We start from the raw sequence: 56,994 nt of genomic DNA, 5'->3' as shown, positions 1-56,994 counted from the left end.
TTAAAAGGCAAAACGGATTGTTAAATATGCGCATGCGTGCAAAAAGGATAAAAGGTTGTTTATCTATTGATTCAAATGCTAATGGCACATCGGTTAACTTTGAAGCGATCCTACCCAAATAAGGTGGTACTATCCATTAATTATTCTTCTATTTTTGAAAATGATGGCCAAGATAAATCGAGTGGTAATAATTGAAGACAATGAACCTCTTAATGATATTTTTAGAGAGGTGGTTAATGGTTCTGATGATTTTAAGGTTACCGGATCGTATTTAAATGTTGAAGATGCACTTACTTTTCTTAAAAGTGATTTGCCGGATATTGTTTTAATGGATATTGAACTACCAGGAATAAATGGAATTCAGGGGACAAAAGAAATTAAGAAAGTATTGCCAAACGCCCTCGTAATAATCGTAACAGTATATGAAAACTCAAAAACAGTTTTTGAGGCGTTATGTGCTGGGGCTACTGGATACCTTACAAAAAACGCAACATCAGAAAAGTTACTTAAAGCGTTAAAAGAATCGGTTTCAGGTGGAGCGCCTATGAGCATTAATATTGCCAAAATGGTCGTGCAGTCATTCCAGAAAGCACCAGATACCATTTTAACAGAAAGAGAAACGCAGGTGTTAACTATGTTATCAAAGGGCAGTAGTTATAAATCTATAGCTATGGATCTTGATATTAGTCCAAATACTATAAAATATCATATCAAGAATATTTATGATAAGCTCCAGGTACATACAAAAGAAGATGCGATCAAAGCAGCTTCGAAAAGAAAACTCATCTAATGTGAAACGGTATTTGGTGTTATTACTGATTGCAATCACTTTTAGCTGTTCATCTCAAAAAGTTGCCAATTATTCTTTCTTCAAACTACTCGTAACCAATCATGAAAATGAAATTATGTTGGTGGAGTGGGATGGTGCTTGGGAAATACCTGGAAAAAAATATAGTGGAGAACGCACAGTTAAAGAGTTTGTTAGTGCCATGGCACTAAAACACGGGATAAGAGTTGATAATATCAAGCTCAATGCATTAATAACTTTTCATTACGATAACAGACCAAACCCAACCTTAATGCAATATTACACCGCTACACTTACTGATGGCAACCTTAAAGTGCCGGCAAGTTGCAGTGATATCCGATGGATTGGAAGTAATGAAAGTTTTAAGTTAATTCCATATCCCGAAATGGTTCAGATCATGAAAAAAGTGATTTCGAAACCAAATGTATTGTGGGGCGGAGCATTCGACATCACTCGAAAAACAACCAATTCTCCAAGAAACTCTAAGGTTAAAGAAGCGCTTCATATCTTAAATTAAAACCCAGTTGCCACTACCCGTTTCAGGTAGTACTGCCACCTTTGGAGCAAGCTATATTTGATCCTATAAAATTAAAACCAATTATAATGGAAACTTTTTTAGTACTACTCTATGCATTTTTATCAGTAAATACAGCTGCTCCTGCTGAAGTAGGGGAAGGCATGGAAGAAGGTGAGTTTGCAAAACAATCTCAAGTGGACACAGGAAACGACATCCGTCGGGAAATTCAAGAGGCCGTTTGAATCATTAAGTAGGAAAGCTCAAGGTCGTTTACATGGGTTTGTAAACGACCCGCTATCTGGTACTATTATGAAAAAAGAAATGATATTTTTTCAGAATGAGGGCTTCGAAATTACCGTTGTAAACGATCGCTTTTTCTGGACCAAACGAAAAGGTAGAAACGCACTCTTACTAAAATTTGTTGATTTCTACTTTTTAAAAGAAGTAGACTTCATCGATGTTCAAGCAATACATTCCTTTCATGAACGATCCATTAAAACGGCAAATCAAGACTTTAAACTACCCAGGTCTTTACGATTAACTATACCGAATGTTAATAGTGTGTTGATCACATCTAATGAGCCGTCAAAAGGGGTAATAGAATATGTTCAAAAAAGGAATAAATCCATTTTAGGTGGACAACAGGATACCGTATTTCTAATAGATAAGGAAGTGGCTAGATTGTACTCACCAGGCTTAGATATTACAACGATTCATGGTGAGGCTAAAGTACTTTGGGGAGATCAAAAGGAGTTTAAAAAACTTAATGGTCATAATAGGGCCTATTATTTTATAAATGCAATGATTCACAACTTATATGTATCCTAATAAACAATAGCCTATCCCAAAAAAACTACTATGAAACAAACTCTCATTTTTCTGTGTCTTTTAACAGGCCTGGGACTACAAACGCAACTGAAATCTCAAACAAGCGATATCATGAAAGCAAAAATTCAGCGGGATTACGAACGAGTATTAAAAACCTTAACGGTTGCCGAAAAAATTAAAAATAATGGCGGTACTACCGATATCGTTATGGCAAAGAAAAAGCTAGATAAAATTAAAAAGCTGGATCCTAGTTTCGATACAAGTACTGCCGATAAAATTGTTACCGCTTTCGAAGCCAATACCTTTGATTACGAATCTTGGCGACTTATGAGAAAACGTATTTTGCGGTATTACGATGAAAGTCATGTCGTCAATATTGATGCGATGTTTTTTAATTCAAAACTTCTGAAAGATGCTCAAGATTTTGATTTGGAATATGTAAAAGAAATACTGGCAGAACGCAAGGCAAAAAATACCTTGGATAGTACCGATAAAGAAACTGAAAAGGCTATCAATGACTATGTGAATTTTATAAGGGCTATAGATTTGCCTAACGCCTTTTTGAAACGTTTGGACCGTGCTACCGGCCGTGGGGATGTTAGAAATCCCGTAGTTACTTTGCAAAAAGCAAGAGTTGTAAAAGCGGAAGCAGAAGCTATTTTTAGGTTTACAGGACCTGACAATCCCAATATGCGAGATGTAGTAGCCACCGCTGATAGATCTATTCAGAATGCCGAAAGCACCTTGGAAAGTGTGTACACCAGTGAATTTCATAAAAAACATTTAGGAGAAATCGTATTTTCTAAAAAACCATTGAAAATCGGTTCCGAAAAGGAGTCAGACATTACCACAAAGTTTAAGACTGGTGATGCTATTTATGGCACCGTATACTTGGGTAGGACCATAGGCACCATGATCGGAGATGATGCATTCAATAAGATTGGTGCAACAGGTTTTAGTATGAATTTCAGTGACAATGCACGACCCGCACACAATGAAAAGTGGGAAACCTCTTTTGCTTTTTTAAGATCAATATCGGTAAGCGTTAATCATTTAAAGGATACATACATTCAATTTATACTTATTCCGGAAAGCCCTTCAATACTTAAAGACCCTCGATACGAATATATCAAGCGGAAGAACTATAGTCCGGTGATCTTTGTAAGGGGGTTACAAGCGAAATCTAAACGCAACCTTCCTATTAGCCTTCATTTTAATACAGGTGACAGAAGTGGATTCATTCAAAAATTTGAGGGAAAATTTGAGATAGATTTGAGTTATGGGGAAGGCCCGGACTATTATAGGGAAATCGAGAACCGTTTGATCGATAAATACATTGAGGACAACGAGATACCACAACCCATTCGAAGAGACCCAGCTTTAGAAGCACAACTCTTATCTCATATGAACGATAAAGGATGGCGGGAAACCTTTGTAAAGGCTGTCATAAGCACTGAGTGGATGGAGGAAATCCTTCCAGGAGGTAAAAAACAGCGAATCATAGGGGCGTTTATGGTGGCCAAGCATCCGGATGGTTATTGCTTCTACCATCAGTATGACTTTGTAGCATTTCCGTCAGGAGACGGATGGACGAAACCCCAATATCATGCTAGCGGTGAGCGTACCAGAGTTTTATGTAGTAAAATAAGATAACTAATAAAATGTTGTGTAATAGTATTTGGTAATTAGTCAGAAAGGAGGTGGGGTCTTACTCGCTTCCTTTTTTAATGTCCAAAGACTGTTAAGACTAGCTTACGTCTTCCTCCCCGATCCCGATGTTCACACAAATAAATGCCCTGCCACGTACCTAAGTTGAGACGACCATTCGTGATGGGTATTTGAACACTACTACCCATTAATGAAGCCTTAATGTGAGCTGGCATATCGTCCGGTCCTTCATAGGTGTGAATATAATAAGGGGCATTTTCCGGAACCATTTGATTCATATGACTCTCAAAATCTTGTCTTACGGTAGGATCTGCATTTTCATTAATGGTTAAACTGGCGGAGGTGTGTTTAATAAAAACTTGAAGCACTCCAATCTTAATATTTCTTAATTCGGGAATCGCATCTAAAACGAAATCAGTAATTAAATGAAAGCCCCTGGGAAAAGCAGCTAAGGTAATTTCTTTCTGAAAAGATTGCATGGAAAACAATTTGATAGTCCAAAAATAAATCTTTCTTCCATGCCCTATTAGCGGAACGATTTAAATTCTGAGATTCAGAACTTACATTTTTAAATAAAATTCCTTGGTTAAGTTGATATAATCATCCGTATAATCGTGTCTACCTTTTTCAATGATCAACTCATTTTTTTGAGTAGAAGACATCGTTTTTGAAAACTGCAATAAGCTTCTTTTAATAGGCGATTCTTTTGTGCCCTTAATTTTAGTGATCCATTCCGGAAATAGGCCATAGCTTGTAGACATTTTGATGAAGCCTGCTTCCTCCTCAAACGGAATAATGACAGCAAATTTTCCTGTTTTAGATAATAACTTTGCGGTACATGCAATAAGATGTTCAAAGGGCATGGCATCCTGAAAACGTGCAATCGCTCGTGCTTTTTCTGTAGTGCTTTCTGTTGGTTTGTAGAAGGGGGGGTTACTAATAATCAAGTCGTATTCATCATCTACTTCTTGTGCAAATTCTAATAATCCGGCGTGGTAACAGAATAGACGATCATTCCATGGTGAAGCTTCAAAATTTTCTGTGCATTGCTCATAGGCATCTGCATCAATTTCTATGGCTTCAATTACTTCGGCATTGCATCGTTGTGCTAACATCAAACTTAAGAGCCCGGTTCCTGCACCAATATCCAAAACTGAAAAAGGATTATGTTCAATTCCAACCCAAGCACCTAATAAAACCCCATCAGTGCCGATTTTCATCGCACAGCGATCTTGGTTGATGGTAAATTGTTTAAACTGAAATGGCTTCATAATACTGTCATTCCTGCGTATGCAGGAATCTTTTTCAATGTAGTTGCAAATTAGTCAAAGCTTCCCATTTTCATGGGAATGACGATTACAGGTAAAGCTCGATCAATCCCTCAGGAACGTCAACCTTTATAATCTTGGTTTCTCGATTTACTTCGATAATAAAATCGTCGTTTATTGGGATAAGAATTTCGGTCCCCTGTCGATCAATTTCAAACAAGGCTTGAGATGAAGCATCGTTAACACCTGAGATGATTCCGACCTTGCCGAATTGTTTGTCTTCAATTGCAAATCCAATAATCTCGTGAAAGTAAAACTGATTTCCTTCTAATTTCGGTAGGAACTCAAGTGGTAGATACAGATCAGATTTTAATAGCGACTCGGCGTCTGCCTCATCATTAACATCCTCAAATTTTACTCGGAGTAAACTGCTTTTTTGCAGTGAAGATCGTTCAATAAAAAAAGGAACCAGATTATTGCCAAGGGCAATAAAAACTGATTCCAATTTTTCGTAAGCTTCAGGCTCGTCTGTATCAAGTTTGATCAGCAGTTCGCCTTTAAAACTGAATTTTGAAACGATGGTACCGAGGTAGAAGCAATCTTCTTTTCTCATTTCATCGTTATATAATTACTCAGCCGCTTCTTCTTTTGTTTCTTCTGCGCTTGCTTCCGCTTCTGGAGCAGCTTCCTCAACCGGAGCTTCCTCTGCAGGAGCCTCTTCAGTTACAGGTGCTTCTTCAACAGCTGCAGTTTCCTCTGCTACCGCTTCTGTCGTCTCTTCTGCAACTTCTTCAGCAGCTTCTTCTACTGCAACCGCATTGCGCTTTTCATTAACTTCTTTTTCCGCAGCTAGTGCAGCAGCTTTCGCCTCCTCTTTTGCTTTGGTCAATCCGTCTTTTTTGGCGTTGATTTTTGCTTCTTTTTCTGCCAACCATGCGTTGAATTTCTCCTCGGCTTGCTCTTCAGTTAAAGCGCCCTTTTTAACACCACCGGCTAAATGTTTTTTAAGCATTACCCCTTTGTATGACAAGATTGCTCTTGCAGTATCAGTAGGTTGCGCACCATTTTCTAGCCATTTTACTGAATTATCGACGTTAATGTCAATGGTTGCAGGATTAGTATTAGGATTATAGATTCCTAATTTTTCTAAAAAGCGACCATCTCTTTTAGCACGTGCATCAGCAGCTACGATCCAGTAAAAAGGTTTTCCCTTTTTACCGTGTCTTTGTAATCTAATTTTAACAGGCATATTGCTATTAATTTGTGGGGTACTCGACCCCTGTTATTAATTAAGGGCGCAAAGATACCTAAATTTATTAGTATTGAGCCAAATAAAACCTGCTTTTTTACGTTATATTTGGTGTTTAGAATCCAAATCTAAGTTAACCAAATGAAAAAAGTATTATTCTTATTCGTACTTCTTTGCGCTATGGTAAGCTGCGAAGATGATATTGACGACAACACACCTGCGTTTCAGGGTACTATTGATGGGGAGTTTTTTAGAGCGACAGAATTAAGCGTACAACCTGGAGAAGATGATGTATGGATATTGGAAGGCTCCATGACCGTTGAGAAAATAACGCTTCAAATAGTTGATTTAAATACCGGTATCTACGATCTGGGACAAAATCTGAGAAACACTGGAACATATTCAATTGAGGGGGAAGTTAGTTTCTTTACTGGAGAAACTGGGAATACTGGGAATGTGACGATTTCCGAATATAACACCGAAGAGGGCTTTATTTCAGGCGTTTTTAAGTTTACTGCAAACAATGAAGATGGATCAGTAAATGTGCAAGATGGTATTTTTTACCGTGTACCTATTATGGGTACGCCACCGGCACCAGATCCAATGCCTTAAAAATATAATGCTAATTTAAAGCCTCCAACAGTGGAGGTTTTTTTAGTTAAACGAATCATGAAAACCTACGTCGCATTATTAAGAGGAATTAATGTTAGCGGTCAAAAGAAAATCTTAATGGCCGATTTACGATCTATTCTAGAAGAAAATGGATTAAATAATGTAAAAACCTATATCCAAAGCGGAAATATAGTGTTCAATACTAGAGATATTAAACCCGATGAATTGGCATGGAAAATTAAACAGTGTATTCTATCTCGTTATGGTTTTGAAGTTCCTGTGCTGGTAAGAACAAAACAACAATTAGAAACAATTTTAAGGAAAAGCCCATTTAAGGGTGAAAAACTGACAAAAAGCTACTTTACTATTTTACATTCTAGACCAAAACCTGAGTTAATTCAAGAAGTATCCAACTTACATTATGAAAAAGAAGAAATTTTCGTTACGCCGGAATGTGTTTATGGTTTTTGTGAAATAGGTTATGGTAAGGCAAAATTTAGCAATAACCTTTTTGAAAGAAAACTAAAAGTGGCTGCAACCACACGAAATTATAGAACAATGGTAAAGCTCATTGAGCTTTCAGCTTAATACATGGTATTTGGGTTAGCTGACTTTTCTGGAATTTGTTGAATGGCATCCCAATGTTCACATATTTTCCCATGATCATCAAATCGGAAAAAGTCCATGGTCACGTATTGATCATTTCCCGGCCAGGTTTGATGCGTATGTAGTGCAACCAAATTCCCTTCAGCAATACAGCGAACAAATTCAATCGATTTATCAGGATACTCTTGTTGCATACGTTCAAAATATTCAATAAAACCTTGGGTACTATCTGCAACATCAGGATTATGTTGGATATATTCCTGCCCTATATATAGCTCAATTGCTTTTTTCGGATTGCCTTCATAAGCCATTTTATAAAAATCTATGGCGTTTTTTTTGTTTTGCTCGAGATTCATATGATATTTTTTAAACAAGTACTACCCTTATTGTGTAGGGCAATACAAATGTTTTGTGGCTAAATTAGTATAAAATCCAGTGGAGGAATTAATTATGCAACATCTGTAATTCTATTTCGTCTTTATAGCATCAATCAATCAAGAAATGAAAAAAATACTATTAATCCCACTATTGAGCGCTATTGTATTTGCATGTGCTACCAAAACTTCACATCCTACAGTTGAGATCACGGTACGCCCAAATGCTAAAAAGCTATCTGCATTGGTTATCAAGATGCAGTTTAAAACGGATCCTTCGGGGAAAACAAACTTATTTTTTAATAATGAAGCTTGGGGAGAGCAAAACCTTTTTAACTGCATTGATGATTTTAAACTTGTCGATACCAAAGGAGAGGTTGTTCAAAATAGCGATAGTAATCGTATTGAGATCACCCATTCAAAAGACCTAGATATTCTAAAAATTACCTACCAATTAAAACAGGACTCAGAGCTACCCTTAACTTCTAAGAAAACGTATAGGCCGATTGTTCAACCAACTTATTTTCAAACATTTGCACATTCTTTATTTATTTTACCAGAATATTTAGGAGATCAGCCCAAAGAAACATTCATACTAAATATCAGTTGGGACTTTCCTGAGGGTTTTATGGTTCATAACAGCTTTGGAAGCAACGAAAAAGAGCAACAAATCTTGACCAATTTTGATGAAATGGGACAGGCTTTTTTTGCTGGAGGCGATTTTAGGGTACATGATTTTAGTGTTAAAGAAAATGACATTTATTTTTCTACTAGGGGCGATTGGAAAAAGATCACTGATGAAGAAGTATTGAATGTACTGAAGAAGACGATTCGCTCTCAACGCGAATTTTGGAACGATCACAGTCAATCATATTTTACTGTTAATTTAATTCCAACTGAACGAGAAAATGGATCGTCTTTACAAGGGACAGGTCTTGTAAATTCTTTTGCAGCCTCAGCTTCCAATAATGAGTTTTTAGATATAAAAAGACTGGCATGGTTATTCAACCACGAACTAATGCATAATTGGATAGGGCATACAATTCGGAACGAAAATGAAGAACAGCAATATTGGTTTAGCGAAGGCTTTACCGAATATTACACCTATAAAAACAGTTGTTATAATGAAATAGGCGGACATGAAAAGTCAGATTTTTTTGGTGAATTAAATCAAACTTTTAAACGACTTATGACTTCTCCAGTGGTTAGCGAACCTAATAGTGCTATTACCTATAAGAATTTTTGGGCAAGCAGGGATTTTGAAAAATTACCATATCATCGAGGCGCCATTTTTGCCTTCTATCTCGACTTCTTAATTCAGAAGGATTCAGATGGTAAGCATAGCTTAGATGATTTAATGCTCGATTTTTTGAAAGACGCAAAAAAGGCAGATCAGTTAATGAATGCTGAATACTTTACTTCAAAAGCTAATAACTATTTGAAAGCAGATATTACTTCTTTTTTTAACCGTCATATTATAGACGGAGTGCCATACAATCTTCCTGCTATGATGAACCACTTAGGATTTCAGTATGATTCCAATGCGCAAGTCTTTACACGTGGTTATACAGCAAATCAGGATACTAGAATCGTAGAAACAGTAGATGACCAGGCTAATGCCTACAAAGCTGGTTTGAGGGTAGGGGACAAAATTATAGGCATCGATATGTATAGTGATCCTAATATAGAGGCAAATCTAACAGTTAGAAGAGAAGGAAAAGAGTTGGAATTCTCTTTTTATCCTTCAAAAAAAATGAATCTACCTCAAATAACGATTTCTAATGATAACCTTAAAAGGCTTAAAGTCTAACTAGCTAGTAAAAAAAGAGAAGTACATTTCGACATATTATCCAAAAGAATTTAATGGGATAAAAAATGTTAATTCAATCTCCAGATGCTGAAGTTTAGTATAGTGGCAAAAAGCACCCAGAGAAGATATGGGTACATTAGATAAGAAGCTCGCTTGTCCACTACTTTAAACCAACGAATGGTAAGAATAATCATTAGGTTTAGCACAATGATGACTAATAACCCCCAAGAAATTTTACGAAGTCCGAAAAAAGTAATGCTCCACATCCCATTCAATAATAATTGAAATCCGAAATGATACAAAGCAGTTTTCACCCATTTATGATAAAATCCACGGTGCCATACTAAACCGGCGGCAATACCCATTAATACATAAAGAATTGCCCATACCGGGGCAAAAACCTCATTTGGCGGATTAAAACTCGGTTTATTCAAACCTACATACCAGTCTGAGATTGAAGATTGTGTTGCGAAGCCCGACATGAAACCAATGAGTAGGCAAACCGATACTGCAATGCAAATTTTGACAACTTGGTCTTTCATGTGGCTGGTAGTTACTCGTTAATCGAGATTTACATATTTCTAGGCTAGCCATAAAAACAAAAATTAAACTCAAATCAGTGTTTTATGAATTTGCCATGAAGTAGTTTGCTACTAAAATAAAAATTAATTTGAATTTGCGATAATATGGTATGCAGCTAAAAGTTTTACCTTTGTACAAATACCTTTTTTTTGAAAGAATTTATTCCTTCCGCCTACAGTAAGCAAGTAGAAAGTGGAGCCGTTGGTTGGCAATCGCCTAGTAACATAGCACTGGTAAAATACTGGGGTAAGCGTGATCCGCAACTTCCCGAGAATCCGTCGATAAGTTTTACGTTAGATGCATGTCGTACCAAGACGATAATGCATTATTCACCAAAAATATATCCGGGCAACTCACTATCATTTGATGTGTATTTCGAAGGTGAAAAAAATGAAGCCTTTAAGCCTAAAATTGCTAAGTTTTTTGAACGAATTGAGCAGTATTGTCCTTTTGTGCGCGACTTTCATTTTAAAATAGAAACAGAAAATACTTTTCCTCATAGTAGCGGTATCGCTTCATCAGCGAGTGGCATGAGTGCACTTGCGCTTTGTTTGATGAGCATTGAGAGTGAATTGGTTGATTCTATGCAGGATGATTTTTTTAAGAAAAAAGCATCTTTTTTGGCGCGATTGGGCTCGGGTAGTGCTTGCAGAAGTATTGAAGGCGACCTTATTGTTTGGGGAGAACATGATAACATTAAAGGGAGCAATGACTTTTATGGGATTCAGTATCCTGATGAGGTTCATCCAAATTTTAAAAACTACCACGACACCATTCTGTTAATTGATAAAGGTGAAAAGCAAGTAAGTAGTACAGTGGGGCATAATTTAATGCATGGACATCCGTTTGCCAAAAACCGATTTTTACAAGCGCATGAAAATTTAAGTAAACTGCAAGCCGTTTTAAAAGAAGGCGATATTGAAGGTTTTATAAAGATAATGGAAAGCGAGGCCTTGACTCTACATGGAATGATGATGACATCTAGTCCTTATTTCATACTCATGAAACCGAATACCCTAAAGGTTATAAATAAAATTTGGAATTTTAGAAACGAAACGGGATTGCCAGTTGGTTTTACCCTAGATGCTGGAGCAAATGTACATATTTTATATCCCGAAAACGATTCCGTGAGAATTTTTCAGTTTATTAAGGATCAATTGGTTGAATACTGCCAAAATGGGCACTATATTTGCGACCGTATAGGTAAAGGTGCAAGTCAATTAAAAGTTAAAAGCTAATTACTTTTAACATTTTTGTTTACTTTTAAACAATCATGGTTAAACAAAAATTATTTTATACCTTTAAGTCAACAACAAACTAAGTTTCGAAAGTCAAAAAGTAATATGAAAGGACCCCTATTTTACTCAAAAATTCTTCTTTTCGGAGAGTATGGAATTATCAAAGATTCTAAAGGCCTTTCAATACCTTATAATTTTTTTAAAGGTGCTTTGAAATGGGATGAAGAACTGACTGATGAAGCGGCCAAATCCAATCAAAGCCTTATTTCCTTTGCTGAATATTTAGAGCAATTAGAATCGGATAACCCTACAATGGTTTCTTTTGATATTGACCGTTTAAAGAAAGATGTCGGTTCAGGAATGTACTTTGATAGTAGTATACCCCAAGGATACGGAGTAGGTAGTAGTGGTGCATTAGTGGCGGCTATTTATGATAAATATGCGAATGATAAAATTACCGTTTTAGAAAATCTAACACGTGAAAAGCTTCTTAAATTAAAAGGAATTTTTGCTGGTATGGAATCGTTCTTTCATGGTAAGTCATCTGGTTTAGATCCTTTAAACAGTTATTTAAGTCTTCCTATATTAATTAATTCTAAGGATAATATTGAACCTACAGGAATTCCATCACAAAATACTGAAGGAAAAGGGGCAGTGTTTTTATTAGATAGTGGTATTGTGGGTGAAACAGCACCCATGGTCAACTTGTTTATGGAGCGCATGAAACAGGAAGGTTTCAGGAATATGCTAAGAGACAAGTTTGTAAAATATACCGATTCTTGTGTTGAAGATTTTCTTGCTGGTGACTTCAAGTCACTTTTTGGAAACATAAAACATCTTTCAAATATTGTATTTGATAATTTCAAGCCAATGATTCCTAAGCAATTTCATGCTTTATGGAAAAAAGGAATTGAAACCAACGACTACTACTTAAAATTATGTGGTTCGGGTGGCGGGGGCTATATTCTTGGTTTTACTGAAGATATTGAAAAAGCAAAAACTGCACTTAAAGACCATAAATTAGAAGTAGTTTACAACTTCTAGTTAATCTACTAACATGTTTTCTCGCAGGAATAAGCTAATAATTTTAAAGTTTGTTAGTTTGTTTTCTGTTGTACGCGGTTATAATATTCTTATTATTACCCTTGCTCAATACCTTACATCAATTTATATTCTTGCTCCTGACAAGCCCTTGGGGCAAGTAGTATTCGATATTAATCTTTTTATGCTGGTCACTGCTACCGCATTGGCAATTGCAGGAGGGTACATTATCAATAATTTTTACGATGCCGAAAAAGACTTAATCAATCGACCTAAAAAGTCAATGCTAGACAGATTAGTAAGTCAGCGAACAAAGTTAACCACCTATTTTGTGCTCAATTTTGGTTCTATTTTTTTTGCTAGTTACGTGTCGTTTAGGGCAGTAGTGTTTTTTGCGCTCTATATTTTTGGCATTTGGTGGTATTCACATCGCCTTAAAAAAATCCCGTTTTTGGGGAATTTGACATCTGCGCTACTAGCCATTACTCCATTCTTTGCTGTATTTATCTATTACAGGAATTTCGAAACGGTGATCTTCGTGCATGCTTCCTTCCTATTTTTGGTTATTGCGATGCGTGAATTGGTCAAAGACTTAGAAAATTTGAAAGGAGATTTAGCCCAGAATTACAGGACCATACCAGTAATTTTTGGAGAAGGTATGTCTAAGGGATTGATCACTTTTTTAGTGGTTTTAACCCTTATTCCTATTTTTTTGCTAGCTAAATACTTTGATGTTGGCTTAATGCATTATTATTTTTATGCTAGTGTAATTTTACTACTCATTTTTCTACTATTACTTTTTAAGTCTAAAACAAGGGGCCATTATTTAATCCTACATAATATTTTAAAGTTCGTGATCGTATCGGGTGTGTTTAGTATTTTGCTTTTAGATATTGATCTTGTTCTAAGCAGAATATTATAATTCGAAATACGTAAACCCAAGATGAGTAAACCAAACCATTTAAAAGTAGCATTAGCACAAATAAGCCCTGTTTGGCTTAATAAAGAAGCAAGCCTTCAAAAAGTGAAAGATCATATAGTGGAAGCTTCGAATAATCAAGCGGAGTTAGTGATTTTTGGTGAGGCACACCTGCCGGGATATCCATATTGGTTAGCATTAACAGGCGGTGCCGAATGGGATAAAAAAGTCAATAAAGAGATTCATGGGCATTATGTTCGTAATTCCATCCAAATAGAAGCAGGCGAATTGGATAGTGTTTGTGAGCTCGCGAAACAATATTCAATTGCCATTTATCTGGGGATGATGGAGCGTGCTGCTGACCGAGGTGGTCATAGTATTTATTGTTCTTTGGTATATATCGATCAAAATGGGTTAATTCAGTCGGTTCACAGAAAATTACAGCCCACCTATGATGAACGCTTAACTTGGGCCCCTGGAGATGGTAATGGATTAAAAGTGCATCCTTTAAAACAGTTTACAGTTGGAGGGCTAAACTGCTGGGAGAATTGGATGCCACTACCAAGAGCTGCTATGTACGCACAAGGCGAAAATTTACACGTAGCAGTATGGCCCGGAAGTGATCATAACACAAAAGATATTACTCGTTTTATAGCAAGAGAATCTAGAAGTTATGTGCTATCTGTATCTAGTTTAATGCGCAGGGAAGATTTTCCTGAAGATACACCCCATCTAGACCAAATATTAAAAAATTCACCTCAGGTATTATCTAACGGAGGATCCTGTATTGCAGGTCCTGACGGCGAGTTTATTGTTGAGCCCGATATGAAAACGGAAGGGCTTATTTATGAAACTTTAGATTTTAACCGAGTGTATCAGGAACGCCAAAATTTCGATCCCGTTGGGCATTATTCACGTCCTGATGTTACACAATTACAGATAAATACTGAGCGACAGTCTACTGTAAAGTTTAAATAATTTTTTAAGGTGTTGGAATTTGGTTATTTAAGTATTGGATATTGATTTAATGGCATTACTTTTGCAAAAAATTTCAGGATGAGTAATCAAAGACGAAACCGACCTAATAGAAAAGGAAATTCAGGGAAACCAGCTGGTCAGAAAAAGACGGTTTCAAATCCTAACGAAATGCGATTAAACAAATACATTGCAAACTCGGGTATTTGTTCAAGACGTGATGCAGATATGCATATTCAAATAGGGAGTGTAACAGTAAACGGTCAGGTTATTACCGAAATGGGTTACAAAGTAAAGATGACGGATGAGGTTCGTTTTGACGGAGCTCGTATTAGTCCTGAAAAACCTCATTACATTTTGCTAAATAAGCCTAAGGGGTTTTTAGTAACTACAAAACAGGATGAATCAAAATCGGTGTTTGATTTGGTGAAAAATGCAGTAGGTGATAAAACCATTCCGGTCGGTAAGTTAGAAAAGCAGGGTATGGGATTATTGCTTCTTACAAATGATGGTGATCTTTCAAAAAAATTGAATAGCAATAATCATAAAATCAGGGTAATTTATCAGGTAAGTCTTGATAAACCTCTGAAAGGGGAGCATCTTGATAGTATTAAAGAAGGAATTAATATAAAGGGAAAAAAAGTATCGGTTATTGATATTTCTTATATCGATGATAAGCCACAAACCGAAATTGGTATTCATGTATACACAGCAAAAGGCGAGCTAGTACATCAAATATTTGATCATTTTGATTACAAGATTCAATTACTTGACCGTGTTTCTTACGGTGGACTCACCAAAAAAGACCTGCCACGAGGAAAATATCGTGCTTTGACCGATCAGGAGGTGAATAATTTGAGGATGCTTTAACCTAGAAAGATGTAGACTCTCCTCCTTGAAAAAGGGGGAGATGAGTGTGTTCAATTGACTAAAACAACACCCTTGTAGTTTTAGATTCTGTTCTTTATCTTTTACAGATGAAAAGCCTCATTCTAATTTTCCTCTTTGTTTTTTCGTATTCAGTGATTGGCCAAATCAAATGGCAACAACTGGACGAAGGTTTGCACTATGCTGAGATTGATGCCACTATTAAGTCCGATATTGGTAATAACAACATATCGATTTTAAAAATCGATCCCCAGTATTATCAATTTAATTTATTAACGGCCAAACAAAAGAAAATTAAACCCTTGACGGCTAAAAAGTGGGCTTCAACTTATAATCAAATTGCAGTAATAAATGCAGGCATGTATCAGCAAGATCATAGAACCAACGTAGGTTACATGCGTAATTTTGATAATATCAATAATAGTAGGCTTAATAAAAACAACACTATTGTCGCCTTTAACAGAAAAGATGATAGTGTATCTGAGTTTCAAATTATCGATATGACTTGTCAAAATTGGGAGGAGTTGAAAGATAAATACCACTCCTTTTCTCAATCGATACGGATGGTTGACTGTAATCAGAAAAACCGTTGGGGTAAGCAAGCAAAAAAATGGAGCATGGCTGCTATTGGTAAGGATACAAATGGTAATGCCTTATTTGTATTTAGCAGAAGCCCTTATACGGTATATGATTTTATCAAAATGCTGTTAGATGCACCTATTGACTTGTATAATTTGATGTATTTGGAAGGCGGTCCTGAGGCATCATTTTATGTAGATCATAATAATATTCAAATAGCGAATATGGGAAGTTATGAAACCGGATTTAACGAAAATGACGATAATAATTTCTTTTGGAGAATTCCTAATGTCATTGGTATTAGTAAAAAGAACTAGCCTTCGCTTATTTCTAGTCCATCAGTTTTTTTAAAAAACACTTCATAGAAAAAGAAGCCAAACACTAAAAGGTACTCCACCGAAATAAACCACAAGTTTTCCTTAAAGCTGTCGTTTGCATATGCCGTATAGCTTAATACAACGACAAAACTCCAAACCAAAGGAAATCGATATTTTGTAAACACACTTAACAATAAGGGTGTGGCAATATACCAAGGGTGAACGGTAGTAGAAATGAAGAAATAACAACTGAGCGCAAGTAACATTCCCGTAATCAGATTTCTCAAACTAGTATTATTCCTAAAAAAAGTGATTGATAAAACGATGGCAATGGCAATGGGCGGAATATATTTACCAATGATTTTTATCTCGTTATACCCTCTAAAAGTGTATCCTATTTCTCGAGCAATATAATATAGGCTGGCGTTGAATTCGAAATTACTAAACCACAGTCCGATGGTTTGCTGGTAATTATCAAGGAATTCTGATGATAAAAATGGAATGAATAGAACAAGAATGCTTAGTAGTATGATAAAATAAAAGGCAACAAGTTTTAGGATTTTTGAAAAAAAGCTCCCTTCTTCTCGAGGAGAGTCCCGATAACTATCGGGAGGGATGAGGTGTTTCTCATTCCCAATATTGATAGCACCTTTTATTGTATCGACAACTTTATGTTTTGTGAAAAATTGAAAGAATATAGGTAGCAGTAAAAGGGGAATCAATTTGACGGATATAGAAGCCGCTATGACAATTGCTGACCAACCCCATTTACCTTGATACAAAAGATACAATCCTAGCAGAAGGAAAAAAATCATCACTCCCTCAAAATGTAAGTTTCCTGTAAGTTCGATAATGATAAATGGGTTTAATCCAAACCAAAAAATATGATCAGTGGAAAGATTAAGTTTTTCAAGCAATCTTTTTCCGATAATGATCGTACCAACATCAGCAAGAATGATTAACAGTCGCAAAACAATGGTAGCGCCTACAATACTTTTGCTTGCAAATAAGCCGGCAATAGTAAAACAAAACTGATTAATGGGAGGGTAGTTGGTATAATTGCGAGCGCTTAAGCTTCCCATGCCATTAAATAATTCCTGTGCTTGTGCAATAGGTGCAGATCCTGTAGCGATCAGATCTTTTGGCAGGTATAAATAGGGATTGTAACCGGCGACAATCATCCTACCATCCCATATGAAACGATAAAAATCTTGTGACAAATTAGGAGTCGCTATCAGAAAAACTAAACGTAGTAAAATTGCGAATCCTAAAAGGAGTTTAAAATCTGCTTTGGAAGTTTGAATAATCTTGTAAAAGAAAAGAAACAAGCCCGCGTATAAACCGCATAGTTTTACTAACTCGTGACGTTCAAGATCATAGGCGAAAACAACATAAAACAGCACAGAAAGCAGTGCGTATAAAATGGGAAGTTTATGCAACCTCCACAAATTCATTATGCTTTTGAAGTAATAGACTTAAGAAAAACGTAACCGAAACCAATAAACAGCATTAGGTGGAATGGAAAAAGTCCGAAGTCGTAATGAAGACTAGGGTCTACTTTTCCTTCACCAACATAAGCCACTAAATATGAGCTGACCATACCGAATGCAAAATATAATGCAAGTGCACCTTCTACAATAACATTGGCAGATGGTCGCTTTCTTAGGTATTTATTTCCTTTCCAAGAATCGGTTAAACTCTTGATATTGAATTTTGGTGTACGAACAAACTCGCTTCGCTTGCGAATGTGTCCCTCAATTACGGCGATTGAGTTGTGTAGTGAAAAACCCATTGCTACAGAGAAAAAGGTGAAGAACATTTGTACATATTCAATAAAGCGGCTAAAGCCTCCTTCTCCTTTAATATTTTTATACATTACCCAGTAGCAAATGAAAAAGATAATCGTACTGATAATGAAGAAACTCATAGCAATAAAATAACCCTGTAAATCTGCAAAGTAATTTTTTACATATAACATAGGTATACTTAATACTGCTACAATAAATACATTTAAGAACATGGTACTATTTAATAGGTGTAAAATACCATGTACCTTTGTTTTAAATGAGATATTTTTTGAATGAATAACCTCACGAAGCATTTTCTGAAAGTTCTCGGCGCCGCCTTTGTTCCAGCGAAATTGCTGTGTGCGTGCTGCACTAATAACTACTGGTAGCTCAGCTGGAGTTTCAACATCTTCCAGATACTTAAACTTCCAGTTATTTAGTTGAGCACGGTAACTTAAATCAAGATCTTCGGTTAAGGTATCTCCCTGCCAATTACCCGCATCGATAATACATTCTTTCCGCCAAATACCCGCTGTACCATTAAAGTTAATAAAGTGGCCCTGGCTATTTCTTCCTACTTGTTCTAACGTAAAATGCGCGTCTAACGCGAATGCTTGTACTTTAGTAAGTAACGAATACTCTCTGTTAATATGAGACCAGCGTGTTTGTACCACCCCAATTTCTGGATCTTTAAAATGGGGAACCGTTCGCTTTAACCAATCTTCTTCAGGGAGAAAATCAGCATCAAAAATGGCAACATACTCACCTTTAGCTGTTATTAATCCTTCTTTTAAAGCTCCTGCTTTAAAACCTTCACGATTAGTACGTTGAATATGCTGTATGTCGATTCCTTGTTTTTGAATTTCGGCTACTTGTGTAGCTGCAATTTTTACTGCTTCTTCGTCGGTGCTATCGTCTAATACCTGAATCTCAAGCTTATTTTTCGGATAATCGATTTTGGCAATGTTCTGTAACAATCGTTCCGTTACATATAGCTCGTTAAACAGCGGTAATTGTATAGTTACATGCGGTACCTCTTCCGGTTTAGAAAGGTCAAATTTTGCTCCTTGATCTTCTTTCTTTTTTGAACGCAAATAATTGAACAACAGATTAAGTTGTGCCAATGCATAACAAAAGATTAGTATTAGCGAAATTAAATAAATCACCAATAGGAGGAAACTAATCGAATATATGGTGTCGTCTGACATTATTTAAAACTGTATTTAAAAATCCAACCCAGAATTTTTATGCCTGCAAATATAGCACCTTTTATGGTTCCTGAAACTTTTGAGACTCCTATTCGTCTTTTATAACGCACAGGCACTTCAACATAGCTTAATTTTTGCTTTATAGCTTTTAGTTGCATCTCAACGGTCCATCCATATGTTTTGTCTTCCATTTGCAGTGCTAAAAGCTTGTTATACTTAATCCCCCTAAAGGGACCAAGATCGCTAAATTTTGCCCCAAACAGTATTTTCATTAAAAAGGTTGCCAGCCAATTACCAAAATGCTGTTGCGGCGTCATTGATCCTTTTTCTCGTAATTGCTTTTTTCTGGCTCCTATTACAAAATCGACGTCATCATTAATTATAGGAGCTATAATTTTATCGAGTTCTTTCGGATAATCAGAATAGTCTCCATCAATAAATACGATGATATCCGGTTTTATAGATTGTTCTGCGATGTATTGCATACCTTTTAAGCAAGCGTAGCCATAGCCCTTATTAAGTTCTGTTAAAACTGTTGCTCCCGCTTTTTCGGCATTTTCGGCCGTATCATCGGTTGATGCATTGTTAATGACAATGATCTCATTTACATGGTCGGGAATTTCATTGATAACTTTCGCAATAGAGTCCGCTTCATTAAATGCGGGAATAATGACTTTAATATGTGTCATTTAAGATCAGATAAGTTGTTGTCTCGTTTAAAGCTTTTAAAATCAAACCATTCATTTATTTTCTTACCATTTTGATATTTCTCCGCTGAGACGATCTTCTTTTTTTTATACATTAAACAGTACCCGTTTTTTATGCCATTTTGTAATTGACATTTATGAATGAGTGTACCCGTTTTGTCATAAAAAGACCACCATTTGCTAGGCCTGTCATTAATGAAATGACCTTCTTTTTGCTTAAAACCTTCTTGGTGGTAAAAGTACCAATAGTTTTGTTTTTTATTGGCCTTATAATGACCTTCACTTGCTATTTGTCCATTTGGGTGGTAGTATTTCCAATAGCGAACCTTGTTATTTCCCATTTTCCAACCTTCAGAAGCTACATTACCATTGTCATGATATGTTTTTTCGTAATTGCTATTTGGGCCGAGGTTTAGGCAGAAAAGTAATAGGAAGGTAACTTTTTGAAACATGGTTGTTAATTATACTGACAATGGTTTAGACGAAACAACCAATATCAACCTAACAACAACTGCAAAGTTTATTATTTTTAGGTATGAGTGAATTTAAGTTACAGCTGTTTCATTATTTCTTCCTAGTATTTCATACCATACTGATTCTGTTTAATGTATTCGGGTGGATTTGGAAAAAAACAAGAAAACTGAATTTCATTACCTTAATATTTACCTTGTTTTCATGGATAGTTTTAGGAATCTGGAAAGGTTTCGGGTACTGTCCGATAACCGATTGGCACTATGATATACTTTATAAAATGGGAGAAACAAATCTTCCTAAAAGTTATATTGCTTATTTAGTTTACAGAATTTCGGGTTGGTTGCCTGATGGTAATTTGGTTGATATTTGTACTATTGCTGGTATCTCATTTGCTGTCATAGCATCTGTTTATGCTAACTTTTTAAAAAAAATGGGTAAGCAGGTAGGGTAAATTAATTTTCAGTTGTTTTATATATATACGACCCCAAATCGTAAATTACTTTGAATTAGCCTACAACGTATTGTTATGGATACGACACAAAAAAGCTCATGATTTTTAAATCATGAGCTTTTTTACTTTTTATAATGGTTCCGTGTATTATTCATTAGCTTTTGTAAATGAAAGAGCCATGATATTAAAGTCGGAGTTATTTTCTTTATTACCACTTTCATTATCATAACTGTTTACATTTTTAGGGTCGCCTTCACCATAACCAAATCCGGTTGCTTCAATTATAATTTTAAACAGCGGTTGATCGGCATTTAGATCAAAAGGATATTGACCATAACCACCAATTTTGACTTCAGGGCCTAAATTGCTTTCATCGGGTCCAAGTACACCTTCTGCTATTTTTACTCCATTTGCATCGAATCCTGACCATTTTCCTGTTTCGTCATCGTCGCCAATACCTTCATTAAGTCCCATCATACCAACTGTGATCACAACATTATTTACGCCAGACACGAAGGTGATTTCCAATACTTCACTTGCATTTACTTCTTCACCTTGGTACATTTTATAAAAATCTATTTGATCCCAGCGAGCACCCTTAATCCCGAATCCTTTGTCTTGAAATTGGGTGTCATATACTATTTGCGCAGGGCTACCGTCAATTTTAAAGGCATTTAAAGTCACAAAATCACCCCATTGTTGTGCTCCGCTTTGGTCAACGAGATATTCTGGTTTTGCCTCTAAATTAATTGCTGTTTGATTTTCGTCATTTCCGGCATTATTACTATTGCCATCGTTGTTGTCCCCGTTGTCGTTTCCCCCATCATTTGGGTCATTGTTGTCAACAGCCTCCTCTTGCGAATCTTCTGTTGGACCAGTATCTTCTTCTGAACAGCTTATCGAAAAGTGGAGTAGTAGCACAAATAGGCTAATAATGTAGGTGTTGGTTTTCGTCATAACAAAATTGGGTTTTATAATGATACAACGGAACCGTCCTGTTTTATAGTATATTACGTTAGCTTATACTATCAACAAATGCTAAAGCTTCTTCCCAAGTATTTGCCCTTGGAAAACCATTTTCATTTATGTTATGGGGTGATGTAAAAAGTAGTGAATGGCCTTTGAAAGCTTTAAGGTTATATGCTCTGTCGTCTATAAGTAAATCGCCGTCCAGTATGAACTTATTTCCACATAAAATGCGATTTTTCCAATGAATAAATGGAAAATATTCATCTAACCAGTCCGACTTTTCTCTTAACGAATTGGGAAATTCCATTGCCGCTGAAGCAATATAAACCTCATGGTTTTGGCAAAGTTGTTCAAGAGCCTTTTGGCTACCTTCAATAGGTTTAAAGCTTCTGAAAAAGCCATCGGTATACAGGTATTTTCGCATTTGTTTTTTACGCTCTTGCGGAATAATCTCCCAAGCTTCAGCACCTTTAAAATCTTCGATGGTAAGCTGTTCATTAAAATCTGCATTGTAATTAGTGATAAATGCTTCATAAGCATCTGCAATCACTTCATCCATATCAATAAAAATGATCATAAAATTGGTTTTTACCAGATGAAGATACCTAATGATGACATTAAAATTTAAGTATAAGAATGAAATTTGTATCAAATTTCACCTGTTTATAGACTGGTTTTGAGCATTTAATGCATGTTTCCAAATAATTAAATAACAGATTTATAGTAATTTATTGGATATTTAGATGCATCTTTGTAACATAATTAATTTAATATTTTACCATGAGTAAAGGAACAGTAAAATTCTTTAATGATACCAAAGGTTTTGGTTTTATCGTTGAAGAAGGATCTGGAAAAGAGCATTTCGTTCACATTTCTGGATTAATCGACGAGATTCGCGAAGGCGATGAAGTTGAATTCGATTTAAAAGAAGGCAAAAAAGGATTAAACGCAGTAAACGTAAAAGTACTATAATATATACTTTCAGTCTTTAAGAAACAAAGCCCTAACGATACCGTCAGGGCTTTTTTATTGTTAAGATCCCTATAACAGAATAGAGAGGTTGATATTTTCTGAAATACGTTAGTCTTATTTATTATTCACCAACTCCATTAGGTCAACATCATTACCCAATAAAATCTCGTTTGGGTTAATTCGATTTTCTTCTTTTCCATTTTCCAGTTTCAGTACACCACGTGGACATACGGCAGAACAAATACCGCAGCCTACACAGCTAGAACGTACTATGTTTTCTCCTTTTTGTGCATATGAGCGAACATCGATTCCCATTTCACAATAGGTACTACAATTACCACATGAAATGCATTGACCACCGTTGGTGGAAATTCTAAACCTGGAGAACAGGCGTTGTTGCATTCCTAACATTGCCGCCATTGGACAACCAAAACGACACCATGAACGGTTTCCTAAAATAGGATAGAAACCAGTACCAATAACTCCTGAAAATACAGAACCGATTAAAAAACCATATGTTTTTTGTAGTTTGTAATGTGGGATATTAAACAAGTGCTTAGCATCCATAAAATGGTTCATCAATAACATGCCGCCAATAATGACAATTATAGATATAGCGGTGTACTTAGCATCTTTATCAAATGCCTTTCTTTTAAAATAAAATAATACCGCCAGGGTTAAAGCGAATATGGTAACTACAAAGTAGGTGAAAAAAGACTGTGAAGGTACCCCGTAAGAAACCTCATTCGCGCTAGTTAAAAATCCCCATCTAAGATTACTCAATGCTAAAAGTCCAATAAGACCAGCAATGATCTTTGTGCTTTTTTTGGCAGCTAAAATGACAACACCAGCCATGATTGCGACCACAACAATTGATAACGCTAGTATTAATTGATTTTTTTCAATCATGATAGCACTGTTTTTTCCTAAAAAGCTGTAAACCGTAGCAACTGTCATTAAAATCGCAAACACCAAAACAACGTGAATAGACCAACGCTCGAATTTCCAAGCACTCATTTTTTTACTTGATAGCTGACGGAAAGAATCTCCGGCAGTTTCTGCGAGACCTCCACAACCGCAAACCCAGCTACAATACCAGCGTTTTCCGTAAAAGTAGGTTAATATTGGACTAATGATGAATATGGTGACAACACCAAATATTAACATGGCTAGACCTATAGTTCCAGCATTTAAAAGCCCTTTTATATTCCAATCATAAAAAAGGTAATAATTAAGTGGCCACATGTTTTTAAGATCATAAAACGGAATAGCACCGTTGCCCCCATTATTTAATCCACTCATTATTTCCGGAATTAGAAATGCAAAACCTAACTGGAAAAACATTACAGAGATAGTTCGTACTATTTGGTATCGATTATGACGGTATTTTAAAATAAATTTATAACCAAAGGCCAAAATTGCTACGGTGTATAATGTTCCATATACAAACCATTGACTAGCAGCTTGCCCTTTTAAAACCATACTCAAGGGATCGAATAAGGCCACGACCCCCGAGTTAGCTTTGCCATCACTACCCAAACCTAGATACGAAGGATAGAAATAAAGAATAATATAAAAAGTGGTCAAAATTACACCCGTAGCCCAGCCCCAGAAACCGCGACTAGAAATGCTTTTTTGCCATACTTGATTGTTTTTTATGCCTTCAGGGTGGCCTCTGTAAAGATCATACGCGTAGCCTACAATGCCGCCTGACAATAATAGAATACCAATGGTCAAAAAGGTTCCACTATTTGGAAGGGTATAATTAAAAACACCCAGCATTAGAATAAGTAATCCTGTAAGTCCTAGTGCTAGTGCTATTTTTTGAACAGTACTTGTAGCTAACGGATTTGGTGTTGCCAATGACATACTGTAATCTATCTTATTACTCATGATTTTTTTATTGAACGTTCTGTTTGAAACAGCGATTATTTGTAATTAGTTTATTGGATTTATGCGATTTGCAAACTTTGATTAGTAAATGCTTGTAGAATTTCTTTTTCGTGTTTTTTGAAAAATTCTGGATCGAAATTGGCTTCTTTTAGGTTTTCTAAAACGTAGTCAACACTTCGTTCTTCCGTAAGCCATTTGTCAAAAACCTCATGACGCATTCTAATTCCGAAATTGTTGATTCCAATAAATTTTCTAGAATTGATATCGTAGTTTATGGTTATGCATTTTTTTTCGTCTTTATGCATCCAATGAAAGTGTTGCTCACCTTCACGGGGTTTAGAAAATACCCAGCCATAGGTCTGGTACTCTATATCTAAAAATTTAGCGCTGTTAAACCAGTGCCCAGGTTTATATTCCAAGGGGTTACCGCATATGGTTTGCGCTACTGTTTCACCCATCATACGGCCCGTATACCATACTGCTTCAATAGGTCGCCTGTTACCAATTGGCTCATGTTGCTCTGCGCAATCACCAATAGCGTATACATCGGGTGCGCTAGTTTCAAGTAGTCTGTTGACTTTAACACCCCGCCCTAATTCAATACCAGAATCCTTAAGAAAACTAATATTTGGAGATACCCCTGCGGTCAGGCCGACCAGCTGGCAATCAATAATTTCTCCTGTTTCTTGTATTTCTATTGCTTTTACTCGACCATTATCGTCAGGGATAATTTGTTTTAAGTTAGAAGCTAAACGAAGATCAATATGATGTTCAAGGATATGCTTGTTAATCATTTCTGATTCCCCATCCGGAAGTACACCGTTCCAAAAACTTTTTTCTCTAACCAAAAAGGTAACCGGAATGTTTCGACTTCGCAACATCTCCGCTAGCTCGATTCCAATTAATCCTCCTCCAACAATGACCGCTCTATTGATTGCTTTGGTATTTTGCTCTAGTAAATCAAGATCTTGTTTTGAATACAATCCTTGTACACCTTGCAGATCTTGACCGGGCCAACCAAATTTATTGGGTTTAGATCCGGTAGCGATAATCAACTTATCATATTGGATAGTAGTATAATTATCAAGTAGAAGTTCCTTTTTGTCTGTATCAACTTTGTTCACATAACCACGTCTAAGATTGATTTGGTTTTTCTCCCAGAAGTAATCTTCATACGGCTTAATATGATCAAATTGCATATGACCCATGTATACATACATTAGGGCGGTACGTGAAAAGAAATGGTCTGTTTCTGCTGAAATGACAGTGATGGTTTTATCGGATAATTTTCTGATATGTCTTGCGGCAGAGATACCTGATATACCATTACCGATAATGACAATATGTTCCATATTAGTTGGTTTGTGTTTGATTAGTAAAGAGGCTAACCATAGTTTGATGCACCTTGTGTCGAAACTAAAGATAAGAACTTTACGTTTGACCTAACTATTTAGAAGAATTTTAAATAAAGCCCGTAAGTGTAAGGAAATCAACTTGATTACGAGCAGGTTCGTAATTACTGTGGAAAAGCGTTTTTTCTAAAAATAGTTAATTTTTTTTGTAAGTCGATTGGGGTAAGCTTCGACATAGCTGTTGTTGAAAAAATGAAAAGCAATCAAAATGAAATCATATAAACTTTTAATAATAGCAATGCTGGTAAGCACCTTTGGCATCGCTCAAAATATAGATACGTTTTTTACTAAGGCAGATACCTTCTTTGGTAAACATGTAACAAATGGCAAAGTAAATTATAAGGCAATCAAAGCGAACCCTGAAGGATTGAATGAGCTTGTCGAGCTTGCAAAAGAGATCACAGTAAGTAAAAGTGATGCAAAAACGTACCAGGCTTTTTGGATTAACGGTTATAACCTATCCGTTATCAACGGCATCGTAAAAAAGTATCCAACAAAATCACCATTAAATATTAAGGGCTTTTTCGATAAGACTAAACACGATATAGGAGGTAAACAGATTACTTTAAATGATATTGAAAATAAATTACTACGGGCTAATTTTAAGTCGGAAGCACGTTTTCATTTTGTATTGGTATGCGCCGGTTTAGGCTGCCCTCCAATAATTAACGAAGCGTATACTCCTTCGAATTTGGAAGCGCAACTACAACGCCAAACAGAGATCGCTTTAAATAACCCTGCATTTATAAAAGTTAAAGGAAAGAAGGTGCAGTTATCACAAATATTTGAGTGGTATAAAGGCGACTTTACTCAAAACGGATCAGAGGTAGATTACATTAACAAGTTTAGAAAAGTACCAATAGATGCAAAGGCTAAGGTTTCATACTATCCTTATGATTGGAAACTGAACGATATTAAATAAAAATCAATTAAAATACTATATAAACAACCACTGCCCCAGTTGAAAATTAGACTAGGGAAAGGTAAATACAATTAAAAATGAAACGATTACATAAAATACTAGCACTAGGTTTACTATTAGCAACCTCATTTGCCTTTGGACAGGATGATGACGATAATCAAGGTTCTGTTATTCAAACACTTACACCTTCAAAGCTTATTGCAAAAGGACAATACGATATCAAATGGTTTAATAACCTATATACCGAAACTAAAGATCTTTTCGGTCCAAACGGATCAGAAAGAGATATTGCAAGAAATACATTTTTCACTTCTACGGTAGAAGCCTATACAGGAGTTTCGGAAAACAAAAGAGTGAATTTAGGGTTGATCCTAGAGTTCCGATCTAACGTAATTGGCGGTCGAGACGCATTGGATGTATTTAAATTTGATGGTGAGTCTGGAAGTGCTCGTAGTGGGTTTACTTCAATCGCGCCCTCAATAAAGTTTGTGCCCTTCAAAAATGTGGGTAATTTCTCAATTCAGTCTTCACTGTTCATTCCTTTAGTTGATCAAGAAACAGAAGATGGGTTGGTTGATTTAAATACAGGTGTGACTCAAAGAAATGCTGTTTTTCTAGATCAGAATGGTTGGATTTGGCAAAATCGTTTTTTCTATGATTATACTTTTCCAGGGAACAAGTGGCAGATTTTTTCTGAGATTAACTCAGAATTCAATTTTGGTAATGAGGCTGAAGGTGATGCAAATGGAAATACCATTGAAGGAAGTTTTGCAAATAATAGTTTGCGTTTAACTCCGGGGGTGTTTTTAAGCTACTTTCCAAGTTCAAAGTTTACCGTATTAGGTCTGGTGCAGCATTCACAACTTATTGACTTAGGTAATGACTTTTCACAAGACTTTACAGCCGTTGGTGGCGGTGCTAAATACCAGCTTACCAACGAGCTAAATGTTGAAGCCTTATACACAAATTTTGTGAGAGGTAATGATACAGGATTGGGTCAAACCTTCAACTTAGGACTAAGAGCCGTTTTCTAGAGAAAAGTATGAATTAGCTGGCGGGATAGTATATGAAATAACATAGGCTGTCCTGCTTTTTTTTGGATTATTATGAAGAGATTAGTTTTTATAATGATGCTGTTTTGTGTAGCAATTACTGAGGCTCAGGAGTCAAGCATCACTACAATAAATATTGAAGGATTAAAACGAACCGATGAAGGTTTTCTTAGGCGATTAATAAAGGTGAAGCCTAAATCTGTCTATGATTCAGTAAAGATTGCAACTGATGTTGAGAAGCTGAATCGACTTCCAGGTATAGCAAAAGCTACTTCTAAGCTTGAAAAAGATGCAAGTGGGAATTACGAGCTTACCTACAACATTGTCGAGGCTTTTACAATTATTCCTGGGGTGCGAATTGCAACAGATAACAATGATGAATTCTCATATCGATTATCGGCATTCGAATTTAATTTGTTCGGAAAAAATCAATTGATTGGCGGGTTTTATCAAAACGACGAGTTCGATTCATACGGTTTCTTTTGGGAGGCACCATACCTTTTTACAAACAAGTTTGGTTTTGGCATTAACTATCAAAATAATGTCAATCAAGAACCGGTATTTTTTCCTGAACAGGAGTTAAATTATCGATTTGATAGCAAAGCTTTTGAAGCGTTGTTTACCTACGAATTCAATTTTTATCACAATGCACAGATAGGAGCAATTATTTCAAAAGAAGAGTACTCCTTTTTGCCCGAACAAAGTGAAGGTGATCTTCCTGCTGATAAACCTGCTAATCTAAGTGCTGATAGAATTACATTTCGTGGCGAATATGAATATAACGACATCGACATCGATTATCAGTATGTTTCCGGTTTTAGAAACTTACTGGATATTCGGTTTGTTTCAGGTGATGAAAGCGAGGCCTTTTTAGATAGCTTTTTCATAGGCCGGAATGATTTTGAATATTTTCAACGAGTGGGAGAAAGAGGAAATTGGGCCAACCGACTGCGAGTTGCTTATGCATCAAATAACGATAACCCCTTTGCACCATTTACGCTTGATAATCAGCTAAATATTCGTGGGGTGGGTAATACTGTCGATCGAGGTACGGCGGCACTTACATTAAATACTGAATACCGACATACGTTTATCGAAAAGGGTTGGTTCGTGCTACAGGGTAATGCTTTCGTAGATGCAGGAACATGGCGGAATCCGGGAGAGGATTTTTCACAATTGTTTGATGGCACTTCTACCAGATTGTATCCAGGTTTGGGTATTCGATTTATTCATAAACGCATTTTTAATGCGGTATTTCGGTTAGATTATGGTTTTGGTGTTGGTAACGATGCGACACAAGGATTGGTTTTTGGTATTGGGCAATATTTTTAAATCAGCTCAATGCGTTTTAACACATATTTAAAAGGGATTTTTAAAATGGATGCTAAATTAGCATCATGCGCAAAACTATTCTTATTCTGTTTATGGTGTTTCATGTAACCGGTTGTGAAGCACAAAAAGTAAAATTGAATGGCATTAGCTTCGTTGGAGGTAGCGATGTTGTTACTAAAAAACAGATACAACCGGTGCTTGATGTCAATGCCAATGCTGTTTGCTTAATGCCCTTTGGTTTTATGAAAAACATTAATGCGACGGATATTCGTTTTAATGTTGAAAGACAGTGGTGGGGAGAACGACGTGTCGGAGTAAAAAAAACTGCCCAATTGTACCAAGCTGAAGGTGTAAAGATCATGATCAAACCCCAAATATGGGTTTGGAATGGGGAATTTACAGGAACAATTGTCATGAATACGGAAGAAGATTGGCAAAAATTCGAAAAATCATATTCAGCATTTATCCTAGAGTATGCCGATCTGGCGGCTGAGATCGACGCCGATATTTTATGTATTGGTACCGAATTAAATAAATTTGTTAGTGCCCGACCGAAATTTTGGAGCAATTTAATCGACAAAGTAAGAAGTATCTACAAAGGGAAGCTAACCTATGCTGAAAATTGGGATACTTTTGATAAGGTTTCTTTTTGGAATAAAGTAGATTTTATAGGAGTAGATGCATATTTTCCATTATGTCCAAATCCTACACCGACCATTGAAACTTTAAAGGCTGGTTGGAAAAACCATAAACCCAAAATTAAAGCCCTGTATGAAAAAGTAAAGAAACCGGTTTTATTTACTGAATATGGATATAGAAGTGTTGATTATTCAGGGAAAAGACCATGGGATTTTAGTCGGGAAATGAAGAAAGTAAATCTGGTAGCCCAAGAAAACGGACTTAAAGCAATTTACGATGAGTTTTGGTCAGAAGATTGGTTTGCCGGAGGGTTTTTATGGAAATGGTTTGACAAGCATGACAGAGTGGGCGGAATTGAAAACGCTCAGTTTACACCACAAAATAAACCGGCTGAAGAGCTGATACGAAAATTTTATAAAAACAGTGCATATTAAGAAATTAGTCATTATCGTCATTTTAGTACTTTGGGGTTGTAGTCCTGATGTTGAGGTTACTTTTGACAATTTAGCGGCTGATATTGAGGCATCTGGATTGACTGTTCAAAGAGATAATGTCATTGCATGTGCTGCCAGTAGTCCTGATGATTCTAATGAAATACTGATCTTTTTCTATCCGCGCCCCGGTGCTCAGAACTTTAAACTATACGGTTCTATTGACACCAATCTTGATAAAAACGACTTTAATAATTATCAATTTATTGCTAATCAATCGAACGATGTATTCGGGGGATCACTTCAAAATTTTATTCTAGACATCAATGAGGAGGTTTGGGTGATCGTTAGTTTTGAAGAGAATGGAGAAATCCATACGTCAACCCCCATTCGTCTTAAACAAAATAACAAACCAACTTTGTGGACCGATCAGATAGCAATTGATCAATCGGCGACCCTAATGCCAATTTTTAGCTGGGAGGAACAAGAAGATACCGCTATTTATTTTCAAGTGGTTTCTGATGCTGCTGATGATTTTATTTCGGGTACATATACTAATGACACCTTTTTTCAATATTATAAGCTAAACAATGTTGTACTAAATGTAACTCAAGGTTCGCCGCCAGATTTGGTAGCTGACGATATCTATAATATTACAGTAATGGCTGTAAGTATCGATAATTGGGTAAACACAGTATTTCAAGATGCTTTTATAGCAGAATAATGAAACTAACCTTTGCCGCCTTTCTTTTCTTTCTTGCTTGCACGACAATGGTAGCACAGGAATATCAGGTAAAACAAATTCTTATCGAAGGAAATAAGAAGACAAAAACAAGCTTTATTAAGAAATTAATAAAGCTTAAAGAAGGTGCTGTTCTTGATTCTGTTTTATTAGAAAATGATATTTTGAAGCTGCGCAGACTCGACGGTATTGCCCATGCAACTTACAGGGTGAATACCAATGAAAATGATTATACTGTGACCTACGAAATCAGCGAAAACTTTACAATCATACCCAGTATTAATCTTTGGACGGTTAATGAAGGTGATGTTGCTTATAAGATTGGCTTATCTGACTTTAATTTTTTAGGTAGAAATATTACCATTGGCGGATTTTACCAGAACAACGGCTTCGATGGTTATGGAGTTAATTTTAGGGCTCCTTACTTGTTTTCCAATAAATTGGGGTTAGAAATCAATCATCAAAACTGGACGAGTAGAGAACCACTATTTTTTAATAACCAAACAGCTCAATATAAATATTCTAATAAGTCTTTTGAAACATTGGGGACCTACGAAATTAACTTTCAGAATAATTTGAAGTTGGGGATCAACTATTTTTCGGAAGATTTTCAATACCTCGAAGGTGCTACAGATCCTTCCGTACCGCGAGCGCTGAAGGTTAAAAAGTGGATGTTGAAAGCCAATTATGAATACAACAATGTCAAGTACGATTATTATTTCTTATCAGGAATTAAAAACAGAACCTACTTGCAATTTGTAACCTCAGAAAATCAGTTTCAAAATGATTTTGCAATTGGTTGGAATGATTTCTTTTACTATGCTCGCGTGGGCGAAAAAGGGAATTGGGCTAACCGCTTTCGATTTGGCTTAGCTAGTAATGAAGACACACCTTTTGCCCCTTTTTCTGTTGATAATAACTTAAATATTAGAGGAGTGGGTAATATTATTGACAGGGGGACAGCTTCTTTGGTGTTTAACACCGAATATCGACATACCCTTATTGAAAAAGGGTGGTTTGTCTTACAAGGTAACGCTTTCGTTGATGCCGGAACCTGGCGAAATCCCGGCGGACAATTGAGCGATTTTTGGGATTCTGATAATTTTAGGTTATTCCCCGGTCTAGGCCTTCGGTTTATTCATAAGCGAATTTATAACGCCATTTTTAGAATTGATTACGGTTATGGTATCTTAAATGATGATACTCGTGGAATCGTATTTGGTATCGGACAATATTTCTAATTTTCAAAGTTTATCGTTCCCTTTAAAGCGAATTCATCAGCAATGGCATTTTGCTTTAAGCTTTTGAAAAAACTCGGTGAATTATATTTTATATTGTAAGTTGTTCTGTCCATTTTGTGATCAAATGATAGCTTGATGGTATTACCATTTTGAGTTAGTACAGCTTTAATATTTTCCTCGTTCGTTTTGTTCTTAATGGTCATCATACCATTTAGCGTAATAGTTTTACCGCCTATGTCAACTGGTTTAACCAGTTTGAAGACCGCCTTCTTGTATTGGTTAACATCAAAAAAATCGGCACTTCGTAAATGTGATTTCAAATCGCTATTATCATGATCTAAGCTTTTCATATTAACGATAATTTCAAGTTTTGTGATCATGTTATCTGTTATTTGAATGGTTCCTTTTTCCAAAGTTAATGTGCCCGTTAATGAGTACGCTTTAAAGGCAGCTTTTCCTGTCCACTCGACTTGTTGTTTCTTATTTTTAAGATTGAATTTTTGTGCATTACAATTCACACTAAGCATCAATGCTATCAGGGTAATTATTAAATATTTCATTTGCTATTTGTTTAAAAGATTATTCGTGGTGTTTATCGTTTCGTAACCGCAAACAGTTTTTCCGGTACTGTCTTTTCCTATAAAGTACCACATGGCCCAACCGCCAAATAGGTTATTATCAACCCGCCAGTTTTTGACCCATGTATAGGGCTCGGCTTGTTTCATTTTTTGCTTTTTTGTTCCGAAAGTTTTGTCTAATTCCTTTAAAGGATATGATTTTCTAAGATTCCATTTCCCATCATAGAATAAATAAGCCCCATATTCCGAAATGGTAATATCACTTTGTTTACACAAAATAGAAGTCATATGTTTCCAATAGTAGGTATTATCGATCTTGATAGGATCGTTTTGTTTTGGAAAATGAATAACCTCTATGGCTCTTTCTAAACCTTCCAGTTTATTAGGCAAGGTTTCATTTCCTGTTGGTCCTGTCCAGTCACGTTGTGCATTTAGGGTAATACTAAATACGGCTGATATTATGACGATTAATACTCTCATTATTTTGAATGTTTAGTTGCGGTCCATACGGCCAAGAAGTCCTTTTTTAAAGAGTGTGTGCTACCATGCAATACGCCATCTTTCAAATAAAAACTTGTGTTGTAGTCTCCACTATTGTCACCTGAAACTAATGCACCGTAAACAATCCCTAGTTGGGTATTGATTCGTGCTTCTGTAATAGGTACGCCTTCTCTGTAAAAAATACCTGTAAACGAGTTTTCTTTTACTGTTTCGATTCGCATTACGGCAAAATTGTTATCAGTTTTGTCTTGTGGACTCATATCAAGTTTCCAGGTGCCAACCAATTGGGAAGTATCTGCTTTAGTTTGCGCATTTGCAGAAGTAGTAATCCCGAAAATAACTACAATGACTATTAGTAATGACTGTTTCATTTTTTTAGAATTTAAAATTGATACTGCAAAGATGAAGCGAAGAAGTCTACCAGTCGTTTCAATCAAAAAAATGAGACCTTTTTGATACGTACTATAGGTTTCAATTAAGAAAATGAGATCTTTAAATGGCTGATTTTAGAGAGCTTGGAGATTTACCTGTAATTTTTTTAACCGCACGATTAAATGATGCCTTTGAATTAAACCCTACTTCAAAAGCAAGACTTAACAATGTAAATTGATCGTTTGAAGGGTCGCCTAAAAGCAATTTAAGCTCTTCAATGCGATATTCATTTACATAATCACTGAACTTTTTATTAAATAATTGATTTAAGCATTGTGTAAGTAAATAGGGTTTGGTATCGAGTCGTTCAGCTAGGGTTGATAGATTCAAATTGGCATCTTTATACAATTTGTCTTGAGTCATTGCGCTGTTGAGTCTTTTGGCAATGGCGTCTAGCTGCTCTTTTTTATCCTCTGACAGCTCTTTTTTGATAGTGATACCAGAAATATCTTTTCGGCGATATCCTTCTACACCTAACCAATAGGTTAAAATAGAAATACCAATAAAGAAGGGATAGAAATAAAATCGGGTAAAATAAAAATACATTCTTATTCCGTCTTTTAACACATTCACTACAAAATCGACTATTAGCACAATCAACATAAGTGCAAAGAAAATCTTCAAGGCTAACGCGATTTTTTTGATCCATTTTACGCGAGCAGGGTCAATTTCATAAACAGAAATATTAGTGCTCAGAATTTTTTCCGCCCTGATGGTGTACAGTATAATCATGATAGAAGCAACGACATAGATGGTTGAGTTGTTCATCCATACCATATAACCGTAATAGCCTAACCACGATAAACTTTCACGTGTACCATCCCAATATAAGTTTTGTAGGCGTACAAAAATGCTGAATCCAATTTGGATCACTAGCGGTATAAAATGAATAAGATGGTTGTTTTTTAGTTTGAAATTTGGTGTCACTAAGGCCTTAATGTAAAAATAAATGAGGGGTCCAATAACCCAGCTGAGGTCAATTGTAAAGTAATACCAGGTATCATAATGCCCTAAGCCAAACAGTCTAATAATTTGAACTAAAAGTCGGTACGACAATAAAAATAGTATAGCAGCTAGAAATCGATTTGCTTGTTTATTGCTGCCACTGCTTCGAAGTAAGCTGATGCCAAAAACAATTCCTTGAACTGCCCCAACGGCCAACAAAATGACAATTAAGGTTTCAACTGTACTCATTTAAAATTCCTGATTGACGATTTGTTGATGAATATACTAAACTTTCAGAAATGATGATTTTAACCAGCTATGTTTTGTTTGTAGTATTGGTATAATTTATCAGGAGAAGCACCAAAGAACTTTTTTAAATGTATGACTGTAAAGTGGTATTGAAGGCGCCAAGTACCATTGGTATCGTAACGTCGTGAGGATGTAGTCACATAATCAGGAATTACTGTAAATTCCCCTTTATCGTACAAACGGCCTATAAACTCGGAATCCTCATAAATAATGTAGTCTTCATTGAAGCCGTTAAGTGCTTTAAAAAGTGACCTAGTAATAAACAGTGATTGATCACCACCGCGACAACCTCTTAGATTAAATCGGGTAAACCACTGGCTAAATTTAAGTACAGGATGATTTTTATCGAATTTCATGCGAAAACAGCCGGCGCTCGCATTTTCGTTTGCTGCCTCGATAATCGCTTGATCAAAATTTACAGGAGGCAGCGAATCGGCATGCAAAAAGTATAATAGTGATCCTTTAGCTTCATTGGCTCCAATGTTCATTTGGCGGGCTCTCCCTTTTTCTGAAGGTATTATGCGAATGTCACATAGTACACTAGCGAGATCTTCTTTTTTTGTATTGGTCCATTGCGATTTGAAGTTTTGCACGACCTGTTCAGACCCGTCGGTGCTCCCTCCATCCACAATTAATATTTCTTCGATATTTCTAGGAGAAGAATTCGCTAATAAATATTCGAGAAGCCGAACAATATTTTCGGCTTCATTAAGTATGGGGATAATGATTGATATCTTATTCATTTAAATTCCAATCGTAATCTTTATAACTAACTTTCGCCTTATCGGCAATGACGATTTCAGAATATTTATTTAGAAAATCTATCAAGTTTCCATCTTTTTTAAAGTCTTTGTTAAACCATTTAAAGATCTTAGAGACCTTAAGTTGATTAGTGGTTATCTCATTTCTAGAAGTATCTTGTAAAAAGCCTTTAGTCGCTTTTACAAGTTGGTCTTCTAATCTATCTGCAACGAAAGCTTCGTTAAATAGTTGAGGACATGAAACTGATGCACAGTTAATGGCAAAATGAATACGAGGTTCATCCATTTTTCGAAGAATTTGATGTTCGATCTCGTTGAGATTGTACCATTTTTTGCCTAATTTGAAGAATCGCGTTCCCCAAGGATCTTTAATATCCTTTATACTTTTTGTTGGATAGTTGTCGATAATTAGTTTAATGGTAAATGCATTGTATGCATTAATCCAATAAGCTAAAACATCTTCTCGTTTCCAGTCTTCTTTCGGCATATTAGTTGACAATGCCGTTAGGTAAGTCTTTAACTTCGTCCGATCTGCTTTGAAAGCTTTGTAGTCCACATTTCCCTTATCAGAAACATGCTTCTTAAGTAGTTCATCAAAAACGTCATGGTCAAAAGCGGTTTCAATTGCTTCAAGTGTTGTTTCAGTCACTTCAATATCGTTGTCTTCCGGCATTTCTTCTACTACTTCTTCAACAACTTCTTCGCTCATTTGACTTTTCGTTATTTTGTCTGATATTTTTCCAACCAACTCTTTAAAGCGCATAAGCTGTTCCACTTTTGCCACATTTCCTAGTTGTTTGTACGATTCAATTTGCGTATCAACGGAGGCAAAAATGGAATCTCTTTTTTTAATGTTGTCCGGCAATAGTTCTTTTTCTATTGCTTTTTCCATTGGAAGATCGATGTTTCTTTGAAAAATATCTAGAACTTTAATATTGTTTTCAAGTCCACGAGGATTAGGTTCTACCTTTGGACCACTTTGAGTTTTTTCTTGAGTGGATTCAATCGTAGGTTCGTTAGTTTGTTCAGCAACTTTCTTACTACTTCCGCAAGCAGTAACTATTAAGGCTAAAAAGAGTATTTGGGTAATTCTCATTTCAATTTCATTTTTTCGTTCAGTCTGCTTGAATAAATCATCCTTACAATTTGCATCACTACAATAAGTACGTAAATTACGTTGGGAAGGTTCAATTATTTATTCAGTTAAAGTAAAACTATCTTGAAATTATCAACATGGAAGGCTAACGGAGCCCATTTTAATTATAAGAAGTATTCAATTTTTTATCAAGAATCTACTCCAAAGAAAGAAGTGTTATTATTACTTCATGGTTTTCCTACGGCTAGTTGGGATTGGAATACTGTTTGGGAGTCTTTATCAGAGAAATTTCATTTAATTGCCCCCGATTATATAGGGTTTGGGTTTTCTGATAAACCTAAAAATTACCACTACACCATAGGAGATCAAGCCGACCTTGTTGAGGAGCTTCTAGCCACAAAGGACATTAAGAGAGTGCATGTTTTGGCGCATGATTTTGGCGATACTGTATTGCAGGAGTTGTTGGCTAGGTACATTGATCGAATCAATACGAATGAAAGCGGATTAGAAATACAATCAGTAAGTTTATTAAATGGAGGTATTATTGCAGGGGTGCATAGACCGCTTCCTATTCAAAAAGCATTAATGAGTCCATTCGGGTTATTGATTACACCGTTCTTAAATAAAGGAAAACTTAGGAAGTCTTTTCAAAATATCTTCGGGGACAACACACAGCCAACCGAAGAAGAGATTGAAGAATTTTACAGTTTGATCGAATTTAATAAGGGAAAATATGTGTTTCATAAGTTGATTCGATATATGGCTGAAAGGGTAAAGCATAAAGATCGTTGGGTGGGAGCTTTGCAGCAATGTCCTGTGCCCTTGCAATTGATCGATGGTAATGCCGACCCGATTTCAGGAGCTCATTTATCAGAAGAAGTTCGCAGACTAATACCAAATTGCGAAGTAGTAGATTTGCCTGAAATAGGACATTATCCACAAACGGAAGCTCCGAAGCAGGTTCTAGAGCATTATTTTAATTTTTATAACAACCATTTCCACGATTAATTATATGGGAAACACCTTTGATTATATCATAATTGGTGCAGGCTCTGCTGGTTGCGTTTTAGCAAACAGACTTTCTAAAGATCCGGCAAATTCAGTTTTACTTATTGAAGCTGGCGGGAAGGACAGCAGTAGTAAAATTCATATTCCTGGTGCATTTGGTGAACTTCACAAAACTAAATTCAATTACGGATTTTATACGGAGCCGCAACCCTTTGTGAATAACAGGAGAATGCATGTTCCCAGAGGGAAGGTGCTAGGAGGTTGCAGCTCGACGAATGCGATGGCTTATGTAAGGGGAAACAAGGAGGATTATAACGATTGGGAGCAATTGGGAAATGAGGGTTGGTCTTATAGTGAGGTACTGCCATATTTTGTTAAATCAGAGCATTTTGATCAAATTGAAAGGGTAGAAAACAGTTTTCATCAGCAAGGGGGCGAGCTGCATATTAGTTTTCCCAAGAAATATAAGAGTCCGTTTTCAAAAGCTTTTGTAAAGGCAGCACAGAAATCAGGTATTCCGTATAATGCTGACTATAACGGTAAAAACCAAGTTGGGGTTGGAGACTTTCAAATGAACATAAATAATGGGAGACGTTGGAGCACCGCTCAAGGTTTTCTAAAGCCGGTGTTATCAAGGCCTAATTTAAAGGTGATTACTAACGCTCAGGTTTCTCGTTTGCTAATCAAAAATGATGAGGCTACCGGTGTTGAATATATGTATAAACGGATTACTCATAAAGTAACAGCAAACAAAGAAGTAATTCTTTCAGCAGGTGCTATCAATTCACCCCAAATTTTGATGCTTTCAGGTGTTGGTGATAAAGATGAATTGGCTAAGCACAACATTCAATTAAAAAAACAACTACCGGGAGTAGGGAAGAATTTACATGATCATTTGATGTGCTTTGTTAGTTGTCGAGCCAATGAACAAAAGGGCTTAAATCATGTACTAAAACCAATGAACAAGCTAAAAGAGTTAATGAAATATACCTTTAACAAATCAGGGGCTTTGACTATTGGTCCCTTAGAATCGTATGCATTTTTTAATGCAACCAACATAGAGGGTAGGGTCGATTTTCAGTTTCAATTTACTCCATTTCATATGGGGGCAGGTGATGATGCTAATATGTATGATACCAGTACGCTTCCTACTTGGGATGGTTATACAATTTTGCCCTGTTTATTAAAACCCAAAAGTCGAGGTACTATAAGTCTGAGAAGTAATGATCCAGCAGCAGAACCAATAATACAACCTAATTTTTTGAGTGAAGAGGAAGATTTGATGCAGTTAATTAGAGGTAGTAAAAAAGCTATTGAGGTGATGCAGCAGGACGATTTTGCACAACACAATGCCGGATTTTTAGGCATTGATGACCGCAGTAGTGACGATGAAATAGCTGCACATATCAGGAAGTACGTAGAAACTATTTATCACCCTGTTAGCACCTGTAAAATGGGAAATGATGAAATGAGTGTGGTCGATCAGCGATTACGAGTACATGATGTTCACGGTTTAAGAGTAGTAGATGCTTCGATAATGCCAGAAATAACTGCTGGTAATACCAATGCGCCTACCATTATGATTGCTGAAAAAGCAGCAGATATGATTTTAAATGATAACCAATAGGTCTAATTCCGAAACAGTATGCTTAACGAAAGCCTAAAACTCCCTTGTGGGGTTAGCTTGAAAAATCGATTGGTAAAATCGGCAATGACAGAGCGTATTAGCAATAAAAAATTCGAGCCGACAAATGGGCATGAGCAACTGTACAGTGATTGGGCAGATACTGAAGCGGGGCTTTTAATCACAGGAAATGTAGTTATTGACAGGAAGCACTTGGAGTCTGCAGGAAACATTGTTTTTGATGATGAAAAGATGTTGCCGAAACTAAGGTCATGGGCTGCTGCAGCCACCAAAAATGGGAACCATTGTTGGGTGCAAATATCACATTCAGGTAGGCAGGCAAGTCGTTTTGCCACCAGAAGACCATTAGCTCCATCTGTGGTGCAACTTAAAAAAATGGGTCTTTTTGGGAAACCTAAAGCCATGACTGCTAATGATATTCAACAAACTATATCAGGTTTCGTAAGGGCGGCGTGCTTGGCTAAAAAGTCTGGATTTACGGGAGTGCAAATTCATGCTGCCCATGGATATTTAATAAGTCAGTTTTTGTCACCAAACACCAATTTAAGAACGGATGAGTGGGGAGGAAGTTTAGAAAATAGAAGTCGGTTATTGCTAACCATTATTCGTGAAATAAGAAAGAAAGTGGGGGCTGAATTCCCAATAGGAGTGAAGCTTAATTCAGCTGATTTTCAACGTGGGGGTTTTACTGAAGACGATTCTTTAGAAGTTGTGAAAATGTTACATGCAGAAGGGGTTGATCTTTTGGAAATATCTGGAGGGACTTATGAAAAGTTGGCTTTTTTTGTTTTGAATGAAGAAGGTAATGAACTGAGGCCTACAAGAGAAAGTACCAAAAAAAGAGAGGCCTATTTTATAGATTTTGCAAAGAAAATAAGGACGGTATGTACGATTCCGCTTTTAGTGACCGGTGGGTTCCGGTCGTATGATTTTTGCAATGAAGTGTTAGAAAATGATGAAGTGGATTTAATAGGAATGGCAAGACCATTTATTACCAACTTGAACGACATGAAGGCCTTTTTAAATGGGGAGGTTCCTTATCTGCAAAATAAAGTGCTTCGCACAGGAATTGCTCAATTTGAAGATAGTGCAGAGGGCGGATTTTACGCCAGAAACATCATTCGTATTGCAAATGGAAAAGCGTTCAAATTGAACATGAGTCCATTATGGTGCAGCATATTTTTAATATTTCACGAGTTTAGAAAGGCGGTTGCCAAAAAAATCTAACTATATATATTGACCAAGGCCTGATTAAACTTTGTGACATCTTCAACAAGTCCGGTACTTATGCGGCACCAATTAAAAAATGGAGGGAACGGTCGACCTACGGCGACACCTTGATCGAGAATTTGTTTGTGTAACTTTCTAATGTCTTTTCCGGAATTGAAAAAAACGAAATTGGTATGTGATTTTACATAGGGTAACTCTAAATGATCTAGTGTTTTGTAGATCATTTCTTTGGCTTCTCGGTTCTTTTTTAAACTAAACTGATAAAACTCCTTATCTAGCAAAGCTTCCTTGGCTGCAGCAATAGCCAGAATATTGGTGTTAGCCATGATGTTCTTTTTCAATTTTTTGGCTAATTCTGGTCTGGCAATTAAATACCCAATGCGAAAACCAGCTAATCCGTATACCTTTGAAAAAGTTCGAGATACGATTACGTTCTTATCTTCTTTAACGAGCTCAACCATTGATGGGTAATCAGGTTCATCTATAAAATCGTAATACGCTTCATCGCTGAATAAAATAGTTTTGTTACTAACTGTATTACAAAAGTCTTTCAGTTTGTTTTTTTCAATAATGGTGGAGGTGGGGTTGTTTGGATTGCATAAGAATACTAGTTTGGTTTTGGCGGAAATACGTTTTTCTATTTCATCAATATCGTACTCTTTTTTCTTATTAACCGGCACCCAATTTATAGAAGCTCCCCATTCTTTTGCGTAGGTCATCATAGCAAGAAAAGTGGGTTGACCAGCAATAATTTCACCACCTCCATTAGCGAAAGTGAGACCGGTTACCCGAAGCCCCTCTGTCGAACCACCTGTAATAACTATATGATCTTTAGTGACTCCCTCTTTTTCAGCAATGATATCGGCAAGTTCGAATAAATGTGGATACGGATAACGGCAACCATCGTTAAAAGTAGCTGTTACCGCATCGCGAACACGTTTTGACGGCCCATACGGATTTTCATTCGAACTTAATCTGGCTGGTTTTCCAATTGGTCTTGGGTTGAATTTGATTACTTCTTCAGGCGTTAGTGCATTTGCAACCCCCAAACCGCCTAGTAAAGCGAAGCTTCCTCCTAATGAGGTTGACTTTAACCAAGATCTTCTGTCCATAATACGTTCATTTATATGAAAGTACTAAAGATAGTTAATATAATTAACTAAATAATTATTACTACTGAACCAAAATGAGAATTGATATTGGTAAATAAAAAACGCTCAAAGCACATAATAGTTCTTTGAGCGTTTTTAATAATATGAATTTTTTCACTAGCAACAACCGCCCCCGTCATAGTGATAGGTGCTTTCGCTAATAAATACGTCATTTCTGCCTAAAGCAGCAATATTTGCCGCTGTCTTGTCACAAACCGCTAATGGCTGATTTTTTAGCATTATGTGTCCGTTTTTATCATCTAGATATTCATCTTTTCCGAAATAAATAGCCGCTTTTCCTGTAAAGACACATGGCCCATCAGCCGGCATAGGGTCTTTTATTGCAGCTACTTCGATTGATTCGATATAAATTAATTCGTCTGTCTCGTAATTAGCAGGGTCTAGAATACGATATGGCTTACGTGCGCGAATTTCGATTGTTCCAAAACCGGCATCGGTAAGCATCTTTACGTAGTCTTTAATGGGCAAACTACCACTAAGGCACAGTGCACGAAGACGATCGTCATTGCGAAGTGCATCGTTCATTGGCTGCTCGCAGGTAGGATCACTCATTACCAAACGGCCATGCGGTTTTAATACCCGATACATTTCTTTAATTGCTTTTTTAAGGTCTTCCTCCTTGAAAATATTAAATAAACAGTTTTGAGCTGCGACATCTATACTATTATCTTCAACCGGAAGATTTAATGCATCTCCTTTTTTGAGCTCGACAAATTCTGATTTAAACCAATCGTTTTCTTGTTCGGCAATTTTAAAATTATCTCTCGATGCGGTGAGCATTTCATCAACTACATCAACACCGACTACACCTCCTTTTTGACGAGAGAAATAAGAGAATTGAAGTAGCTCCATACCACCACCTACGCCAACATACAACACTTTTGGGTTGTTTACTAGGTCGCGAGCATGAACGGTGCTACCGCAACCATAGTTCATTTCTTGCATGATTTTCGGGATTTTTAAACCCGGTAATTCCCAAATAGGATTTGTAGTACAGCATAAACCTACATCAGGAGTTAATGCTGCTTCACGATATACATCGACTGTGGTGTCTAGATAATTGCTCATATTCGTATTTCTATTTTCTTGGGTTTTGAGAAAAGTCTGCCCCCTCCTTTATCTTATGATTATAGTTGTTTAATTAGTTCTTTAAAAATGGTGATCATATGCGGTTCTGCTTTCGCAGCCATGGCAATGATCTCATTAATATCAATTGGTTTTAGGTTATCTGGGTCGCATTCATCCGTTAAAACTGACAGCGCGAGCACTTTTAATTTTAGATGATTGGCTACGATGATCTCAGGTACGGTACTCATACCAACAGCATCGGCCCCTATAGTGCGTAAATATCGGTACTCTGCTCTAGTTTCTAGTTGAGGACCAACCACTGAAGCGTATACTCCTTTATGTATGTTAATATTATTGGCTGCAGTGATTTTTTCTACTTCAGCAACTAATTTTTGATCGTATGGTTCACTCATATCAACAAAGCGTTCACCAAATTGTTCGACACCATGAAATGCCAGTGGGGAACCACCTTGTAAATTAATATGATCGTCGATGATCATAATTTCGCCTTTTTTGAAATCGAGGTTTATCGCACCGGCGGCATTGGAAACTAAAAGTGATTTAATTCCCAATTTTTCCATTACTCGAACAGGGTAGGTGACATCTTGAAGCGTATAACCTTCATATACATGAAAACGCCCTTGCATTACCACTACTTTTTTTCCTTCTAACGTACCATAAATGAGTTTGCCTTTATGAAATTCGACAGTAGCAGTAGGAAAGTTAGGAATGTGGTTATAGCTCACCTCTTTTTCAATATCTAGCTCATTAACAAGTTGGCCCAAACCGGTACCTAGAATAATACCTACTTCAGGGTTTTCGAAGCCTTTATTTTTTAAGTAATCAACCGTTTCGGTCAAATATTTTGTCATTTTTTATTGCGGTTTAATAAACTGATTGAAGATGTCAATATCTTTAATATCATCATACACATCCACATCGTTTTTAGGGTTTAAAAGTAGGTATTTTTTATGTTGTACATTGGCTAAAGTATCGTTAAAAACGGTCTCCGTTCCCCAAGCTTTGTTTTCGAAAACCTCTGGCATCATATTGGTGAGACCTAGCAAGTAATAGCCGCCGTCAGTTGCAGGACCAATAACAACTTCATGATCTTCTAAGTAAGAAAAAGCTTGAGAAAGATCTTCGGTTGAAAGATCATACAAATCGCTACCTATAATAATTACCTTGCTATAACCTTGGTTAAAGGCATCTTGAAAAGCCCTAGTCATGCGTTCACCTAGGTCATTGCCACGTTGTAAGTGTTTTTGATAGTTGCTATTATCCCAAATATCATTTTCGCCTATGCTATTAGAATAGTGTACTTGTTTGTCAGCGGCCAATGGCTCGGTAACCTTTTTGGTATGCTTTAGTAAAAACTTATAAATGTCTAATGCAGATTGGTCACCCACAGTTTTTGCTAGCCGTGTTTTTACTTTACCAAGCTCGGGATTGCGAGTAAAAATTAGTAGTGCGTTTTTTGTTTGTTGTTCCAAGTGTAAGATTTGCTTTTAATTCGATGTTTATATCCGTACGAAATTTAAATGAATAAAATAATGATGAGTAACTAAGAAACGACCTAAGTTTAATTAATAAACGGGAATTCCTTTTTTTGAATATTCCTTCCAATCTTTGGAAAAAACATGAATGCTGTCAGTGGGTTGTTGGTGTTTATTGTAAATAGGATAGGTCTTATTTTTCCACTCGAAAATACCACCATATAAATTATACACATTGGTATATCCAGCTTTTTTAAGTTTTCTGGCTATCTGTTCTGATCGTACCCCTATTGAGCAATAAACTAGTATTTTTTCATTTTTATCAGGAAGTTGGCTTGTGGTTTTGGCAAGGTCAAAATGGTCATAACCTACAAATATGGCATTCTTAAGTCTACTTGTTTTATATTCATTTGGTTCTCTAGCATCAAGTATCTTGATGTTTTGATTCGCTTTTAAAGAATCAACACTCATATATGGAATATCACCTTTGTTAAACTTTTTTAGTACTGCCTTAATGTTCTTTTGTGAGTGGACAAAAGAGGTAGTGAAGGCGATAAGTATGAAAATGAAATTTCTCATGTTCGATAAGAAAAGTATTATGCAACAGTACCTTGACAGCTACTGCCCGCACCCGCGGTACAACCATAACAGTGTTGGGAAATGATGATATCTCTGTTTTGAATGATATCTTCATTATACTCGCTTATATGTTTTACCTTACTGGCAACCTTTAGATCAAGCATTTGATTAAAATCGCAATCGTATAACCAACCGTCCCAACTAACTGATAGCGTATTGGTGCACATTACATTTTGCACGGCTCCCGGATTGTAAGCCTCAACTAGTGCGTACATATAATCTTCATAATTCTCAGAAGCAATCAGGTAATCTAAAAATCGACTAATGGGTAAGTTGGTAATAGCAAATAGATTGTGGAATGAAATTCCGAAATCTTCCATTAAGGCCTTTTTAAAGTCGGCTTCTAATGCCATCTGGTCGCCCGGTAAAAATGCACCGGAGGGATTGTATACCAGGTCGAGTCGTAAATCACTATCTGGCATTCCATAACCAACAGCATTTAGTTCTTGTAAGGCTTTGATCGATTTATCAAAAACACCATCTCCTCGCTGCTTATCAGTTTTACCTCGTGTGTAATGTGGCATCGATGATACTACATGGACGTTGTGTTTTTTAAAAAACTCAGGTAAATCATAATACTTTTTATTAGCGCGGATGATGGTAAGGTTTGATCTGACGATAAAATCTTTAATTCCCGCTTTGCTTGCTTCTTCCACAAACCAGCGAAAATCAGGATTCATCTCGGGAGCGCCACCTGTCAAGTCTAAGGTGTGTGCTCCAGTATTTTTAATGACCTCTAGACATTGTTGCATAGTCTCTCGAGTCATAATCTCTTTTCGATCAGGCCCGGCATCAACATGACAATGTTCGCATACTTGATTACACATATATCCAACATTGATTTGAAGAATTTCCAATTTTCTAGGGCGAAGCGGAAATTGACCAGTTTGCTTAATTTTTTCTTTGAATGTTGGCAACTCACCATCAGCGAAAATTCCATTTGATAAAATTTCAAGCTGCCTGTTAGCATTTGCTAATTCATTATTCCTTTTTAATAGCGACTTTGTAGCCATATAGCGATTTTAGATTTAGGACTTTAGAAAGATGAACATTGCCTTCATTTTCTATTATCTTTAACCAAATTTACATACTCAATTTATCGTACTTATTCATCATTTGTACACCATGAACCAATGATGCCCCTGCTTCAATTGCAGCACCTGCATGAACAGCTTCCATCATTTCTTCTTTAGTGATACCTCGTTGTAAGCCATCTTTCGTATATGCATCAATACAGTATGGGCATTTGACCACATGAGATACTGCTAAAGCGATTAACGATTTTTCACGAGCGCTTAATGCGCCTTCCTGAAATACTTTTCCGTAGTAATCAAAAAATGAATTTCCAAGTTCTTCGCTCCACTCAGTGATTTTACCAAATTTTCTCAGATCGGCCGGATCGTAGTATGATTTTGACATTATTTCTTTTTTAGACCGTAAATATACAGTTAATCAAACTGCTTTAAGCTAGCTTTAAAAGCAGTCGCAATTTATACGAATTAATTACGGGCGAGGTTCAATTTTATTCTATCCTATTTCTATTATAAACCGTTAAGGAATAAAAATGTTATTTTTAAACAAACATCTAACCAAACCAAATGGAGTTATCATCGTTGGACTATGGCTTTATTATCGGGCTATTTAGCATCATTTTATTCGTAGGAATTTATGTTTCAAGAAAATCAGGAAAAAACACGTCAGAGTATTTTTTGTCAGGTAGAAATATGCCCTGGTGGTTACTCGGTTTATCGATGGTGGCTACTACTTTTTCAACAGACACCCCAAATTTAGTTACTGATATTGTAAGAACAAATGGAGTTTCCGGAAACTGGGTGTGGTGGGCATTCTTACTTACGGGACTGCTAACCGTTTTTGTATATGCTAAGTTGTGGAGAAAGTCGGCTGTCAATACCGATATGGAGTTTTATGAGTTAAGGTATGGCGGTGCACCAGCAAGATTTTTACGAGGTTTTCGGTCGATTTACCTAGGAATCATTTTTAATATCATGGCCATGTCTGCAGTTACCTTAGCCGCCATCAAGATTGGTCAGGTAATGTTAGGGTTAACTCCTATTGAAACCGTATTAATTGGTGGTGTTGTTACTGTTATTTTTAGCGCTATAGGTGGATTTAAAGGCGTAGTTTATACTGACTTTTTGCTATTTTTTGTCGCAATGGCTGGTGCTATCGGTGCTGCGTATTTTTTGGTAAATATACCGGAAGTAGGAGGTTTAAATAGGCTATTAACGCATGACAATGTGGTCGATAAGTTATCATTAATACCTAGTAGCGATGATAAAGAAGCGTTGATCATGATCTTTATTATTCCAATTGCGGTGCAATGGTGGAGTGCCTGGTATCCTGGAGGTGAACCTGGTGGAGGTGGATATGTGGCACAACGAATGTTAGCAGCGAAAAATGAAAGCCATGCAATTGGTGCTACTTTCTTTTTTAATGTCATGCACTATGCGCTGAGACCATGGCCTTGGATTTTAGTGGCGTTGGCATCGTTAGTTGTTTATCCTGATCTTGTTAGTATAAAAGAGGCTTTTCCTAATATTGAAGATAGCAAGCTAGGTCAGGATTTAGCGTACTCGGCTATGTTAACTAAACTACCATCCGGATTATTAGGTCTGGTGCTAGCTTCATTAGGAGCTGCTTACATGAGTACTATTTCTACTCATTTGAATTGGGGAGCATCCTATATCGTAAATGATTTTTATAAGACTCAAGTGAAGCCAGAAGCGTCAGAAAAAGAATTGGTAGCAGTTGGCCGTATGGCAACCATAATTTTGATGATTGCGAGTGCGATTATGGCATTACTTATGACCAATGCACTTCAAATTTTTAATGTTATCATTATGTTCGGCGCTGGTACGGGATTGATCTTTATATTACGATGGTTCTGGTGGAGAATTAATGCATGGTCAGAGATTTCTGCAATGTTTTCTTCTGGAATTATTTCCGTAGTTTTTGAATTTACGCCGGTAGGAACCTTTTTATTTGGTGATGATGCATTTTTGCCGGGATGGGCAAAATTTCCAACCATTGTATTAATAACATCAATAGTATGGGTGGTTACCATGCTACTTACCAAACCTGAAGAACAACACGTATTGGAAGATTTCTATAAACGGACCCAGCCTGGGGGGCGTGGTTGGAAAAAAATTCTGGATCGATCTAATAAAACTTCGGAACTTATTGAAGACCCTAATGAAAAGTGGTCAGTGCCTCAAGGAATATTGGCAATGATACTGGGTAGTATTTTTGTGTATGGAAGTCTCTTCAGTATGGGGAACTGGTTGTATGGCAATACTACAAGAGCATTCCTCCTAACCGGGATGACCTTAATTGCTGGTTTTCTTTTGATTCGCGTATGGAATAAGATGAAGGATTCCATTTTATAATACATTTTTCATAACACACATGTAATATCTTTTTACTTTATCGATTGAAGTAGGGTTTTTTATTGTCGACTTGTTTTATAAATAAGTATAACTAACCCCAAAATACCGCGATCATGAATTTAGTAGAAAAAGGCAAACGGTTTTTTGAATTTCGAGAAACTAATAAGCAGTTGAAACTTGCTAAAAAAGATATTTTTCAAAGTGAATTAGGTTTTGAAGAATTGACTGAGAAGTACGTTGGATACAAAAAAGGAGCAAAAGAATTACTGGCATATTGCATTTTGGAAGTGGCTTGCGACGAAAGCTTACATTTTTTATCAGATAAGCGATCAAAAGTATATTCGAAATATCATGAATGCATCGAAAAAATAGGAAATGCAAGATCACTTCAACCTGTTATTGATCTTCAGAAAATAACTGCTAAAATCGAGTTCATGCTTGCTCGATTGCGAATAAGCAAAACAAAATCAAAAGATTTTCAACTACAGCCAGCACCCTATGGGAGCGATCAAGTAGCTTAGTGAGGCTTATTTGATAGCATTTTTTAGCCTGAATTTAGAGTCTTTGTGATAGGTGGTTAACAACGAACAATCTTTCTTATACGGCAAACTAATTTCTTCCAACTTATTGGGAGGGTAAAGATTGTCAGACCCAATTAACTTATTCATAAAATGAGATTTTGGTTTGTAAAAATTGGTGTAACCTAAAGTATTTAAAAGATCAATAATCTCATTTTTTTGATCACGATTATATTCAAATGAGATAATAGGCTTGTAATTTTCGATCGTCTTTTTCATTCCTTTAATAACATCAACTTCATTACCTTCAACATCAATCTTGACAAATGCAATTTCCTCACTAAATTCATCATCATATACTTTTAATTCAATATTCTCAGTGTAGTAGTGTTTTTCTGAGGGTAGCGCCACGTGCGAACCACCACCTGAATTTGCATAGGGGATGTTTAAGGTAAATTCACCGGGTTTTGAAGACAATCCGAAGTTGTAAATCTTTACATTATCATAATGCTCTGTATTTAGCGTAAGAATTTTAAAAGTACGTTTTTGCGGTTCGAAACCCGATACTTTTTTAAAGTGGTCTTTAAACTGTACCGCGTGGTTTCCAATATTACAACCAACATCTAGACAACTATATTCCCGTGGGTTGAAATCGAAAGAATTAATAATAGTGCTGACTAGATCTTTTTCATAAAATCCATTTAGAATAATACTTTGCCCAATAAGGTCGTTGGTCATGACCATTGGTAGTACTCCCTTGGTAGGTTTTACTCGATTTTTTAGAAAAAGTTTTCTTGCAATGTATTTGCTAATACTCCCCATTAGTTATAATTAATTGCTGTAATATTACTACAATTTATTAAGATGGAATGGGATAGCGAATGCGGAGTGATTGATAAAAAGCCAATTAATAAAATTCGCATTACTTTGGTGAGATATTTTATTAAAATTGTTTTGTGTTAATGAAAAAGCAAATTATATTTGCACCCGCCTTCGCAAGGCATAGCTAATCGCTAGGTCGAGCAGGTCCGCTCAACGGCATGGTACCTTAGCTCATCCCGATAGCTATCGGGAGGTAAAGCAACGGTAACCAAACGGTACCTTAGCTCAGTTGGTAGAGCAACGGACTGAAAATCCGTGTGTCCCTGGTTCGATTCCTGGAGGTACCACATCAAGCACAAAACCCACTCAAATGAGTGGGTTTCTTGTTTTTAGACTAATTGGAAAGTGATCTTGCTAAAAACGATAAAAGCAAGAAACTACTAGCCGAAGGCAGCGATTTTTGTGTTTTCAACCACCATAACCCTGAAAAAACTTATCGTCACCACTGTTTAAAGTGCCACCTACATACTTTTCCAGTAATCTTTAATGTTCTGGTTGTAATTTGGCGTTGCTATACCCCATGTTGCCAACTGGATTAATTCCGATTCTTCTTGTGTAATTACCATGACCTTACCATGCTCAAAACCGTTGAGTTGGTAATGCATCGGTACATGATCTTTTGTAAAATTAGGGACTGCATCGAAGTCATTTTCGATGGCGCTAAGGTCTATTTGGCGTTGTGAAACGTGGTAGCACATTCTATTTAATTTTGATATGTGTTAGATCATTTCTGGAGTATACCCTAGCCTGTTTTGTAAGTTTGTCATATAGAAATAAGTACTTCTCCGTTTGACCTATGTAAACCATAGAATCGTTTGTAGAAACTGGTATCGAATTATCTAAATAAATAAAACTTACCTCAGCAATCCCCTTGTTACCTGCAATTCTATTTTTCTTATAAATATTCGCTCCTACAAGCATTAAATAAAATAGAAAAACAGCAATAAAATGTGGTAGAGCCGAACGTGGTGTGATTCTAAGTATTGATTCTGTTATTTTTTTTATGTTCAACAATACCAAAAACATTATTAGTCCAAGTTGACAAATGTAAATAATGCCCCAAGGGACATTGGGAAAAACAAGAATAAGGATGATAAATATTAATATAATTAGCACTAACAGCAGCCAATTCTTGTTATGTTTTAACATTAGGTAAATTGTATACTGCTCACCATTCGATTCGCTATTCATATCGTTTATAGGCCACAAAGAAGCGAGTGCAAACCCTATTACGACTCCCATCATGCCATACATTGCGTGCGGAAAAACCCAAAGAAGAACCTCTGACCACTGAATATAATCTGCAATATTGATCCCAAAATTTTTATAATATGTATGTTCAAAAATAAATCCTGTTATAGTTAACAAGGGAAAAACAACTGCAACAAGATGAGTAATTTTGATTGCTTCTACCGATTCAGATTTTGATGTGGACATTAAATAAATTTATGTTTAAGATAATAAAGGTCTCTTCTTTTTTGAGCAAAATAAAATGTTCTATACGTTAATTTAGACCTAACACTCACATCACCTATAACATCTAACACCATTAAAACAATTATATACTGATTTTCCGTACCAAGCAAAATTTGATTCAGCATCATAATCGTTAGTGATTGGTTCTAAATTTGTTTTGCGTTGTGAAATGTGATAACACATAAAGTTGAAAATAGTATTCATTAATGTTAAATTTGAGGTACTGGTTTAGTCTTTCTTTTTCCGAACCAATCCTCTCCTAAATATTCAAATACTGGTTGAAGTTTTCTTTTAGTTAAAAACAGTTTTTCCGTTGAGTCTTTATCAATAAAACTCATTCCCCCATCTTTAATAATAACAAACTTATCTAAATTATTAATTACCCCTTGTACTTTTATTAAATCGGGTGGTTCGAAGAGAATTGTCATAACAACATCGAAATCAGAATCCATTACTTCAAACCCAAAATCATCACTATTCCAAGTAAATTGGCAACTGTCATTCAGAACAAATAGGTTTTCGTCAATTTTTCCAACTAAACAGCCATTGGTATCATAAATATTGGCCGAAACTAAAAGTCTATTATCCCGGCTGATTCGGTATTTTAGGCTACAGAATCTATCCAAACCTTGAAATGGAAAAAAGCAAAGGGACTCATTATTATAGTTAAAAGGTATTGGTGCGAGTATTCCGCTTTGATCAGATATTCCAACAGAAATCTTCATCAACCCAGGCTTTAGGTTTTTTTGTTTGCTTAATATTATTCCACGGATATTGTCATCTTGATCGCATTTTTTATAGTTCGGCGGATCATATATCTTCTTTATTCTATCTACTGCATCAGGGACATCGTTTATGAACATAATAAAATATCCAAGCCCACCTAGAATAATGATGATTAACATACGGAATTTGTAAATTTTTTGTTTCCAATGCTGTTTACAATAAATAAAGGAAACTTTTCGAGAACATCGTTCTCCTTTTTTGGTTTGCGCTTTACAGTACCTTTTTCCCATTCTTGTTCATTTAAAAAATTGCCTGAATTCGAAAGTTCAATTACATAGAAAGGGTCTGTACTGAAATGGGGATCCTGACAGTTCCCAGTATTATGTTATCAGCAATTGTATTAGATGCAGTTATAAGTTCTGAGTGCGTTGCAACAATAGAAAAGTAATCAACGGTAAAGCTCCCTGCATTTCTTAACACTCCTTCAATATTTAAGTCATTCAAATATTTACTCACCTTTCCATTGCTAAATATGGACTCGTCCGATAACTCCAATTGTTCAACGGATATAACTAATGACCCGTCCTCTCTTTAAGTAAAAATACTTTTTTATCCTGCTGTATAGAAACTGAGTCATCCCAGCTACTGACCTGCTTTTGGCTAATTTGATTTCCCTTTCATTGTTAATATCTTTAATGTCGCTATTTACTCTTTGGTAAGAATTGCATTGTCTTGCCTTATGTATTTCTTTTATTCGAAAAAATTCCTTGCTTTTTCCATCTATTTCTGCAGTTAAGATACCATCTATACTCATAAAGAAATATGAACCAATCATCTAAGTAACTCATTGTATCTTCATTAATTATGAATTAAATATACATATTTAAGTGCTACCATTATCGAAAATATTATTTAACTATATTTAAAATCGTTATAGTGGAAAAAATGGGCATTTAGTTTCGAAGTAGTGGAGTATAGCTTAAACTAAAATATTGTCTATTAATTATTATCGGATTGGGACTTTTAACCCAATTTTCAATATACTTGATTTCTTAACTTCCCCATCCATATTTCATGTTTAAAATTGTATTTCGGAACGGCAATACAGCCGATATCGGTGAGTTATTGGTGGAAATAGGTAGGCATAAAATTACGATGGCGTGTCAGCAACGCAACCTACCCATGCCTAGATCGCAAAAAAGGTTTCATTTAGAGTGTACTGTAACCCTTACAGTACTTATGTATAATTACCCAACTATCGGTAAGCAACAACTGATGTTAGTTGATGATTGTAAGAATTTACCTAAAGATGGTTGGAAACTAATTAAAGTGCATCCATGAACCTCAACGAAACATCATTTCGAGAAGTTTGCCAACAAGCAGTAAGAAGTCAGTACCGGTTGTATAGAATATGGATTGATCAATTGGCTAATATTGATATAGAAGATCCGTTCGCACTAGTAGATAGTAGGGTTAGTATGATGCTAAATAATATCAACCTCATCATAGAAAATAATAACAATTACAGGATGTTGTCGCAAGAAAACTCAGTACTAGCAGAAGCATTAAAAAGAGAATACATAAATTTAGCAACAGAATACGGTAATCGATATGCAAATAACAAGTTGGATGAACAAAGGCATTATTAGGTTTATTGCTCTGGTTTGCGGTATTACTCTGCTATCATGTAACAATCAAAACCAGGTAACCAACATCGAAAAAGAAAATGCGCTACTAAAGAAACAGGTAAATACCCTAACAAATGAGTTGCACAAGTATGATACCTTGCTCAATGTTTATGAAAAAAATGATGTTAAGGTGTCTAATGGTTAAAGTTGGATCACAATAGTAAACTAAAAACTACCGTGAACGATTTTGATTTAAGAAACAAAATAATCCCCTTACTTGAAAACTTAGGTTAACAAAATCATACGAGGAAGCCAAAGTGTTAAAGGGAGAAATTGAATTGCTGTTAAAGTCGTTTTCGTTTTATATACCAAAAAACCTAGAGGTATTTGAACTAGCAAACAAATCCGTTTATGCCGAATTGGTGTTGGATATTGAATCTTGTCATTTGAAACTTTCATCAGAATACAAGGAATACCTTAAAGGAAAAGTAAAATAGGCTGTATTTATAGGTGCCAGACGATATATATTAAAAAGTACGGGGGTGTCGAAATGGAAAACCGAATTTTCAACCCCACCCAACCTAAAATCAAGGTAATTGTTTAATAAATTTAACAAAGTAGTATGAGTATTGATATGGAAAACATCAATATCCCGTATATATCTTGCTACTTCATTTAATCCAATAAGCCAGTCAACTTTATATTGGTCTGGTTTTTACTTGGACTCTAATTCTGATTTTCTCATTGACATTTAGTTGCTGATCTGATCTTGTATACAATAGTTCATAAACTGAAATAACACCTTTGGTAACATCTCTAAATATTCGTTGTAGATCATTCGCAGTATTAGCAACTACCAAATTATTTTGATTAGATGTTATTGAACTAAGATCTTGTTCGTCAAAATCATCACCTCTTAATCCAATAGTGAACCGGAGTACTTCGGAATTCTGAATCTGCTGTTGAAGTGCACTTGGATTGTTACTATCATTGTCACCTCCATCAGTAAAAACTACCAACGACTTTTCACCCTCAAAATTCAAACTGGTTATAAGTTGAATACCTTGTAATGTTGCCTCAAATAAGGCTGTTCTGGGTTGATAATTGTCAAAATCATCAATTAAACCGTTTAGTGTTTGAATATTAGTTCTATTATAAAAACCCGTCATTTCTATTGCATCCCTCTGTGAGAAAAAAATAACCGCAACTTGTGAATTAGAAGAACTGTTAACTATTGTACTAGCAAATTCTTTGGCATAACTTTTTAAATCATCAATAATACCTTGTAATGAGGTGCTCATATCCAAAACAAGAACCGCGGCGATATCGGTTTTAATGCTACTATCGCTAGCATTAAATTCAGACTGACGCTGATAACAATCATCCTGATCCTCATCTAATAAGAACTCGGTAACTTCAAAATTGGTTGAACTGTTCCTAACTCTAATTCCGGGTACTGAAATTACAACATTACTACCCTCTAACCTTGCAGATGGATTACCAGAGTTGATGTTGTTACTTTTTTCAATAGGTTGAGTCGTGATATTTGGAGAACCAGCATTAAAATATTCATATACAAGAAATTCATTGCCCTCCAAATTTGCACAATTAGACATCATATCGTCATCGTCATCACTTTTAAACCAATCGCAACTTGTAAAAGTGAACACAATGATAAAAAATGAAGTAATGTAATATACTAATTTGCTTGATTTTGAACTACCGACTATACACATAGGCTTACTTAATTAGATTATTTACTTCAAGAAAAGTAATAAAAAAGTACATTCTCCTATATATGAGTCGATTAACAAAAAAAATATTCGTTGTTTAGTAGTTTCAAGTTTACAAATTAACATTGTATTATGTTAATTATCAATCAGTAACAGAATCATACAACAACTACATTTGAGAATAATATCTACTAACTTCTTGGTTTTAAAATCAAATAATTAAACCAAATTTATTATTTCCTCAAAGAGCTTAATAATAATCTTCAACAATTCTGAAAACCATTCTTTCTCTTGCAACTTTTCGTAAATTTAGTAACTCCAGTAAATTGGACTGATTAACTGGGTATCTTTTAAATTCAGAATAGAAACTATTATTAAACGTATTTCTTATTTCATGGGCAATTTCATCTATTTGTTTATTTAAGGAACAATCATCCCATTTATGGGATAGATATTTCTTTTTAAGTTTATAAAAAAGTTTAGGTTGGTATTTATGCAATTTTATTATTCGATTCCTGGAGGTACCACATCAAGCACAAAACCCACTCATTTGAGTGGGTTTCTTGTTTTTAGATTAATTGGAAAGTGATCTTGCTAAAAACGATAAAAGCAAGAAACAACTAGCCGAAAGCGATAGGGTTTTGTATTTGCAGTATCGGTTTCAAAGGAGCGTTAACCGAATGGTAAATGATTCCTGAAGAAGTTATTTTTCTAGTAGAGGTTGGATTAATTCCTACACCCAAAATCTCAAATCTGATATCTCAAATCTAGCTTCTAATTCACCACCTTTTATTTCTAAAAGCTCTTTGCTTAGCATATGCTACCGTATGTTCTAAATAGTCTACTGTATCATACAATGGCATTGGCAAAATTGATTCCAGCAAACGCGTATCATATTCATAGGGAGTTGATGTTAAATAAGGCTCTAAATGAACACCAATGCTGTTATAATACACTTTTTCAAGTTTGGTGGTGATCGTGTCGATTACATCAAAAGTTGGAGGGACAATCTCAAGTTTGTTGAAATTCACGGTTTTCGCTATCCGTTGGATGCCATTAAAAAGACTCGTACTATTAGGGTGAACAATGTTTAATTCTGTTATATCCATGGTGAACACTTTTTCAATGATAGAAGCTGCATAATCAACAGGAATAATATTGAGGCCAGTATTTTTATTAATGGCAATGCGAATGGTATCATTTACAAACGGATTGTTGTAAAAAAACTTAGCC

At 35.9% G+C, this 56,994-nt stretch carries 64 protein-coding genes and 1 tRNA gene (2 of these 65 running past the window's edge); 31 read left to right on the top strand and 34 right to left on the bottom strand.

Going from position 1 to position 56,994, the window contains the following annotated elements; translation table 11 throughout:
- From ABN763_RS16410 to ABN763_RS16385, 6 genes are all read left to right on the top strand, one after another.
- Window positions 1-122, top strand: partial view of an ATP-binding protein gene (locus ABN763_RS16410; protein ID WP_410486586.1) — the end only. Its footprint begins 1,666 nt before the window's first position; the window shows 122 of its 1,788 coding nt (coding positions 1,667-1,788); the start codon falls outside the window, past its left edge; its stop codon occupies window positions 120-122.
- A 38-nt stretch (window positions 123-160) separates the two neighbouring features.
- The gene (locus tag ABN763_RS16405; protein ID WP_410486585.1) at window positions 161-790 is read left to right on the top strand and encodes a response regulator; all 630 of its coding nucleotides are present in this window, start codon (window positions 161-163) and stop codon (window positions 788-790) included.
- Entirely contained in the window at window positions 753-1,325 is a 573-nt protein-coding gene (locus tag ABN763_RS16400; protein ID WP_410486584.1) for a hypothetical protein, read from the top strand. Before ABN763_RS16405 ends, ABN763_RS16400 begins: the two co-directional genes overlap by 38 nt.
- A gap of 41 nt (window positions 1,326-1,366) precedes the next feature.
- Window positions 1,367-1,567: a hypothetical protein gene (locus ABN763_RS16395; RefSeq protein WP_410486583.1), complete on the top strand. Its 201-nt coding sequence runs from the start codon at window positions 1,367-1,369 to the stop codon at window positions 1,565-1,567.
- Between the two features lie 67 nt (window positions 1,568-1,634).
- Entirely contained in the window at window positions 1,635-2,153 is a 519-nt protein-coding gene (locus tag ABN763_RS16390; RefSeq protein WP_410486582.1) for a hypothetical protein, read from the top strand.
- A gap of 30 nt (window positions 2,154-2,183) precedes the next feature.
- A complete protein-coding gene (locus ABN763_RS16385; protein WP_410486581.1) occupies window positions 2,184-3,806 on the top strand; it encodes a hypothetical protein in 1,623 nt (540 codons plus the stop codon).
- Between the two features lie 71 nt (window positions 3,807-3,877).
- Here ABN763_RS16385 and ABN763_RS16380 read toward each other — a convergent pair whose 3' ends face one another.
- The 4 genes from ABN763_RS16380 to ABN763_RS16365 form a co-directional block, all read right to left on the bottom strand.
- Entirely contained in the window at window positions 3,878-4,300 is a 423-nt protein-coding gene (locus tag ABN763_RS16380) for a secondary thiamine-phosphate synthase enzyme YjbQ (RefSeq protein WP_410486580.1), read from the bottom strand.
- A gap of 81 nt (window positions 4,301-4,381) precedes the next feature.
- Window positions 4,382-5,092 (bottom strand): tRNA1(Val) (adenine(37)-N6)-methyltransferase, encoded by a 711-nt coding sequence (locus tag ABN763_RS16375; RefSeq protein ID WP_410486579.1) that lies wholly within the window; start codon window positions 5,090-5,092, stop codon window positions 4,382-4,384.
- Between the two features lie 85 nt (window positions 5,093-5,177).
- Window positions 5,178-5,702 (bottom strand): ribosome maturation factor RimM, encoded by a 525-nt coding sequence (gene rimM / locus ABN763_RS16370; protein WP_410486578.1) that lies wholly within the window; start codon window positions 5,700-5,702, stop codon window positions 5,178-5,180.
- 15 nt (window positions 5,703-5,717) lie between these two features.
- Window positions 5,718-6,338: a 30S ribosomal protein S16 gene (locus ABN763_RS16365; protein WP_410486577.1), complete on the bottom strand. Its 621-nt coding sequence runs from the start codon at window positions 6,336-6,338 to the stop codon at window positions 5,718-5,720.
- A 141-nt stretch (window positions 6,339-6,479) separates the two neighbouring features.
- Here ABN763_RS16365 and ABN763_RS16360 point away from each other — a divergent pair, with 141 nt between their 5' ends.
- Window positions 6,480-6,950 carry a DUF6252 family protein gene (locus tag ABN763_RS16360; protein WP_410486576.1) on the top strand — a complete coding sequence of 157 codons (471 nt, stop codon included), beginning with the start codon at window positions 6,480-6,482 and terminating at the stop codon, window positions 6,948-6,950.
- Between the two features lie 57 nt (window positions 6,951-7,007).
- On the top strand, window positions 7,008-7,538 hold the full coding sequence (locus tag ABN763_RS16355; protein ID WP_410486575.1) for a DUF1697 domain-containing protein: 531 nt from the start codon (window positions 7,008-7,010) through the stop codon (window positions 7,536-7,538).
- On the opposite strand, the gene ABN763_RS16350 is transcribed toward ABN763_RS16355, so the two are convergent.
- Window positions 7,535-7,912, bottom strand: coding sequence for an ester cyclase (locus ABN763_RS16350; RefSeq protein WP_410486574.1), 378 nt, complete (start codon window positions 7,910-7,912; stop codon window positions 7,535-7,537). The genes ABN763_RS16355 and ABN763_RS16350 overlap by 4 nt on opposite strands.
- Before the next feature lie 145 nt (window positions 7,913-8,057).
- On the opposite strand from ABN763_RS16350, the gene ABN763_RS16345 reads away from it, so the two are divergent.
- Window positions 8,058-9,740 carry a M1 family aminopeptidase gene (locus tag ABN763_RS16345; RefSeq protein WP_410486573.1) on the top strand — a complete coding sequence of 561 codons (1,683 nt, stop codon included), beginning with the start codon at window positions 8,058-8,060 and terminating at the stop codon, window positions 9,738-9,740.
- A gap of 68 nt (window positions 9,741-9,808) precedes the next feature.
- Here ABN763_RS16345 and ABN763_RS16340 read toward each other — a convergent pair whose 3' ends face one another.
- Window positions 9,809-10,282, bottom strand: coding sequence for a TspO/MBR family protein (locus ABN763_RS16340; protein ID WP_410486572.1), 474 nt, complete (start codon window positions 10,280-10,282; stop codon window positions 9,809-9,811).
- Between the two features lie 189 nt (window positions 10,283-10,471).
- Here ABN763_RS16340 and ABN763_RS16335 point away from each other — a divergent pair, with 189 nt between their 5' ends.
- From ABN763_RS16335 to ABN763_RS16310, 6 genes are all read left to right on the top strand, one after another.
- The gene (locus ABN763_RS16335; RefSeq protein ID WP_410486571.1) at window positions 10,472-11,560 is read left to right on the top strand and encodes a diphosphomevalonate/mevalonate 3,5-bisphosphate decarboxylase family protein; all 1,089 of its coding nucleotides are present in this window, start codon (window positions 10,472-10,474) and stop codon (window positions 11,558-11,560) included.
- Window positions 11,561-11,665: 105 nt separating this feature from the next.
- A complete protein-coding gene (locus tag ABN763_RS16330; RefSeq protein ID WP_410486570.1) occupies window positions 11,666-12,604 on the top strand; it encodes a mevalonate kinase in 939 nt (312 codons plus the stop codon).
- A 13-nt stretch (window positions 12,605-12,617) separates the two neighbouring features.
- Window positions 12,618-13,523, top strand: coding sequence for a geranylgeranylglycerol-phosphate geranylgeranyltransferase (locus ABN763_RS16325; protein ID WP_410486569.1), 906 nt, complete (start codon window positions 12,618-12,620; stop codon window positions 13,521-13,523).
- 21 nt (window positions 13,524-13,544) lie between these two features.
- Window positions 13,545-14,498 (top strand): carbon-nitrogen hydrolase family protein, encoded by a 954-nt coding sequence (locus ABN763_RS16320; RefSeq protein WP_410486568.1) that lies wholly within the window; start codon window positions 13,545-13,547, stop codon window positions 14,496-14,498.
- A 78-nt stretch (window positions 14,499-14,576) separates the two neighbouring features.
- The gene (locus tag ABN763_RS16315) at window positions 14,577-15,365 is read left to right on the top strand and encodes a pseudouridine synthase (protein WP_410486567.1); all 789 of its coding nucleotides are present in this window, start codon (window positions 14,577-14,579) and stop codon (window positions 15,363-15,365) included.
- Between the two features lie 107 nt (window positions 15,366-15,472).
- Complete coding sequence (locus ABN763_RS16310; RefSeq protein ID WP_410486566.1) at window positions 15,473-16,279, top strand: phosphodiester glycosidase family protein; 807 nt, start codon at window positions 15,473-15,475, stop codon at window positions 16,277-16,279.
- Here ABN763_RS16310 and ABN763_RS16305 read toward each other — a convergent pair.
- From ABN763_RS16305 to ABN763_RS16290, 4 genes are read right to left on the bottom strand one after another with little or no spacing between them, the layout of a single operon-like run.
- The gene (locus ABN763_RS16305; protein WP_410486565.1) at window positions 16,276-17,733 is read right to left on the bottom strand and encodes a mannosyltransferase; all 1,458 of its coding nucleotides are present in this window, start codon (window positions 17,731-17,733) and stop codon (window positions 16,276-16,278) included. The genes ABN763_RS16310 and ABN763_RS16305 overlap by 4 nt on opposite strands.
- Window positions 17,733-19,274 carry a cellulose synthase family protein gene (locus tag ABN763_RS16300; protein ID WP_410486564.1) on the bottom strand — a complete coding sequence of 514 codons (1,542 nt, stop codon included), beginning with the start codon at window positions 19,272-19,274 and terminating at the stop codon, window positions 17,733-17,735. The genes ABN763_RS16305 and ABN763_RS16300 overlap by 1 nt, the downstream gene beginning before the upstream one ends.
- Window positions 19,274-19,963, bottom strand: coding sequence for a glycosyltransferase family 2 protein (locus tag ABN763_RS16295; protein ID WP_410486563.1), 690 nt, complete (start codon window positions 19,961-19,963; stop codon window positions 19,274-19,276). Before ABN763_RS16295 ends, ABN763_RS16300 begins: the two co-directional genes overlap by 1 nt.
- On the bottom strand, window positions 19,960-20,433 hold the full coding sequence (locus ABN763_RS16290; protein ID WP_410486562.1) for a toxin-antitoxin system YwqK family antitoxin: 474 nt from the start codon (window positions 20,431-20,433) through the stop codon (window positions 19,960-19,962). The genes ABN763_RS16295 and ABN763_RS16290 overlap by 4 nt, the downstream gene beginning before the upstream one ends.
- Window positions 20,434-20,516: 83 nt before the next feature.
- Here ABN763_RS16290 and ABN763_RS16285 point away from each other — a divergent pair, with 83 nt between their 5' ends.
- Window positions 20,517-20,906: a DUF2784 domain-containing protein gene (locus ABN763_RS16285; RefSeq protein WP_410486561.1), complete on the top strand. Its 390-nt coding sequence runs from the start codon at window positions 20,517-20,519 to the stop codon at window positions 20,904-20,906.
- A 147-nt stretch (window positions 20,907-21,053) separates the two neighbouring features.
- On the opposite strand, the gene ABN763_RS16280 is transcribed toward ABN763_RS16285, so the two are convergent.
- Both ABN763_RS16280 and ABN763_RS16275 read right to left on the bottom strand, forming a co-directional pair.
- Window positions 21,054-21,863 carry a hypothetical protein gene (locus tag ABN763_RS16280; RefSeq protein ID WP_410486560.1) on the bottom strand — a complete coding sequence of 270 codons (810 nt, stop codon included), beginning with the start codon at window positions 21,861-21,863 and terminating at the stop codon, window positions 21,054-21,056.
- A gap of 58 nt (window positions 21,864-21,921) precedes the next feature.
- The gene (locus ABN763_RS16275; RefSeq protein ID WP_410486559.1) at window positions 21,922-22,452 is read right to left on the bottom strand and encodes a 5' nucleotidase, NT5C type; all 531 of its coding nucleotides are present in this window, start codon (window positions 22,450-22,452) and stop codon (window positions 21,922-21,924) included.
- A gap of 203 nt (window positions 22,453-22,655) precedes the next feature.
- Between ABN763_RS16275 and ABN763_RS16270 the strand changes: the two genes are divergently transcribed.
- Window positions 22,656-22,847, top strand: a complete 192-nt coding sequence (locus ABN763_RS16270) for a cold-shock protein (RefSeq protein ID WP_410486558.1) — start codon at window positions 22,656-22,658, stop codon at window positions 22,845-22,847.
- A gap of 114 nt (window positions 22,848-22,961) precedes the next feature.
- Here ABN763_RS16270 and ABN763_RS16265 read toward each other — a convergent pair whose 3' ends face one another.
- The gene (locus tag ABN763_RS16265) at window positions 22,962-24,740 is read right to left on the bottom strand and encodes a 4Fe-4S binding protein (protein WP_410486557.1); all 1,779 of its coding nucleotides are present in this window, start codon (window positions 24,738-24,740) and stop codon (window positions 22,962-22,964) included.
- Window positions 24,741-24,799: 59 nt separating this feature from the next.
- Window positions 24,800-26,092, bottom strand: a complete 1,293-nt coding sequence (locus ABN763_RS16260) for an NAD(P)/FAD-dependent oxidoreductase (protein ID WP_410486556.1) — start codon at window positions 26,090-26,092, stop codon at window positions 24,800-24,802.
- A 268-nt stretch (window positions 26,093-26,360) separates the two neighbouring features.
- Here ABN763_RS16260 and ABN763_RS16255 point away from each other — a divergent pair, with 268 nt between their 5' ends.
- The 6 genes from ABN763_RS16255 (at window position 26,361) to ABN763_RS16230 (ending at window position 32,511) form a co-directional block, all read left to right on the top strand.
- On the top strand, window positions 26,361-27,074 hold the full coding sequence (locus ABN763_RS16255) for a DUF547 domain-containing protein (RefSeq protein ID WP_410486555.1): 714 nt from the start codon (window positions 26,361-26,363) through the stop codon (window positions 27,072-27,074).
- A gap of 77 nt (window positions 27,075-27,151) precedes the next feature.
- Complete coding sequence (locus ABN763_RS16250) at window positions 27,152-28,108, top strand: hypothetical protein (protein ID WP_410486554.1); 957 nt, start codon at window positions 27,152-27,154, stop codon at window positions 28,106-28,108.
- A gap of 72 nt (window positions 28,109-28,180) precedes the next feature.
- Window positions 28,181-29,458, top strand: a complete 1,278-nt coding sequence (locus tag ABN763_RS16245) for a POTRA domain-containing protein (protein ID WP_410486553.1) — start codon at window positions 28,181-28,183, stop codon at window positions 29,456-29,458.
- 65 nt (window positions 29,459-29,523) lie between these two features.
- Window positions 29,524-30,531 carry a glycoside hydrolase family 113 gene (locus tag ABN763_RS16240; RefSeq protein WP_410486552.1) on the top strand — a complete coding sequence of 336 codons (1,008 nt, stop codon included), beginning with the start codon at window positions 29,524-29,526 and terminating at the stop codon, window positions 30,529-30,531.
- Window positions 30,521-31,252 (top strand): hypothetical protein, encoded by a 732-nt coding sequence (locus tag ABN763_RS16235; protein ID WP_410486551.1) that lies wholly within the window; start codon window positions 30,521-30,523, stop codon window positions 31,250-31,252. The genes ABN763_RS16240 and ABN763_RS16235 overlap by 11 nt, the downstream gene beginning before the upstream one ends.
- Complete coding sequence (locus tag ABN763_RS16230; RefSeq protein ID WP_410486550.1) at window positions 31,252-32,511, top strand: POTRA domain-containing protein; 1,260 nt, start codon at window positions 31,252-31,254, stop codon at window positions 32,509-32,511. Before ABN763_RS16235 ends, ABN763_RS16230 begins: the two co-directional genes overlap by 1 nt.
- On the opposite strand, the gene ABN763_RS16225 is transcribed toward ABN763_RS16230, so the two are convergent.
- The 6 genes from ABN763_RS16225 to ABN763_RS16200 form a co-directional block, all read right to left on the bottom strand.
- Window positions 32,508-33,071, bottom strand: a complete 564-nt coding sequence (locus tag ABN763_RS16225) for a YceI family protein (RefSeq protein WP_410486549.1) — start codon at window positions 33,069-33,071, stop codon at window positions 32,508-32,510. The genes ABN763_RS16230 and ABN763_RS16225 overlap by 4 nt on opposite strands.
- A 3-nt stretch (window positions 33,072-33,074) precedes the next feature.
- Window positions 33,075-33,569, bottom strand: a complete 495-nt coding sequence (locus tag ABN763_RS16220; protein WP_410486548.1) for a hypothetical protein — start codon at window positions 33,567-33,569, stop codon at window positions 33,075-33,077.
- A complete protein-coding gene (locus tag ABN763_RS16215; RefSeq protein WP_410486547.1) occupies window positions 33,569-33,961 on the bottom strand; it encodes a hypothetical protein in 393 nt (130 codons plus the stop codon). The genes ABN763_RS16220 and ABN763_RS16215 overlap by 1 nt, the downstream gene beginning before the upstream one ends.
- 121 nt (window positions 33,962-34,082) lie before the next feature.
- Complete coding sequence (locus ABN763_RS16210; protein ID WP_410486546.1) at window positions 34,083-35,216, bottom strand: helix-turn-helix domain-containing protein; 1,134 nt, start codon at window positions 35,214-35,216, stop codon at window positions 34,083-34,085.
- Window positions 35,217-35,275: 59 nt separating this feature from the next.
- On the bottom strand, window positions 35,276-36,019 hold the full coding sequence (locus ABN763_RS16205) for a TIGR04283 family arsenosugar biosynthesis glycosyltransferase (RefSeq protein WP_410486545.1): 744 nt from the start codon (window positions 36,017-36,019) through the stop codon (window positions 35,276-35,278).
- A complete protein-coding gene (locus tag ABN763_RS16200; RefSeq protein WP_410486544.1) occupies window positions 36,012-37,133 on the bottom strand; it encodes a DUF547 domain-containing protein in 1,122 nt (373 codons plus the stop codon). Before ABN763_RS16200 ends, ABN763_RS16205 begins: the two co-directional genes overlap by 8 nt.
- Window positions 37,134-37,256: 123 nt before the next feature.
- On the opposite strand from ABN763_RS16200, the gene ABN763_RS16195 reads away from it, so the two are divergent.
- From ABN763_RS16195 to ABN763_RS16185, 3 genes are read left to right on the top strand one after another with little or no spacing between them, the layout of a single operon-like run.
- Window positions 37,257-38,141 carry an alpha/beta fold hydrolase gene (locus tag ABN763_RS16195; RefSeq protein ID WP_410486543.1) on the top strand — a complete coding sequence of 295 codons (885 nt, stop codon included), beginning with the start codon at window positions 37,257-37,259 and terminating at the stop codon, window positions 38,139-38,141.
- A 4-nt stretch (window positions 38,142-38,145) separates the two neighbouring features.
- Window positions 38,146-39,768: a GMC family oxidoreductase gene (locus tag ABN763_RS16190; protein ID WP_410486542.1), complete on the top strand. Its 1,623-nt coding sequence runs from the start codon at window positions 38,146-38,148 to the stop codon at window positions 39,766-39,768.
- An 18-nt stretch (window positions 39,769-39,786) separates the two neighbouring features.
- Window positions 39,787-41,013: an NADH:flavin oxidoreductase/NADH oxidase family protein gene (locus ABN763_RS16185; protein WP_410486541.1), complete on the top strand. Its 1,227-nt coding sequence runs from the start codon at window positions 39,787-39,789 to the stop codon at window positions 41,011-41,013.
- Here the strand turns inward: ABN763_RS16185 and ABN763_RS16180 are convergent.
- The 7 genes from ABN763_RS16180 to ABN763_RS16150 form a co-directional block, all read right to left on the bottom strand.
- Window positions 41,010-42,128, bottom strand: coding sequence for a pyridoxal phosphate-dependent aminotransferase (locus ABN763_RS16180; RefSeq protein ID WP_410486540.1), 1,119 nt, complete (start codon window positions 42,126-42,128; stop codon window positions 41,010-41,012). The two genes, ABN763_RS16185 and ABN763_RS16180, sit on opposite strands and share 4 nt — an antisense overlap.
- Before the next feature lie 156 nt (window positions 42,129-42,284).
- Window positions 42,285-43,256, bottom strand: coding sequence for an arsenosugar biosynthesis arsenite methyltransferase ArsM (arsM, locus tag ABN763_RS16175; RefSeq protein WP_410486539.1), 972 nt, complete (start codon window positions 43,254-43,256; stop codon window positions 42,285-42,287).
- 59 nt (window positions 43,257-43,315) lie between these two features.
- The gene (locus ABN763_RS16170; protein ID WP_410486538.1) at window positions 43,316-44,128 is read right to left on the bottom strand and encodes a purine-nucleoside phosphorylase; all 813 of its coding nucleotides are present in this window, start codon (window positions 44,126-44,128) and stop codon (window positions 43,316-43,318) included.
- 3 nt (window positions 44,129-44,131) lie between these two features.
- Window positions 44,132-44,749: a TIGR04282 family arsenosugar biosynthesis glycosyltransferase gene (locus tag ABN763_RS16165; RefSeq protein ID WP_410486537.1), complete on the bottom strand. Its 618-nt coding sequence runs from the start codon at window positions 44,747-44,749 to the stop codon at window positions 44,132-44,134.
- A gap of 93 nt (window positions 44,750-44,842) precedes the next feature.
- A complete protein-coding gene (locus ABN763_RS16160) occupies window positions 44,843-45,331 on the bottom strand; it encodes a rhodanese-like domain-containing protein (protein WP_410486536.1) in 489 nt (162 codons plus the stop codon).
- Window positions 45,332-45,348: 17 nt separating this feature from the next.
- Entirely contained in the window at window positions 45,349-46,404 is a 1,056-nt protein-coding gene (arsS, locus tag ABN763_RS16155; RefSeq protein WP_410486535.1) for an arsenosugar biosynthesis radical SAM (seleno)protein ArsS, read from the bottom strand.
- 70 nt (window positions 46,405-46,474) lie between these two features.
- Entirely contained in the window at window positions 46,475-46,810 is a 336-nt protein-coding gene (locus ABN763_RS16150; RefSeq protein WP_410486534.1) for an arsenosugar biosynthesis-associated peroxidase-like protein, read from the bottom strand.
- Window positions 46,811-46,989: 179 nt separating this feature from the next.
- On the opposite strand from ABN763_RS16150, the gene ABN763_RS16145 reads away from it, so the two are divergent.
- Both ABN763_RS16145 and ABN763_RS16140 read left to right on the top strand, forming a co-directional pair.
- Window positions 46,990-48,798, top strand: a complete 1,809-nt coding sequence (locus ABN763_RS16145) for a sodium:solute symporter family protein (protein ID WP_410486533.1) — start codon at window positions 46,990-46,992, stop codon at window positions 48,796-48,798.
- A 113-nt stretch (window positions 48,799-48,911) separates the two neighbouring features.
- Entirely contained in the window at window positions 48,912-49,319 is a 408-nt protein-coding gene (locus ABN763_RS16140) for a hypothetical protein (protein ID WP_410486532.1), read from the top strand.
- A gap of 6 nt (window positions 49,320-49,325) precedes the next feature.
- Here ABN763_RS16140 and ABN763_RS16135 read toward each other — a convergent pair whose 3' ends face one another.
- On the bottom strand, window positions 49,326-50,138 hold the full coding sequence (locus ABN763_RS16135; RefSeq protein WP_410486531.1) for an FkbM family methyltransferase: 813 nt from the start codon (window positions 50,136-50,138) through the stop codon (window positions 49,326-49,328).
- Window positions 50,139-50,412: 274 nt separating this feature from the next.
- Here ABN763_RS16135 and ABN763_RS16130 point away from each other — a divergent pair.
- Window positions 50,413-50,485, top strand: a tRNA-Phe gene (locus ABN763_RS16130).
- A gap of 174 nt (window positions 50,486-50,659) precedes the next feature.
- On the opposite strand, the gene ABN763_RS16125 is transcribed toward ABN763_RS16130, so the two are convergent.
- The 4 genes from ABN763_RS16125 to ABN763_RS16110 form a co-directional block, all read right to left on the bottom strand.
- Window positions 50,660-50,896 carry a hypothetical protein gene (locus ABN763_RS16125; protein ID WP_410486530.1) on the bottom strand — a complete coding sequence of 79 codons (237 nt, stop codon included), beginning with the start codon at window positions 50,894-50,896 and terminating at the stop codon, window positions 50,660-50,662.
- Window position 50,897: 1 nt separating this feature from the next.
- Window positions 50,898-51,635 carry a hypothetical protein gene (locus ABN763_RS16120; protein ID WP_410486529.1) on the bottom strand — a complete coding sequence of 246 codons (738 nt, stop codon included), beginning with the start codon at window positions 51,633-51,635 and terminating at the stop codon, window positions 50,898-50,900.
- Between the two features lie 248 nt (window positions 51,636-51,883).
- A complete protein-coding gene (locus ABN763_RS16115; protein ID WP_410486528.1) occupies window positions 51,884-52,579 on the bottom strand; it encodes a hypothetical protein in 696 nt (231 codons plus the stop codon).
- Between the two features lie 151 nt (window positions 52,580-52,730).
- Complete coding sequence (locus ABN763_RS16110) at window positions 52,731-52,955, bottom strand: hypothetical protein (RefSeq protein ID WP_410486527.1); 225 nt, start codon at window positions 52,953-52,955, stop codon at window positions 52,731-52,733.
- A gap of 782 nt (window positions 52,956-53,737) precedes the next feature.
- Between ABN763_RS16110 and ABN763_RS16105 the strand changes: the two genes are divergently transcribed.
- Together ABN763_RS16105 and ABN763_RS16100 are read left to right on the top strand one after the other, a co-directional pair.
- Complete coding sequence (locus tag ABN763_RS16105) at window positions 53,738-54,049, top strand: hypothetical protein (protein ID WP_410486526.1); 312 nt, start codon at window positions 53,738-53,740, stop codon at window positions 54,047-54,049.
- A complete protein-coding gene (locus ABN763_RS16100; protein ID WP_410486525.1) occupies window positions 54,030-54,233 on the top strand; it encodes a hypothetical protein in 204 nt (67 codons plus the stop codon). The genes ABN763_RS16105 and ABN763_RS16100 overlap by 20 nt, the downstream gene beginning before the upstream one ends.
- Before the next feature lie 493 nt (window positions 54,234-54,726).
- Here the strand turns inward: ABN763_RS16100 and ABN763_RS16095 are convergent, their stop codons facing one another.
- Window positions 54,727-55,698, bottom strand: a complete 972-nt coding sequence (locus ABN763_RS16095) for a vWA domain-containing protein (protein ID WP_410486524.1) — start codon at window positions 55,696-55,698, stop codon at window positions 54,727-54,729.
- An 842-nt stretch (window positions 55,699-56,540) separates the two neighbouring features.
- Window positions 56,541-56,994, bottom strand: the end of a protein-coding gene (locus ABN763_RS16090; RefSeq protein WP_410486523.1) for an SDR family oxidoreductase. 650 nt of this gene lie beyond the right edge of the window; the window shows 454 of its 1,104 coding nt (coding positions 651-1,104); its start codon lies beyond the right edge, outside the window — the gene reads right to left on this strand; the stop codon is at window positions 56,541-56,543.

This window comes from Spongiivirga sp. MCCC 1A20706, from assembly GCF_046524175.1.
GTDB lineage: Bacteria > Bacteroidota > Bacteroidia > Flavobacteriales > Flavobacteriaceae > Spongiivirga.
The sequence above is the reverse complement of the archived record's forward strand: the minus strand, read 5'-3'. Positions and strand labels throughout refer to the sequence as shown.

Coding starts and splice junctions, on each gene's coding strand:
- ABN763_RS16310 (WP_410486566.1), top strand. CDS start 15,473: ATGAAAAGCCTCATTCTAATTTTCCTCTTTGTTTTTTCGTATTCAGTG.
- ABN763_RS16320 (WP_410486568.1), top strand. CDS start 13,545: ATGAGTAAACCAAACCATTTAAAAGTAGCATTAGCACAAATAAGCCCT.
- ABN763_RS16280 (WP_410486560.1), bottom strand. CDS start 21,863: ATGACGAAAACCAACACCTACATTATTAGCCTATTTGTGCTACTACTC.
- ABN763_RS16305 (WP_410486565.1), bottom strand. CDS start 17,733: ATGAATTTGTGGAGGTTGCATAAACTTCCCATTTTATACGCACTGCTT.
- ABN763_RS16385 (WP_410486581.1), top strand. CDS start 2,184: ATGAAACAAACTCTCATTTTTCTGTGTCTTTTAACAGGCCTGGGACTA.
- arsM (WP_410486539.1), bottom strand. CDS start 43,256: ATGAGCAATTATCTAGACACCACAGTCGATGTATATCGTGAAGCAGCA.
- rimM (WP_410486578.1), bottom strand. CDS start 5,702: ATGAGAAAAGAAGATTGCTTCTACCTCGGTACCATCGTTTCAAAATTC.
- ABN763_RS16210 (WP_410486546.1), bottom strand. CDS start 35,216: ATGAGTACAGTTGAAACCTTAATTGTCATTTTGTTGGCCGTTGGGGCA.
- ABN763_RS16230 (WP_410486550.1), top strand. CDS start 31,252: ATGAAACTAACCTTTGCCGCCTTTCTTTTCTTTCTTGCTTGCACGACA.
- ABN763_RS16295 (WP_410486563.1), bottom strand. CDS start 19,963: ATGACACATATTAAAGTCATTATTCCCGCATTTAATGAAGCGGACTCT.
- ABN763_RS16365 (WP_410486577.1), bottom strand. CDS start 6,338: ATGCCTGTTAAAATTAGATTACAAAGACACGGTAAAAAGGGAAAACCT.
- ABN763_RS16180 (WP_410486540.1), bottom strand. CDS start 42,128: ATGGACAGAAGATCTTGGTTAAAGTCAACCTCATTAGGAGGAAGCTTC.
- ABN763_RS16405 (WP_410486585.1), top strand. CDS start 161: ATGATGGCCAAGATAAATCGAGTGGTAATAATTGAAGACAATGAACCT.
- ABN763_RS16160 (WP_410486536.1), bottom strand. CDS start 45,331: ATGAGAAATTTCATTTTCATACTTATCGCCTTCACTACCTCTTTTGTC.
- ABN763_RS16260 (WP_410486556.1), bottom strand. CDS start 26,092: ATGGAACATATTGTCATTATCGGTAATGGTATATCAGGTATCTCTGCC.
- ABN763_RS16140 (WP_410486532.1), top strand. CDS start 48,912: ATGAATTTAGTAGAAAAAGGCAAACGGTTTTTTGAATTTCGAGAAACT.
- ABN763_RS16350 (WP_410486574.1), bottom strand. CDS start 7,912: ATGAATCTCGAGCAAAACAAAAAAAACGCCATAGATTTTTATAAAATG.
- ABN763_RS16340 (WP_410486572.1), bottom strand. CDS start 10,282: ATGAAAGACCAAGTTGTCAAAATTTGCATTGCAGTATCGGTTTGCCTA.
- ABN763_RS16225 (WP_410486549.1), bottom strand. CDS start 33,071: ATGAAATATTTAATAATTACCCTGATAGCATTGATGCTTAGTGTGAAT.
- ABN763_RS16300 (WP_410486564.1), bottom strand. CDS start 19,274: ATGTCAGACGACACCATATATTCGATTAGTTTCCTCCTATTGGTGATT.
- ABN763_RS16245 (WP_410486553.1), top strand. CDS start 28,181: ATGAAGAGATTAGTTTTTATAATGATGCTGTTTTGTGTAGCAATTACT.
- ABN763_RS16200 (WP_410486544.1), bottom strand. CDS start 37,133: ATGAGAATTACCCAAATACTCTTTTTAGCCTTAATAGTTACTGCTTGC.
- ABN763_RS16375 (WP_410486579.1), bottom strand. CDS start 5,092: ATGAAGCCATTTCAGTTTAAACAATTTACCATCAACCAAGATCGCTGT.
- ABN763_RS16325 (WP_410486569.1), top strand. CDS start 12,618: ATGTTTTCTCGCAGGAATAAGCTAATAATTTTAAAGTTTGTTAGTTTG.
- ABN763_RS16255 (WP_410486555.1), top strand. CDS start 26,361: ATGAAATCATATAAACTTTTAATAATAGCAATGCTGGTAAGCACCTTT.
- ABN763_RS16150 (WP_410486534.1), bottom strand. CDS start 46,810: ATGTCAAAATCATACTACGATCCGGCCGATCTGAGAAAATTTGGTAAA.
- ABN763_RS16185 (WP_410486541.1), top strand. CDS start 39,787: ATGCTTAACGAAAGCCTAAAACTCCCTTGTGGGGTTAGCTTGAAAAAT.
- ABN763_RS16330 (WP_410486570.1), top strand. CDS start 11,666: ATGAAAGGACCCCTATTTTACTCAAAAATTCTTCTTTTCGGAGAGTAT.
- ABN763_RS16240 (WP_410486552.1), top strand. CDS start 29,524: ATGCGCAAAACTATTCTTATTCTGTTTATGGTGTTTCATGTAACCGGT.
- ABN763_RS16250 (WP_410486554.1), top strand. CDS start 27,152: ATGAAACGATTACATAAAATACTAGCACTAGGTTTACTATTAGCAACC.
- ABN763_RS16145 (WP_410486533.1), top strand. CDS start 46,990: ATGGAGTTATCATCGTTGGACTATGGCTTTATTATCGGGCTATTTAGC.
- ABN763_RS16360 (WP_410486576.1), top strand. CDS start 6,480: ATGAAAAAAGTATTATTCTTATTCGTACTTCTTTGCGCTATGGTAAGC.
- ABN763_RS16220 (WP_410486548.1), bottom strand. CDS start 33,569: ATGAGAGTATTAATCGTCATAATATCAGCCGTATTTAGTATTACCCTA.
- arsS (WP_410486535.1), bottom strand. CDS start 46,404: ATGGCTACAAAGTCGCTATTAAAAAGGAATAATGAATTAGCAAATGCT.
- ABN763_RS16275 (WP_410486559.1), bottom strand. CDS start 22,452: ATGATCATTTTTATTGATATGGATGAAGTGATTGCAGATGCTTATGAA.
- ABN763_RS16120 (WP_410486529.1), bottom strand. CDS start 51,635: ATGTCCACATCAAAATCTGAATCGGTAGAAGCAATCAAAATTACTCAT.
- ABN763_RS16115 (WP_410486528.1), bottom strand. CDS start 52,579: ATGTTAATCATCATTATTCTAGGTGGGCTTGGATATTTTATTATGTTC.
- ABN763_RS16265 (WP_410486557.1), bottom strand. CDS start 24,740: ATGAGTAATAAGATAGATTACAGTATGTCATTGGCAACACCAAATCCG.
- ABN763_RS16105 (WP_410486526.1), top strand. CDS start 53,738: ATGAACCTCAACGAAACATCATTTCGAGAAGTTTGCCAACAAGCAGTA.
- ABN763_RS16215 (WP_410486547.1), bottom strand. CDS start 33,961: ATGAAACAGTCATTACTAATAGTCATTGTAGTTATTTTCGGGATTACT.
- ABN763_RS16270 (WP_410486558.1), top strand. CDS start 22,656: ATGAGTAAAGGAACAGTAAAATTCTTTAATGATACCAAAGGTTTTGGT.
- ABN763_RS16190 (WP_410486542.1), top strand. CDS start 38,146: ATGGGAAACACCTTTGATTATATCATAATTGGTGCAGGCTCTGCTGGT.
- ABN763_RS16345 (WP_410486573.1), top strand. CDS start 8,058: ATGAAAAAAATACTATTAATCCCACTATTGAGCGCTATTGTATTTGCA.
- ABN763_RS16390 (WP_410486582.1), top strand. CDS start 1,635: ATGAAAAAAGAAATGATATTTTTTCAGAATGAGGGCTTCGAAATTACC.
- ABN763_RS16100 (WP_410486525.1), top strand. CDS start 54,030: ATGAACAAAGGCATTATTAGGTTTATTGCTCTGGTTTGCGGTATTACT.
- ABN763_RS16315 (WP_410486567.1), top strand. CDS start 14,577: ATGAGTAATCAAAGACGAAACCGACCTAATAGAAAAGGAAATTCAGGG.
- ABN763_RS16135 (WP_410486531.1), bottom strand. CDS start 50,138: ATGGGGAGTATTAGCAAATACATTGCAAGAAAACTTTTTCTAAAAAAT.
- ABN763_RS16355 (WP_410486575.1), top strand. CDS start 7,008: ATGAAAACCTACGTCGCATTATTAAGAGGAATTAATGTTAGCGGTCAA.
- ABN763_RS16380 (WP_410486580.1), bottom strand. CDS start 4,300: ATGCAATCTTTTCAGAAAGAAATTACCTTAGCTGCTTTTCCCAGGGGC.
- ABN763_RS16290 (WP_410486562.1), bottom strand. CDS start 20,433: ATGTTTCAAAAAGTTACCTTCCTATTACTTTTCTGCCTAAACCTCGGC.
- ABN763_RS16400 (WP_410486584.1), top strand. CDS start 753: ATGCGATCAAAGCAGCTTCGAAAAGAAAACTCATCTAATGTGAAACGG.
- ABN763_RS16285 (WP_410486561.1), top strand. CDS start 20,517: ATGAGTGAATTTAAGTTACAGCTGTTTCATTATTTCTTCCTAGTATTT.
- ABN763_RS16170 (WP_410486538.1), bottom strand. CDS start 44,128: ATGACAAAATATTTGACCGAAACGGTTGATTACTTAAAAAATAAAGGC.
- ABN763_RS16125 (WP_410486530.1), bottom strand. CDS start 50,896: ATGTGCTACCACGTTTCACAACGCCAAATAGACCTTAGCGCCATCGAA.
- ABN763_RS16205 (WP_410486545.1), bottom strand. CDS start 36,019: ATGAATAAGATATCAATCATTATCCCCATACTTAATGAAGCCGAAAAT.